Origin of the sequence: Escherichia sp. GZ89 (genome assembly GCF_019366485.1) — a bacterium.
Taxonomy (GTDB): Bacteria; Pseudomonadota; Gammaproteobacteria; order Enterobacterales; family Enterobacteriaceae; genus Escherichia; species Escherichia fergusonii.
This window is the reverse complement of sequence record NZ_JAEOHX010000019.1, coordinates 1-57671: the sequence shown is the minus strand read 5'-3', so window position 1 is coordinate 57671 and position 57671 is coordinate 1. Positions and strand designations below refer to the sequence as shown.

51 protein-coding genes and 3 tRNA genes (1 of these 54 running past the window's edge) are annotated in these 57671 nt (G+C 51.2%); 30 read left to right on the top strand and 24 right to left on the bottom strand.

The genetic code is table 11. The annotated features are described in order from the left end of the window. From sucC to sdhC, 7 genes are all read right to left on the bottom strand, one after another. On the bottom strand, window positions 1–789 hold the 5' portion of the coding sequence (gene sucC / locus K0335_RS20890; RefSeq protein ID WP_001048602.1) for an ADP-forming succinate--CoA ligase subunit beta. Its footprint begins 378 nt before the window's first position; 789 of the gene's 1167 nt are visible here — the first part of the coding sequence; its start codon is at window positions 787–789; its stop codon lies beyond the left edge, outside the window. A gap of 93 nt (window positions 790–882) precedes the next feature. Beyond that, window positions 883–2100: a 2-oxoglutarate dehydrogenase complex dihydrolipoyllysine-residue succinyltransferase gene (gene odhB / locus K0335_RS20885; RefSeq protein ID WP_104919375.1), complete on the bottom strand. Its 1218-nt coding sequence runs from the start codon at window positions 2098–2100 to the stop codon at window positions 883–885. A 14-nt stretch (window positions 2101–2114) separates the two neighbouring features. Next, complete coding sequence (gene sucA, locus K0335_RS20880; RefSeq protein ID WP_001181487.1) at window positions 2115–4916, bottom strand: 2-oxoglutarate dehydrogenase E1 component; 2802 nt, start codon at window positions 4914–4916, stop codon at window positions 2115–2117. 255 nt (window positions 4917–5171) lie between these two features. Beyond that, complete coding sequence (gene sdhB, locus K0335_RS20875; RefSeq protein WP_001235259.1) at window positions 5172–5888, bottom strand: succinate dehydrogenase iron-sulfur subunit SdhB; 717 nt, start codon at window positions 5886–5888, stop codon at window positions 5172–5174. 15 nt (window positions 5889–5903) lie between these two features. Beyond that, window positions 5904–7670: a succinate dehydrogenase flavoprotein subunit gene (gene sdhA, locus K0335_RS20870; RefSeq protein ID WP_000775540.1), complete on the bottom strand. Its 1767-nt coding sequence runs from the start codon at window positions 7668–7670 to the stop codon at window positions 5904–5906. Beyond that, entirely contained in the window at window positions 7670–8017 is a 348-nt protein-coding gene (gene sdhD / locus K0335_RS20865; RefSeq protein WP_000254365.1) for a succinate dehydrogenase membrane anchor subunit, read from the bottom strand. Before sdhD ends, sdhA begins: the two co-directional genes overlap by 1 nt. Further along, window positions 8011–8415: a succinate dehydrogenase cytochrome b556 subunit gene (gene sdhC / locus K0335_RS20860; protein WP_000263355.1), complete on the bottom strand. Its 405-nt coding sequence runs from the start codon at window positions 8413–8415 to the stop codon at window positions 8011–8013. The genes sdhD and sdhC overlap by 7 nt, the downstream gene beginning before the upstream one ends. Window positions 8416–9108: 693 nt before the next feature. Between sdhC and K0335_RS20855 the strand changes: the two genes are divergently transcribed. The 6 genes from K0335_RS20855 to K0335_RS20830 all read left to right on the top strand — a co-directional run bounded on the left by K0335_RS20855 (window position 9109) and on the right by K0335_RS20830 (window position 17020). Beyond that, window positions 9109–10392: a citrate synthase gene (locus K0335_RS20855; protein WP_000785824.1), complete on the top strand. Its 1284-nt coding sequence runs from the start codon at window positions 9109–9111 to the stop codon at window positions 10390–10392. A gap of 556 nt (window positions 10393–10948) precedes the next feature. Beyond that, entirely contained in the window at window positions 10949–11512 is a 564-nt protein-coding gene (locus K0335_RS20850; RefSeq protein WP_219394082.1) for a fimbrial protein, read from the top strand. 49 nt (window positions 11513–11561) lie between these two features. Further along, complete coding sequence (locus K0335_RS20845; protein ID WP_219394080.1) at window positions 11562–14021, top strand: fimbria/pilus outer membrane usher protein; 2460 nt, start codon at window positions 11562–11564, stop codon at window positions 14019–14021. A gap of 14 nt (window positions 14022–14035) precedes the next feature. Further along, on the top strand, window positions 14036–14767 hold the full coding sequence (locus K0335_RS20840) for a molecular chaperone (protein WP_104919373.1): 732 nt from the start codon (window positions 14036–14038) through the stop codon (window positions 14765–14767). Next, a complete protein-coding gene (locus tag K0335_RS20835; RefSeq protein WP_000050582.1) occupies window positions 14764–15825 on the top strand; it encodes a fimbrial protein in 1062 nt (353 codons plus the stop codon). Before K0335_RS20840 ends, K0335_RS20835 begins: the two co-directional genes overlap by 4 nt. A gap of 148 nt (window positions 15826–15973) precedes the next feature. Next, entirely contained in the window at window positions 15974–17020 is a 1047-nt protein-coding gene (locus K0335_RS20830; protein ID WP_219394078.1) for an AbrB family transcriptional regulator, read from the top strand. A gap of 57 nt (window positions 17021–17077) precedes the next feature. Here K0335_RS20830 and pcp read toward each other — a convergent pair whose 3' ends face one another. The 7 genes from pcp to ybgI form a co-directional block, all read right to left on the bottom strand. Then, window positions 17078–17722: a pyroglutamyl-peptidase I gene (gene pcp / locus K0335_RS20825; RefSeq protein WP_000859694.1), complete on the bottom strand. Its 645-nt coding sequence runs from the start codon at window positions 17720–17722 to the stop codon at window positions 17078–17080. A gap of 9 nt (window positions 17723–17731) precedes the next feature. Next, window positions 17732–18727 carry a DUF979 domain-containing protein gene (locus tag K0335_RS20820; protein ID WP_219394076.1) on the bottom strand — a complete coding sequence of 332 codons (996 nt, stop codon included), beginning with the start codon at window positions 18725–18727 and terminating at the stop codon, window positions 17732–17734. Further along, a complete protein-coding gene (locus K0335_RS20815; protein WP_024256499.1) occupies window positions 18724–19452 on the bottom strand; it encodes a DUF969 domain-containing protein in 729 nt (242 codons plus the stop codon). Before K0335_RS20815 ends, K0335_RS20820 begins: the two co-directional genes overlap by 4 nt. Window positions 19453–19520: 68 nt before the next feature. Then, on the bottom strand, window positions 19521–20255 hold the full coding sequence (pxpA, locus tag K0335_RS20810) for a 5-oxoprolinase subunit PxpA (protein WP_104919372.1): 735 nt from the start codon (window positions 20253–20255) through the stop codon (window positions 19521–19523). After that, the gene (pxpC, locus tag K0335_RS20805; protein WP_104919371.1) at window positions 20245–21177 is read right to left on the bottom strand and encodes a 5-oxoprolinase subunit PxpC; all 933 of its coding nucleotides are present in this window, start codon (window positions 21175–21177) and stop codon (window positions 20245–20247) included. Before pxpC ends, pxpA begins: the two co-directional genes overlap by 11 nt. Then, on the bottom strand, window positions 21171–21827 hold the full coding sequence (gene pxpB, locus K0335_RS20800) for a 5-oxoprolinase subunit PxpB (RefSeq protein ID WP_001188381.1): 657 nt from the start codon (window positions 21825–21827) through the stop codon (window positions 21171–21173). The genes pxpC and pxpB overlap by 7 nt, the downstream gene beginning before the upstream one ends. A 22-nt stretch (window positions 21828–21849) precedes the next feature. Continuing rightward, window positions 21850–22593: a radiation resistance protein YbgI gene (gene ybgI / locus K0335_RS20795; protein WP_000798861.1), complete on the bottom strand. Its 744-nt coding sequence runs from the start codon at window positions 22591–22593 to the stop codon at window positions 21850–21852. Window positions 22594–22861: 268 nt separating this feature from the next. Between ybgI and dtpD the strand changes: the two genes are divergently transcribed. Beyond that, a complete protein-coding gene (gene dtpD, locus K0335_RS20790) occupies window positions 22862–24343 on the top strand; it encodes a dipeptide permease DtpD (protein ID WP_001041115.1) in 1482 nt (493 codons plus the stop codon). A gap of 42 nt (window positions 24344–24385) precedes the next feature. Here the strand turns inward: dtpD and phrB are convergent, their stop codons facing one another. The 3 genes from phrB to K0335_RS20775 all read right to left on the bottom strand — a co-directional run bounded on the left by phrB (window position 24386) and on the right by K0335_RS20775 (window position 26618). Beyond that, window positions 24386–25804 carry a deoxyribodipyrimidine photo-lyase gene (gene phrB, locus K0335_RS20785; protein WP_160194157.1) on the bottom strand — a complete coding sequence of 473 codons (1419 nt, stop codon included), beginning with the start codon at window positions 25802–25804 and terminating at the stop codon, window positions 24386–24388. Further along, the gene (locus K0335_RS20780; protein WP_104919369.1) at window positions 25801–26310 is read right to left on the bottom strand and encodes a YbgA family protein; all 510 of its coding nucleotides are present in this window, start codon (window positions 26308–26310) and stop codon (window positions 25801–25803) included. Before K0335_RS20780 ends, phrB begins: the two co-directional genes overlap by 4 nt. A gap of 101 nt (window positions 26311–26411) precedes the next feature. Beyond that, entirely contained in the window at window positions 26412–26618 is a 207-nt protein-coding gene (locus tag K0335_RS20775) for a YbfA family protein (RefSeq protein WP_000424924.1), read from the bottom strand. 312 nt (window positions 26619–26930) lie between these two features. Between K0335_RS20775 and kdpF the strand changes: the two genes are divergently transcribed. The 10 genes from kdpF to potE all read left to right on the top strand — a co-directional run bounded on the left by kdpF (window position 26931) and on the right by potE (window position 38897). Then, window positions 26931–27020 carry a K(+)-transporting ATPase subunit F gene (gene kdpF / locus K0335_RS20770; protein WP_001272653.1) on the top strand — a complete coding sequence of 30 codons (90 nt, stop codon included), beginning with the start codon at window positions 26931–26933 and terminating at the stop codon, window positions 27018–27020. Further along, a complete protein-coding gene (kdpA, locus tag K0335_RS20765) occupies window positions 27020–28693 on the top strand; it encodes a potassium-transporting ATPase subunit KdpA (protein ID WP_160194158.1) in 1674 nt (557 codons plus the stop codon). The genes kdpF and kdpA overlap by 1 nt, the downstream gene beginning before the upstream one ends. Before the next feature lie 22 nt (window positions 28694–28715). Beyond that, window positions 28716–30764: a potassium-transporting ATPase subunit KdpB gene (gene kdpB, locus K0335_RS20760; RefSeq protein ID WP_104919366.1), complete on the top strand. Its 2049-nt coding sequence runs from the start codon at window positions 28716–28718 to the stop codon at window positions 30762–30764. An 8-nt stretch (window positions 30765–30772) separates the two neighbouring features. Then, the gene (gene kdpC / locus K0335_RS20755) at window positions 30773–31345 is read left to right on the top strand and encodes a K(+)-transporting ATPase subunit C (protein WP_002431425.1); all 573 of its coding nucleotides are present in this window, start codon (window positions 30773–30775) and stop codon (window positions 31343–31345) included. Further along, complete coding sequence (kdpD, locus tag K0335_RS20750; protein WP_219394074.1) at window positions 31338–34022, top strand: two-component system sensor histidine kinase KdpD; 2685 nt, start codon at window positions 31338–31340, stop codon at window positions 34020–34022. The genes kdpC and kdpD overlap by 8 nt, the downstream gene beginning before the upstream one ends. Continuing rightward, complete coding sequence (gene kdpE / locus K0335_RS20745; protein WP_000186081.1) at window positions 34019–34696, top strand: two-component system response regulator KdpE; 678 nt, start codon at window positions 34019–34021, stop codon at window positions 34694–34696. The genes kdpD and kdpE overlap by 4 nt, the downstream gene beginning before the upstream one ends. 158 nt (window positions 34697–34854) lie before the next feature. Beyond that, entirely contained in the window at window positions 34855–35001 is a 147-nt protein-coding gene (locus K0335_RS22640; protein WP_071821803.1) for a TonB-dependent receptor, read from the top strand. Then, window positions 34968–35072 (top strand): leader peptide SpeFL, encoded by a 105-nt coding sequence (locus K0335_RS20740; RefSeq protein WP_211180488.1) that lies wholly within the window; start codon window positions 34968–34970, stop codon window positions 35070–35072. Before K0335_RS22640 ends, K0335_RS20740 begins: the two co-directional genes overlap by 34 nt. A 310-nt stretch (window positions 35073–35382) precedes the next feature. Continuing rightward, complete coding sequence (gene speF / locus K0335_RS20735) at window positions 35383–37581, top strand: ornithine decarboxylase SpeF (protein WP_104919479.1); 2199 nt, start codon at window positions 35383–35385, stop codon at window positions 37579–37581. Then, complete coding sequence (gene potE, locus K0335_RS20730) at window positions 37578–38897, top strand: putrescine-ornithine antiporter (protein WP_000075831.1); 1320 nt, start codon at window positions 37578–37580, stop codon at window positions 38895–38897. Before speF ends, potE begins: the two co-directional genes overlap by 4 nt. A 222-nt stretch (window positions 38898–39119) precedes the next feature. Here potE and pgm read toward each other — a convergent pair whose 3' ends face one another. After that, window positions 39120–40760, bottom strand: coding sequence for a phosphoglucomutase (alpha-D-glucose-1,6-bisphosphate-dependent) (gene pgm, locus K0335_RS20725; RefSeq protein ID WP_001297249.1), 1641 nt, complete (start codon window positions 40758–40760; stop codon window positions 39120–39122). A gap of 25 nt (window positions 40761–40785) precedes the next feature. After that, window positions 40786–41331, bottom strand: coding sequence for a replication initiation negative regulator SeqA (gene seqA / locus K0335_RS20720; protein ID WP_002431422.1), 546 nt, complete (start codon window positions 41329–41331; stop codon window positions 40786–40788). Window positions 41332–41515: 184 nt separating this feature from the next. On the opposite strand from seqA, the gene ybfF reads away from it, so the two are divergent. The 5 genes from ybfF to fur all read left to right on the top strand — a co-directional run bounded on the left by ybfF (window position 41516) and on the right by fur (window position 44118). Then, a complete protein-coding gene (gene ybfF, locus K0335_RS20715; RefSeq protein ID WP_104919363.1) occupies window positions 41516–42280 on the top strand; it encodes an esterase in 765 nt (254 codons plus the stop codon). 139 nt (window positions 42281–42419) lie between these two features. Continuing rightward, a complete protein-coding gene (ybfE, locus tag K0335_RS20710) occupies window positions 42420–42713 on the top strand; it encodes a LexA regulated protein (RefSeq protein ID WP_001300829.1) in 294 nt (97 codons plus the stop codon). A gap of 139 nt (window positions 42714–42852) precedes the next feature. Next, window positions 42853–43383 (top strand): flavodoxin FldA, encoded by a 531-nt coding sequence (gene fldA, locus K0335_RS20705; RefSeq protein ID WP_001018618.1) that lies wholly within the window; start codon window positions 42853–42855, stop codon window positions 43381–43383. A 209-nt stretch (window positions 43384–43592) separates the two neighbouring features. After that, complete coding sequence (gene uof / locus K0335_RS20700) at window positions 43593–43679, top strand: fur leader peptide (protein WP_001406816.1); 87 nt, start codon at window positions 43593–43595, stop codon at window positions 43677–43679. Then, window positions 43672–44118 (top strand): ferric iron uptake transcriptional regulator, encoded by a 447-nt coding sequence (gene fur / locus K0335_RS20695; protein ID WP_000131702.1) that lies wholly within the window; start codon window positions 43672–43674, stop codon window positions 44116–44118. The genes uof and fur overlap by 8 nt, the downstream gene beginning before the upstream one ends. 83 nt (window positions 44119–44201) lie before the next feature. Here the strand turns inward: fur and chiQ are convergent, their stop codons facing one another. The 4 genes from chiQ to nagE form a co-directional block, all read right to left on the bottom strand. Next, entirely contained in the window at window positions 44202–44528 is a 327-nt protein-coding gene (gene chiQ, locus K0335_RS20690) for a ChiQ/YbfN family lipoprotein (protein WP_000733595.1), read from the bottom strand. 49 nt (window positions 44529–44577) lie between these two features. Then, window positions 44578–45984, bottom strand: a complete 1407-nt coding sequence (gene chiP, locus K0335_RS20685) for a chitoporin (RefSeq protein ID WP_160194166.1) — start codon at window positions 45982–45984, stop codon at window positions 44578–44580. A 449-nt stretch (window positions 45985–46433) separates the two neighbouring features. Continuing rightward, window positions 46434–48098 carry a glutamine--tRNA ligase gene (gene glnS / locus K0335_RS20680; RefSeq protein ID WP_001287172.1) on the bottom strand — a complete coding sequence of 555 codons (1665 nt, stop codon included), beginning with the start codon at window positions 48096–48098 and terminating at the stop codon, window positions 46434–46436. 267 nt (window positions 48099–48365) lie between these two features. After that, complete coding sequence (gene nagE, locus K0335_RS20675) at window positions 48366–50312, bottom strand: PTS N-acetyl glucosamine transporter subunit IIABC (protein WP_104919361.1); 1947 nt, start codon at window positions 50310–50312, stop codon at window positions 48366–48368. Between the two features lie 332 nt (window positions 50313–50644). Here nagE and nagB point away from each other — a divergent pair, with 332 nt between their 5' ends. The 5 genes from nagB (at window position 50645) to asnB (ending at window position 56603) form a co-directional block, all read left to right on the top strand. Further along, complete coding sequence (gene nagB / locus K0335_RS20670) at window positions 50645–51445, top strand: glucosamine-6-phosphate deaminase (protein WP_001237072.1); 801 nt, start codon at window positions 50645–50647, stop codon at window positions 51443–51445. A gap of 59 nt (window positions 51446–51504) precedes the next feature. Beyond that, a complete protein-coding gene (gene nagA / locus K0335_RS20665) occupies window positions 51505–52653 on the top strand; it encodes an N-acetylglucosamine-6-phosphate deacetylase (RefSeq protein WP_000271154.1) in 1149 nt (382 codons plus the stop codon). Window positions 52654–52661: 8 nt separating this feature from the next. Continuing rightward, window positions 52662–53882, top strand: a complete 1221-nt coding sequence (gene nagC / locus K0335_RS20660) for a DNA-binding transcriptional regulator NagC (protein ID WP_000187590.1) — start codon at window positions 52662–52664, stop codon at window positions 53880–53882. A 47-nt stretch (window positions 53883–53929) separates the two neighbouring features. Beyond that, on the top strand, window positions 53930–54682 hold the full coding sequence (gene nagD / locus K0335_RS20655) for a ribonucleotide monophosphatase NagD (RefSeq protein WP_000153129.1): 753 nt from the start codon (window positions 53930–53932) through the stop codon (window positions 54680–54682). Between the two features lie 256 nt (window positions 54683–54938). Next, window positions 54939–56603 (top strand): asparagine synthase B, encoded by a 1665-nt coding sequence (gene asnB / locus K0335_RS20650; RefSeq protein WP_039021087.1) that lies wholly within the window; start codon window positions 54939–54941, stop codon window positions 56601–56603. Window positions 56604–56644: 41 nt separating this feature from the next. On the opposite strand, the gene K0335_RS20645 is transcribed toward asnB, so the two are convergent. Beyond that, window positions 56645–57082, bottom strand: a complete 438-nt coding sequence (locus tag K0335_RS20645) for a hypothetical protein (RefSeq protein WP_219394073.1) — start codon at window positions 57080–57082, stop codon at window positions 56645–56647. 319 nt (window positions 57083–57401) lie between these two features. Here K0335_RS20645 and K0335_RS20640 point away from each other — a divergent pair. From K0335_RS20640 to K0335_RS20630, 3 genes are all read left to right on the top strand, one after another. Next, a tRNA-Met gene (locus K0335_RS20640) sits at window positions 57402–57478 on the top strand. An 8-nt stretch (window positions 57479–57486) separates the two neighbouring features. Then, a tRNA-Leu gene (locus K0335_RS20635) sits at window positions 57487–57571 on the top strand. A gap of 23 nt (window positions 57572–57594) precedes the next feature. Then, window positions 57595–57669 (top strand) — tRNA-Gln (locus tag K0335_RS20630). Window positions 57670–57671: the final 2 nt, after the last annotated feature.

The following is a 57671-nucleotide window of genomic DNA, read 5'->3' as shown; positions in this document are numbered from 1 at the left end:
AACCATACAACCGATGTTACCGTCCAGCGCAACGTAGTTCAGTTCCCACTGTGCAGCCTGCGCTTCACGTGGATCTTCCTGCGACTGGTCGCGCATTTCGCGCAGATCAGGCTGGCGGAACAGTGCGTTGCCATCAGCACCCAGTTTACCGTCGAGGCAGATCAGATCGCCCTGTTTGGTAATAACCAGCGGGTTAATTTCGATAAGAGCAAGGTCGCGCTCAAGGAAAATGGTCGCCAGACCCATGAAAATTTTGGTGAACTGTTGAACCAGTTTACCTTCCAGGCCCAGTTTGAACGCCAGCTCACGCCCCTGATACGGCATCGGGCCAGTCAGCGGATCAAGCGCAACTTTGTGGATCAGGTGCGGAGTTTCTTCCGCCACTTTTTCGATTTCCACGCCGCCTTCAGTGGAGGCCATAAAGACCACGCGACGGGAACTACGGTCTACAACGGCACCAAGATACAGCTCTTTAGCGATATCGGTCGCTGCTTCAACCAGAATCTGGTTAACCGGTTGGCCATTAGCATCTGTTTGATACGTTACCAGACGCTTGCCCAGCCAGTTTTCTGCAAAAGCACGGATGTCTTCTTTGCTGTTTACAACTTTCACACCGCCCGCTTTACCGCGGCCACCAGCGTGAACCTGACATTTCACTACCCACGGACCGGCACCGATTTTTGAAGCGGCTTCTTCTGCTTCGCGTGGAGTAGTACAGGCATAACCCACCGGTGCTGGTAAGCCATAGCGGGCAAACAGTTGTTTTGCCTGATATTCATGTAAGTTCATGTGTTCTGTCCATCCTTCAGTAATCGTTATCTTTTAAACCGTAGACCGACCCCCTATCAACGTCGGTCTACAGTGCAGGTGAAACTTAAACTACTACACGTCCAGCAGCAGACGCGTCGGATCTTCCAGCAACTCTTTGATCGTTACCAGGAAGCCCACGGATTCGCGACCATCGATCAGACGGTGATCGTAGGACAGCGCCAGGTACATCATCGGCAGGATCTCAACCTGACCATTCACTGCCATCGGACGATCTTTGATAGCGTGCATACCCAGAATTGCGCTCTGCGGCGGGTTGATGATAGGCGTAGACATCAGGGAACCGAACACACCACCGTTGGTGATGGTGAAGTTACCACCGGTCAGATCTTCAACCGTCAGCTTGCCGTCACGTCCTTTAACTGCCAGCTCTTTGATTTTCTTCTCGATGTCTGCCATGCCGAGGGTATCGACATCACGCAGAACCGGCGTCACCAGGCCGCGCGGCGTAGAAACCGCCATGCTGACGTCGAAATAGTTGTGGTAAACCACATCATCGCCGTCGATAGAAGCATTCACTTCCGGATAACGTTTCAGGGCTTCAACCACCGCTTTCACGTAGAAGGACATAAAGCCCAGACGGATGCCGTGACGTTTTTCAAACGCTTCACCATACTGCTTACGCAGATCCATAATCGGCTTCATGTTGACTTCGTTGAACGTGGTCAGCATGGCAGTAGAGTTTTTCGCTTCCAGCAGACGCTCTGCCACACGCTTACGCAGGCGAGTCATCGGAACACGTTTTTCGCTACGTGCAGCCAGAGCCGGTTGCGCCGCCGTAGTAGCTGCTGCCGGTGCAGACTCTTTCGCCGGGGCTTTCGCCAGATGTTTTTCCACATCTTCACGGGTCAGACGACCACCTACACCGGTGCCTTTAATGGCGCTGGCATCAAGATTGTGTTCAGCCAGCAGGCGACGGATCGCCGGGCTTAACGCATCGTTATTTTGCTCTTCCAGAGACGCCTGCTGGCGTTGCGCCGGAGTGGACGCTTTCTCTTCAGATTTGGCGCTGGTTTCTTTACCGGCGCTGTTGCCTTCTCGCAGGCGACCAAGGAGCTGACGAGACGTTACCGTTGTACCTTCATCTTCCAGAACCGCATCCAGAATGCCGTCTGCTGATGCCGGTACTTCCAGTACCACTTTGTCAGTTTCGATTTCTACCAGCACTTCATCACGTACAACTGCGTCGCCGGGTTTTTTATGCCAGGTTGCGACGGTGGCATCGGCTACGGATTCAGGCAGGTCAGGGACCAGAATATCTACGCTACTCATTGTGTATCCTTTATTTATTCGACGTTCAGCGCGTCATTAACCAGATCTTGTTGCTGTTTCTGGTGAACGGACATATACCCTACCGCCGGAGAGGCGGAGGCCGGGCGGCCTGCATAACGCAGAGAAGCCCCAAACGGAATCACTTCACGGAAATGATGCTGGCTGCAGTACCATGCGCCCTGGTTGAGCGGCTCTTCCTGGCACCAGACAAAATCCTTGACGTGAGCAAACTGCTGCAACACTTCCTGCATCGCTTTATGCGGGAACGGGTAGAGTTGCTCGATACGCACGATGGCGACATCGTGTTGATTGTTCTTACGACGTTGTTCCAGCAGATCGTAATAAACCTTACCAGAACACATCACTACGCGCTTCACGCCCTTCGGATCAAGCTCGTCGATTTCACCGATGGCTGGCAGGAAGGTGCCATTCGCCAGTTCTTCGAGGCTGGAAACCGCCAGCGGATGACGCAGCAGGGATTTCGGCGACATCACCACCAGCGGACGACGCATCCCGCGCAGCGCCTGACGACGCAGCATGTGGTAAACCTGTGCCGGGGTAGACGGTACGCACACCTGCATGTTTTGTTCAGCACAAAGTTGCAGATAACGTTCCAGACGCGCGGAGGAGTGCTCCGGCCCCTGCCCTTCGTAACCGTGCGGCAGCAACATCACCAGGCCACACATCCGACCCCATTTCTGTTCGCCAGAGGAGATGAACTGGTCGATAACCACCTGCGCACCGTTAGCGAAGTCACCAAACTGCGCTTCCCAGATAGTCAGCGTGCGCGGCTCTGCGGTGGCATAACCGTATTCAAACGCCAGCACTGCTTCTTCAGACAGTACGGAGTCCCAGACGCGGAACGCGCCCTGACCATTATGGATATGTTGCAGCGGTGTGTAAGTGGAACCGTTGGACTGGTTGTGGATCACCGCATGACGATGGAAGAAGGTACCGCGACCGGAGTCTTCACCCGACAGGCGGACCGGAATGCCTTCATCAACCAGCGTGGCGTAAGCGAGGTTTTCCGCGCCGCCCCAGTCGAACAGTTTCTCACCGGCAGCCATTGCCTGGCGATCGCCATAAATTTTGGCAACGCGAGACTGCATTTCAACCGCTTCCGGCACCGTACTGATACGTTTAGCCAGTTCCTGCAGGCGCTTCATCTCAACTTTGTTCGGGTACTCTTCGTCCCATTCGTGGTTGAGGTACGGCGACCAGGTGAAAGAGTGCATGTTCATCGGACGCCACTCTGCTACCACGCAATCGCCAGCATCCAGCGCATCGCGGTACAGGTTAACCATCTCGGTGGCATCTTCCAGCGTCGCGACTTTTTCCTGCTCCAGCTTGTCAGCGTAGATTTTGCGCGGCGTCGGATGTTTTTTGATTTTCTGATACATCAGCGGCTGAGTTGCACTCGGCTCGTCGGCTTCGTTGTGGCCGTGACGGCGGTAGCACACCAGGTCGATGAAGACATCACGTTTAAAGGTGTTACGGAAATCGAGCGCCAGACGGGTCACAAAGGCAACGGCTTCCGGATCATCCGCATTAACGTGGAAAATCGGTGCCTGTACCATCTTGCCGATATCAGTACAGTACGGCGTAGAACGGGCATCCAGCGGGTTAGAGGTGGTGAAGCCAACCTGGTTGTTGATAACGATACGTACCGTACCGCCAACTTCATAACCACGCGCTTTCGACATGTTCAGGGTTTCCTGAACCACGCCCTGCCCGGTCACTGCGGCGTCACCGTGGATGGTGATTGGCAGCACTTTGTTGCTGCTCGGCTCGTCGAGTCTGTCCAGACGGGCACGAACAGAACCGATAACTACCGGGCTTACAATCTCAAGGTGAGACGGGTTAAACGCCAGCGCCAGGTGAACCAGGCCGCCATCGGTCTGGAAGTCAGACGAGAAGCCCATGTGGTATTTCACGTCGCCCGTGCCGAGGTGTTCTTTATGTTTACCGGCAAATTCGTCGAACAAATCTTGCGGTTTTTTACCCAGCACGTTAACCAGCACGTTCAGACGACCACGGTGCGCCATCCCAAGAACCACTTCACGGGTGCCGCTGTTGCCAGCATGGCGGATCATCTCTTTAAGCATCGGGATTAACGCATCACCGCCTTCCAGCGAGAAGCGTTTTGCGCCAGGGAATTTTGCGCCGAGGTAACGTTCAAGGCCTTCAGCGGCGGTCAGTTCGCTTAAGAAGCGTTTTTTCTCTTCGCTATTGAAAGTCGCGCGACCAGACTCGATACGCTGTTGGATCCAGCGTTTTTCTTCGGTGCTGGTAATGTGCATGTACTCGGCACCAATCGGGCCGCAGTAGGTTTGCTTGAGGGCTTCCAGCAACTCGCCGAGTTTCATGGTTTCTTTGCCGCTGGCAAATGAACCGACGTTGAAGGTCTCCTGGAAGTCTGCTTCGGTCAGATCGTGGAAAGACGGATCCAGATCGGCCACTTTCTCTTGCTGCCACAGTCCCAGCGGATCGAGATTCGCATGCTGGTGACCGCGGAAGCGGTATGCGTTAATGAGCTGCAGGACTTTAACCTGCTTCACATTGGTGTCAGGGTCGGAGATCGTTGAAGAGTAACGTGAAGCGTCTTTCGCCAGGCGGCGGAAATATTCACGCGTTTGAGAGTGGAATTGATCCGGTTTGACTCCCGTACCAGGTAACTGCTGGAACGTCGAACGCCAGTTAGCGTCAACCGAGTCAGGATCGGTTAAGAAGTCTTCATAGAGCTGTTCTATCCAGCTCTGGTTTGCGCCAGAGAGGTAAGAAGAGTCCAACCAGGCTTTCAAAGCGCTGTTCTGCATCGTGATCCCTTAAGCATCTTTTTTATGCTTACTTCGCCGTGGATACTACCACGCACAGTGATGTGCGTGCCGGGGTTCACTTGCGAGCTCTTGTCTACGTAGTGGCTCGCGAAGGAACCTTTAAAAACTGTCTTAGTGTCAGGGGCAGTTTTTAAAGATTTCCTGCATTTCTTTTGTAGGCCGGATAAGGCATTCACGCCGCATCCGGCCCTGGTTGCCTGATGCGACGCTTGCGCGTCTTATCAGGCCTGGAATTTATGCATTACGTTGCAACAACATCGACTTGATATGGCCGATAGCGCGCGTCGGGTTCAGCCCTTTCGGACATACACTGACGCAGTTCATGATGCTGTGACAGCGGAATACACTGAATGCATCGCTCAAACCGTCGAGGCGGCTGTCAGTCTCGGTATCACGGCTATCGATCAGGAAACGATATGCCGCTAACAAGCCTGCCGGGCCGATAAACTTATCGGGATTCCACCAGAAAGACGGACAAGAGGTTGAACAACATGCGCAGAGAATACATTCATACAGCCCGTCGATTTTTTCGCGCTGCTCTGGCATCTGTAAATGCTCGCGAGCTGGCGGATTTTGTCCATTATTCAACAGGTAAGGCTTAATTTTCTCATATTGCGCATAGAATTGTCCCATGTCTACCACCAAATCGCGGATCACCGGTAAACCTGGCAGCGGGCGAATCACAATCTTCTTGCCCGGCTGGTTGAGTGCCGAAATCGGGGTAATACAGGCCAGACCATTCTTGCCGTTCATGTTCAGACCGTCGGAACCGCACACACCTTCACGGCAGGAGCGGCGGAACGACAGGCTGGGATCTTTCTCTTTCAACTGGATAAGCGCATCCAGCAGCATCATGTCGCGACCTTCTTCCGCTTCCAGGGTGTAATCCTGCATACGCGGAGCATCATCAACATCCGGGTTATAGCGATAAATTGAAAACTCGAGTCTCATTTTCCTGTCTCCGCATTAGTAAGTACGAATCTTCGGCGGGAATGCCGGGCGCAGTTTCGGTTCCATGTTGACGCTTCGGCGCGTCATGGATTCCGACTCTGGCAGATACAGGGAGTGGCACAGCCAGTTTTCATCATCACGATCCGGGAAGTCGAAGCGGCTATGCGCGCCACGGCTTTCGGTACGGAAGTTGGCAGAAACAGCCGTTGCATACGCCGTTTCCATCAGGTTATCCAGTTCCAGGCATTCAACGCGCTGGGTGTTGAACTCGCTGGAAGTGTCATCCAGACGGGCATTTTTCAAACGCTCGCGGATCACTTTCAACTGCTCAAGCCCTTTTGCCATCGCATCACCTTCACGGAAGACCGAGAAGTTATGCTGCATACATTCTTGCAGTGCTTTACGAATCGCCACTGGATCTTCACCATTACGGTTGTTGTTCCAGCGATTCAGACGATCCAGAGACGCTTCAACATCAGACTCGCTGGCATCGCGCAGTGCGCCCTGCTCGGCAATAGACTCTTGCAGATGCAGGCCCGCTGCGCGACCAAAGACCACCAGGTCCAGCAGCGAGTTACCGCCAAGACGGTTAGCGCCGTGTACCGAAACACAAGCGATTTCACCTACCGCGAACAGCCCCGGAACAACCACATCTTCGCCTTTCTCGTTCACCGTCAGCGCCTGACCGGTCACTTTGGTCGGAATACCGCCCATCATGTAGTGACAGGTTGGGATAACCGGAATCGGCTCTTTCACCGGATCGACGTGTGCGAAGGTACGGGAGAGTTCAAGGATACCCGGCAGACGGGATTCGAGAACTTCTTTACCCAGGTGGTCGAGTTTCAGTTTTGCATGTGGCCCCCACGGACCATCACAGCCGCGACCTTCACGGATTTCGATCATGATGGAACGCGCCACCACGTCACGGCCCGCCAGGTCTTTGGCGTTCGGCGCATAACGCTCCATAAAGCGTTCGCCATGTTTGTTCAGCAGGTAACCGCCTTCACCACGGCAACCTTCGGTGACCAGTACGCCCGCACCTGCTATACCGGTCGGGTGGAACTGCCACATTTCCATATCCTGCACAGGTACACCTGCACGGATAGCCATACCGACGCCGTCGCCGGTGTTAATGTGCGCGTTGGTGGTGGACTGATAAATACGCCCTGCCCCGCCGGTTGCCAGCACAGTCGCACGGGCTTTGAAGTAAACCACTTCACCGGTTTCGATGCACAGTGCGGTACAACCAACTACCGCGCCATCCTGGTTCTTCACCAGATCCAGCGCATACCACTCGGAGAAAATGGTGGTGTGGTTTTTCAGGTTCTGCTGATAAAGCGTGTGCAACAGTGCGTGACCGGTACGGTCAGCTGCCGCCGCAGTACGTGCCGCTTGCTCGCCACCGAAGTTTTTCGACTGGCCGCCAAACGGACGTTGATAGATACGACCATCATCAAGACGCGAGAACGGTAGCCCCATGTGTTCCAGTTCCAGAATCGCTTCCGGCCCGGTTTTACACATATATTCAATCGCGTCCTGGTCACCGATATAGTCCGACCCTTTTACGGTGTCGTACATATGCCATTCCCAGTTATCTTCATGGGTATTACCCAGCGCAACGGTAATGCCGCCTTGCGCAGAAACGGTATGGGAACGGGTCGGGAAGACTTTGGAGAGCAGCGCACAGGTTTGGCCGCTCTGGGAAATTTGCAGCGCCGCGCGCATACCTGCGCCACCGGCACCAATCACAACTGCATCAAATTCTCTGACTGGCAATTTCATCACACACCCCACACCACAACGAATCCATAAATCACGTAAACCACCAGTGCAACGACAATCACCAGTTGCAGCATCAGGCGCAAGGCCAGCGGTTTAACGTAGTCGGTCAACACCTGCCACATGCCGATCCAGGCATGGATCAAGATAGAAAACAGCGCCAGCAGGGTGAACACTTTGGTGAACGCAGAGGCGAAGAAACCAATCCAGACTTCATATGTCAGCTCGCCACTGGTAGCGAAAAAACCGACCATATAAATGATGTAAAGCGTCAGGACGATAGCGGTAGCGCGAACGAGGATGAAATCATGTACGCCATTGCGTCCTAATGCGGAGGCGTTGCTTACCATACGAGGACTCCTGCGAGAAGTGAAAGCACGACAGTAATAACAAAGGAGATTTTGGCGGAGCGTTTACCCGCTTCGAATGTTTCTTCCAGATAGCCAAAATCCATCATCATGTGGCGAATACCTACGACGACGTGATATGCCAGAGCGGTAAGAATGCCCCACATGATAAATTTGACGAAGAAGCTGCCCATAATCGCGGAAGCTTGCTCGAAACCTTCAGGGGAAGAGAGGCTGGTACCCAGAAGCCACAGCAGGATGCCCACTGCAACAAAGGTGATCACACCGGAAACGCGATGGAGAATGGACGCTATCGCCGTGACGGGGAACCGGATGGTCTGTAGGTCCAGATTAACAGGTCTTTGTTTTTTCACATTTCTTATCATGAATAACGCCCACATGCTGTTCTTATTATTCCCTTTGGACTACAGGCACAGATGTTAATGTTCTGTTACCAGGAGACATTGGGATTTCCTTTCTCCGGTCTGCTTGCGGGTCAGACAGCGTCCTTATCTATAACCACGAGTCATATAAAACACTGCTTCCAGATGTTAAAACGACACGCCAAAACGCTGGGTGGCTCGGGATTGCAGGGGATTCCGAAGACCTGGCGGCAGTATAGGACTTTCACAAAATCATTACAATTAACCTACATATAGTTTGTGATGTTTTATCCCGAACAGTGATCCGGGTCACGATAACAACATTTTTTTAATTTTTAACCATTGGATTTGACATTCATTCAACAAAATTGTTACAAACATCACCAGAAAAAGCATACAATGCGTAAAAGTTATGAAGTGTTAATTACTGTTGAAGTTTCGTTATGTAACGGTGAGAAAGTATTGACCGATTCATTCAGTAAAGTTATTAGTGATAGTCAGGTTAAATAATACGGATTGCTAAGTTCTTGATTTGCTATTTAATCGCCATTAATTAACTGTTTTACCTGCAAGCGCCCATAGCTCTGTACCCTGGTCATCCACTCTGCCACAGAGCGGCGAGCCAAATAACAAAGGGGTGACAGTTATTGATGTACGAAGCAAGTGTGAGTTCCGGCAGTCTTAAGCAATAAGGCGCTAAGGAGACCGTAAATGGCTGATACAAAAGCAAAGCTCACTCTCAATGGTGATTCTGCTATTGAACTGGATGTGCTGAAAGGCACGCTCGGACAGGACGTTATCGATATTCGTAGCCTCGGCTCAAAAGGCATGTTTACTTTTGATCCTGGATTCACCTCTACTGCATCATGTGAATCTAAAATAACTTTTATTGATGGTGACGAAGGTATTTTGTTGCATCGCGGTTTCCCTATCGACCAGCTGGCAACCGAATCAAGTTATCTGGAAGTGTGCTATATCCTGCTTTATGGTGAGAAACCGACTCAGGAACAGTATGACGAGTTCAAAAAGACCGTTACCCGCCATACCATGATTCATGAGCAAATCACCCGCCTGTTCCACGCTTTCCGTCGCGACTCGCATCCAATGGCTGTTATGTGCGGTATCACTGGTGCCCTTGCAGCTTTCTATCATGACTCACTGGATGTCAATAACCCACGTCATCGTGAGATTGCGGCTTATCGCCTGTTGTCAAAAATGCCAACCATGGCGGCAATGTGTTACAAATATTCTATTGGTCAGCCTTTTGTTTACCCACGTAACGATCTCTCTTACGCAGGCAACTTCCTGCATATGATGTTCTCTACGCCGTGTGAACCGTATGAAGTTAACCCCATTCTGGAACGCGCAATGGATCGTATTCTGATCCTGCATGCTGACCATGAACAGAACGCTTCTACCTCTACCGTGCGTACCGCTGGCTCTTCTGGTGCAAACCCGTTCGCCTGTATCGCCGCAGGTATTGCTTCTTTGTGGGGACCGGCACACGGCGGCGCCAACGAAGCTGCACTGAAAATGCTGGAAGAAATCAGCTCAGTGAAACACATTCCAGAATTTATGCGTCGTGCGAAAGATAAAAATGACTCTTTCCGCCTGATGGGCTTTGGTCACCGCGTCTATAAAAATTATGACCCACGTGCCACTGTAATGCGTGAAACCTGTCACGAAGTGCTGAAAGAGCTGGGCAGCAAAGATGAGTTGCTGGAAGTGGCGATGGAACTTGAGCACATTGCGCTGAACGACCCGTACTTTATCGAGAAGAAACTGTACCCGAACGTCGATTTCTATTCTGGTATTATCCTGAAAGCGATGGGTATTCCGTCTTCCATGTTTACCGTTATCTTTGCAATGGCACGTACCGTAGGCTGGATCGCCCACTGGAACGAAATGCACAGCGAAGGAATGAAAATCGCCCGCCCACGTCAGCTGTACACCGGCTACGCGCAGCGTGATTTTAAGTCGGATATTAAGAAGTAAAAACGACACCGACAAAACCCTGCGTGTTTTTCACGCAGGGTTTTTATTTCTGCACCAACAGCAAAGATATTGATAATCAATAAAAAGACGTATTTATTATCGATCAGAGAGGTCACAAACTCCGCAACCGTTATACCTGCCCGGTTAGTGCATTAATTAACCATGCTATGGCGCACCGTTAATGACGCAATATGACCTTTATCTCCTCTGTTGTGCAAAACTTCGAGTATTCGAAAAGCAGCAAAAAAGTGAAGCCCGATAAGTGCTGAGCCCCATGGATGTGCCGAATAATCCGCAACAACAGTGCACATACTCGAATTATTTAGAATATATATTTATTAATTCTCTACAACATTATTACACTTAGAAATATCTTAATCTTTACTTTCTCATATTAAAACCACCACAACATCACCGATTCACAATGAATTCAATGTGTTATCGCAAAATAAATATAACTTAATAATCAATTAAGTATAAGTCGAAATACTTTAGCTTGAATTCCATTTATTATACGAACAGTCGCGATTTCTCAATCCACTAAAAGGACTCTGTTATGTTTAAAGGAAAAATATTGATCGCCACGGCAATAACTTTATTGCTTGCCTCTACTGCTTATGCTGCTGATGAAGGTTCCGGTGAAATTCATTTCAAAGGGGAAGTCATTGAAGCACCATGTGAAATTAGTCAGAACGACATTGATAAACAAGTTGAACTCGGTCAAGTTTCTACCAACCATATTAATCAGGCACACCACAGTGATGCGATTGCCGTTGATATTCATTTAATCCATTGTGATCTGGAAAATTCTAATAATGGTTCTGGCGGCAAAATCTCCAAAGTCTCCGTTACCTTTGATAGTTCAGCGAAAACGACCAATGCGGACCCAATCCTCAGTAATACCAGTACCGGAGAAGCAACGGGTGTCGGTGTTCGCTTAATGAATAAAAATCAGAGCAATATCACGTTAGGTACTGCGACCCCTGATATTGAACTGATCCCAGCCTCAACTGAGCAGACGCTGAACTTCTTCGCCTGGATGGAACAACTTGATCAAGCAACACCAGTAACGCCGGGAGCAGTCACGGCGAATGCAACCTACGTACTGGAATATAAGTAAGTTCAACCGAGGCGGCCTCCTGCCGCCTTATTTAAAATATTTATCAGGTATGGACACCGTGAATATTTACCGACTCTCTATTATTTTCTGTCTGGCGGCGGTAATACCTTCCGCTCTGGCAGTGGAGTTCAATCTTAACGTTCTTGATAAATCAATGCGCGACAGTATCGATTTATCGTTACTCAAAGAAAAAAATGCTATTGCTCCCGGTGAATATTTTGTCAGTATCGTCATAAATAATAATCAAATCAGCAGTGGGCAAAAAATTCGCTGGCAGAAAGCAGGAGACCAAATCAAGGCGTGTATAGATAGTTCTCTGATGGATAAATTTGGCCTGAAAGATGAAGTCCGCCAGTCATTACCGATAGTTAATAATTGTGTCGATTTTAAATCCAGGCCTGAGATTGTTTTCGTATTCGATCAAAGCAATCAACAGCTTAATATTACAATTCCACAGGCCTGGCTTGCCTGGCACTCAGAAAACTGGACTCCGCCTTCAACATGGAATGCGGGTGTACCTGGTGTATTACTGGATTACAACCTGTTTGCCAGCACGTATCGTCCACAAGAAGGGAGCAATAATACCAATTTAAATGCCTACGGCACTGCCGGACTCAACGCCGGAGCGTGGCGACTGCGTAGTGATTACCAACTAAACCAGTCTGACAGCGGTGACCACCGCGACGAATCGGCTATCATTTCGCGAACATATCTGTTTCGCCCCTTACCGCAACCAGGCGCCCGCTTAACTCTCGGCGAAACGGATCTTAGCTCTAATATTTTCGAAGGTTTCTCTTACACAGGCGCGGCGTTGACCAGTGATGATCGGATGTTGCCGTGGGAGTTACGGGGGTACGCTCCACAAATCAGTGGCATCGCCCAAACCAATGCCACTGTCACCATCAGTCATAATGGTCGGGTGATATATCAGAAGAAAGTGCCACCAGGCCCGTTTATTGTTGACGACCTCAATCAATCAGTACAAGGCACTCTGGATGTCAAAGTGACCGAAGAAGATGGCCGGGTTAACAGTTTTCAGATTTCCGCTGCCTCTACCCCCTTCCTGACACGTCAAGGGCAAGTGCGCTATAAACTGGCAGCCGGGCGCCCACGCACTTCAATGTCACACCATACTGAAAATGAAACCTTTCTCAGTAGCGAAGTGTCCTGGGGAGTTCTTTCCAATACTTCACTCTATGGTGGTATGCTCCTCTCCGGGGATGATTATCACTCCGGGGCGCTGGGTATCGGGCAAAATATGCTCTGGCTGGGGGCGCTCTCGTTCGACGTGACCTGGGCCAAAAGTCAGTTTAATCAGCAAGAAGATGAGCAAGGCTACAGTTATCGTGTTAACTACAGCAAACGAATAGATGCCACCGACAGTTTGCTCTCTTTAGCGGCTTACCGCTTTTCTGATCGCCAATTTCATAGTTACGCCAATTATATTGATCATAAATATAATGATGCCGATACCCACGACGAAAAGCAGACCATTAGTATTTCTGCAAGCCAACCGATCACGCCACTAAATCTTAACCTTAACGTCAACCTGCTGCGTCAGACATGGTGGAATGCCGATACCACTACAACTGCAAATATAACCGCCGGGTTTAATGTGGATATCGGTGACTGGAAAGATATTTCGGTCTCGACTTCATTTAACACCACCCATTACGAAGACAAAAAACGCGACAACCAGATTTACTTCTCGATCTCGCTACCTGTTGGTGAAGGTGGCCGACTCGGCTATGACTTGCAAAACAGCAGCAACACCACCACACACCGCATGTCATGGAACGACACACTGGATGAACACAATAGTTGGGGAATGTCCGCCGGGCTGCAATCAGATCGCCCCGATAATGGTGCGCAGGTCAGTGGCAATTACCAGCATCTCAGTTCTGTCGGCGAATGGGATCTCACCGGAACATACGCTACTAATGATTACACTTCCGCCAGTTCCAGCTGGAGTGGTTCTTTTACCGCCACGCAATATGGCGCAGCATTTCATCGCCGCAGCTCCACTAACGAACCGCGTTTAATGGTCAGTACCGATGGTGTCGCGAATATCCCCGTTCAGGGCAATCTCGATTACACCAACCACTTTGGTATTGCAGTGGTGCCATTTGTCGCCAGCTACCAGCCTTCAACAGTTGCCATAAATATGAACAACTTACCTGAAGGCGTTACCATTTCTGAAAATATAGTTAAAGAAACGTGGATTGAAGGAGCGATTGGCTTTAAATCTATGGCCTCTCGTTCCGGCAAAGATCTCAGTGTCATTATTCGCCAGGCCAGTGGACAGTTCCCCCCGCTTGGTGCGGATATCCAACAAACTACACGGGGTGTTAGCGTGGGAATGGTGAGCGAAGATGGGCACGCATGGCTTAGCGGCGTGGATGAGAATCAACAGTTTACTGTCCTCTGGGGAGATAACCGGAGTTGCACTATTCACCTTCCTGAACGCATGGAAGATACCTCAAAGCGTCTGATTCTCCCGTGTCATTAATTAAGGAAAAGACAATGACAATATGCAAAGGCATGTTCCTTATTCTATTAACAACCAGTCTGTACAGTCATGCTGCTCTCCAACCAGATCGCACGCGCATTGTGTTTGATGACAACAACAAAGCAACCAGTTTGCGAGTGGAAAACCGCAGCGATAAACTCCCTTATCTGGCCTACTCATGGATAGAAAACGAAAAGGGCGAGAAAAGCGATGACCTGCTGGTAGCCTTGCCCCCCATTCAGCGTCTGGAGCCCAAAGCAACTTCCCAGGTGCGTATCGTTAAACAAGCCTCAACCACGCAACTTCCTGCTGATCGGGAAACGCTGTTTTATTACAATTTACGAGAAATCCCTCCCGCCCCCGATAAAAACAATGATCATGCCGTTTTACAGGTTGCCGTCCAGAGCAGAATTAAATTGTTCTGGCGACCTGCTGCATTACGTAAGAAAACCGGCGATCACGTCGAGCAACAGCTACAGGTTAATCAGCAGAATAACCAACTGATAATGAAAAATCCGACCCCTTATTATCTGACAATCGCCTATCTGGGGCGGGATGTGAAGGGCGTGCTTCCGGGGTTTAAAAGTATGATGATTGCCCCTTTTAGTACTGCTTCAACGGCTACGGGGAATTATACAGGTAATCAGTTTTACCTCGGTTATATGGACGATTACGGTGCATTGCGCATGAATACCCTAAAATGCCAGGGCGAGTGCCGTTTACAGCCTGTCGAGGAGAATAAATGAGTCTCTGCAAAAGCGTATTGCTTATCTTCAGCCTGCTGTTTATACCCCTTAAAGCTGCACTGGCACTGGACTGTTATTTTGGTAATGCTGGCGGCCCGGTTGAAAAATCAGAGGGAATACTTCCTTTCGCTGTACCTTCAAATGCCAGACCAGGAGATAAAATCTGGGAGTCTGACGATATCAAAATTCCTGTTTATTGCGACAACAATACCAATGGTAACTTTGAAAGCGAACATGTTTACGCCTGGGTAAACCCCTATCCAGGAGTACAGGATCGTTACTACCAATTAGGTGTCACTTATAACGGTGTTGATTACGATGCCAGTCAGGGAAAAAGCAGTATCGACACGACACAATGTATCGATAGCAAAAATATTGACATCTACACACCAGAACAAATTATTGCCATGGGATGGCAGAGTAAACTCTGTTCCGGTGATCCTGAAAATATACACAAAAAACGAACTTTTATTGCCCGAATGCGTTTGTATGTCAAAATCCGCGAAATGCCTCCTCATGACTATCAAAGCCCGCTCAGCGATTATATTGTGGTGCAATTTGACGGCAAAGGTGGCATTAACGAAGATCCCGGCGCAAAAAACCTGAAATATCATATTCAAGGTCTGGAAAATATCCGCGTTCTGGATTGCAGTGTCAATTTTTCGATTGAACCGGCTAATCAGATGATTGATTTTGGTCGCTTTAATGTGCTTGATATTCGCCGCCATAATATGACTAAAACATTTAGTATCCAGACGACGAAATCACAAAATAGCCAGTGTACAGATGGCTTTAAAGTGAGTTCCTCATTTTACACCGAAGAAACTCTGGTGGAGGAAGACAAAGCCCTGTTGATCGGCAATGGTTTACGACTGCGATTACTGGATGAAAACGCCTCGCCCTATGCCTTTAACAAATATACGGAATATGCCGACTTCACCAGCGATATGCTCATTTATAAGCAAACTTATACAGCAGAATTGTCCTCTATTACAGGAACACCTATTCAACCCGGCCCCTTTGACACCGTGGTGCTGTTTAAAATTAACTACAACTGATCGCCTGTACTGCCCTTTTCCACCCAGAGGGGCAGACTTCTCAACTATTTTGCTATTTTTCAAATTTTCTTGATTGCTGATATTTTTTCTTAATCTGGCTTTCTTTATGCTGTATCGATATATCAGGGGCAGTTGCGGAGAGCATGGGATGCCAGTTTTGCAGTGGAGTTTATTATTTTTATTATCAATTCTTCTTTCCGTGCTATTTCTGGCTTTGCATCTTCCTGCGGCATTATTGCTCGGCCCAATGGTGGCCGGAATTATCATCAGTATGAAAGGTGCTACCTTACAACTCCCCCGCTCCGCCTTCCTTGCCGCACAAGCCATTCTTGGTTGCATGATTGCGCAGAATCTTACCGGGTCCATACTGACCACCCTTGCGCAAAACTGGCCCGTCGTGTTGGGTATATTACTGATTACGCTATTTTCCAGCGCCGCATTTGGCTGGCTATTGGTGCGCTACAGCTCACTTCCTGGTAATACAGGTGCATGGGGATCTTCTCCCGGCGGAGCGGCAGCAATGGTCGCGATGGCCCAGGATTATGGTGCCGATATCCGCCTGGTGGCATTTATGCAGTATCTACGGGTGCTGTTTGTTGCCGGGGCAGCGGTGCTGGTAACGCGGATGATAATGGGCGACAGCGCCGAAACGACCAGCCAACAAATGGTATGGTTCCCTCCGGTTAGCCTGAATTTACTCAGTACGCTGATTCTGGCGAGCGTGACAGGTTTTATTGGCATTAAATTGCGCATCCCTTCCGGCACCATGTTGCTACCGATGCTTACAGGCGCATTCCTCCAGTCTGGTGAAATCATCACTATTGAAATGCCGGAATGGCTGCTGGCGCTTGCTTATATGGGTATTGGCTGGCGTATTGGTCTGGGATTCGATAAGCAAATTTTGCTGCGCGCCTTACGCCCACTGCCGCAAATTTTGGCCTCAATCTTTGCTTTGCTGGCAATTTGTGCCGGGATGGCATGGGGGCTAACTTACTTTATGCAGATTGATTTTATGACTGCCTATCTCGCCACAAGCCCTGGTGGACTTGATACAGTGGCAGTCATTGCCGCAGGGAGCAACGCCGATATGGCGCTCATTATGGCGATGCAAACCCTGCGGTTGTTTAGCATTTTACTGACGGGGCCAGCCATTGCGCGGTTTATCTCAACATATGCGCCGAAACGAACAACTTAGGACAATGCCCGGCCGCAGTATGGCTGCGAGTGATAGTCAACACAATGCACCTGGTTATTAATGTGTCGCTCCACCTGCCACGATAATATCGGCATCGACATACAACGCCGTAATAATTGCGGTTTCGAGTGCTCGTCGCACGGTATCTGCCGCCATGCTCGGCGCTCCTGGGTGTGCCGCTGCCTGTTGAGGCAGGTAGGGAATATGAATAAATCCCCCTTTAACATCCGCCATGCTGCTTAATTTATGCAATAGCCCGTACATCACATGATTGCAGACAAAGGTTCCCGCCGTCTGGGATACAGAAGCCGGAATGCCAGCCTCCCGTATCGCTGAAACCATTGCTTTTATGGGTAAAGTGCTAAACCAGGCTGCCGGACCATTAGGGATGACCGGTACATCAACCGGCTGGTTGCCACGGTTATCCGGGATCCGCGCATCATCAACGTTAATTGCCACGCGCTCAACCGTGATATCAGTTCGTCCACCAGCCTGTCCTACTGCCAGCACCACCGATGGCGAAAGCGCATCAATTGCCGAATTCAGCACCGCTAACGACTCACCAAACACACACGGTAATTGCCGTGCCACCACCCGACAGCCACCAAGAATCGCATTATCGAGCTGCGAAACCACTTCCCATGAAGGATTAATTTGCTCACCACCAAATGGTTCAAAACCGGTGATTAAAACGGTTTTCATCCTGCCCCCTTATAAAAACATCAGGAAATACATCAGGAAAATATTGACCAGCAATAGCATCAGGCCGGTCGGCACCTGGACTTTGATCACCGCGTTTTTATCCGGCAGCTCCAGCAAAGCAGCAGGTACGATATTGAAATTCGCCGCCATCGGCGTCATCAACGTACCACAATAACCAGAGAACATCCCGATAGCGGCCATTACCGCCGGGTTACCACCATGTTGAAGCACCAGAATAGGAATGCCGATCCCAGCAGTCACAATCGGGAAGGCGGCAAAAGCATTACCCATCACCATCGTCAGCAATGCCATACCAATGGTATAAACCGCTACTGCAATAAATCGACTATCTACCGCCAGATATTCCTGAGTGAGATACGAAATACCATTGCCAACACCCGCAGCCGTAAACAGCAAGCCCAACGTGGCGAGAATTTGCGGCAAGATAAACGCCCAGCCAATGGAGTCCAGAAGCCGACGCGCTTCCTGAATTGGCTGATATACCCGCTCATGGGTCATTTTGATCCCCATCGCCAGGCCAATCAGCGTACCCACCGTCATGGAAAACAGGGTCACCAGTGTCGAATGATTACCAGGACCAAATAGCGCTTCCTGCAAACCGGGAATGTGATTGAACATCAGTACACCAATCACCGTGACCAACGGAATCGCCAGTGCCGGATAAAAAAGCCGATTGCCCAACCGTTGGGCACTCTCTTCGCGCTGCTGTGGAGTACGCTGGTGATAACGCCCCAACTTAACGCCACCAAAACCAGCAATTAGCGCCATGAGTACAACTGCCACCCCGACCGCAATATTGACCGTGCGTTTATCGCCAACCAATGAGTACGTCCAGTCGCCAAGCAAAAACAACAGGCCGTAAATGCCCCAGAACAGCCCGGTGGTCACACGGCGCGGGTTCGCTTTATCCTGCCAGGACATCACCGACACGATCAGCAGGACGATCCCTGCCAGCCAGTAAAGCCAGCTTTGCTGAAAATTCATTGCACTTCTCCTTTCTCTACCGTGGTGCCATTGGCTTTACTTAATTCACGATGCAGATAATGATCCAAACGCCACAACCGCGCGCCGTGGATCAGGAAAGCGCAAATCGCTGTAGGGATCCCCCACAGGGCAATATGCAATGGTTCAGTCTGAATACCGCCAGACTCCAGCATAAAGTTATGCATGAAGATGATCGCACCAAAGGCAACGAAAATATCTTCGCCAAAAAACAGCCCGACGTTATCAGTCGCTGCCGACATCGCCCGCAGACGATAACGCACTGCTCCGGGCAACGGTCCATACTTTTTCTCCGCGGCGCCTTCTGCCATCGGGGCCAGCAACGGACGCACCATTTGCGGCTGCCCGCCAAGACTGGTTAATCCCAGTGCCGCAGTGCATTCGCGAATGAAAAGATAAACAATCAGCAGGCGTCCTGATGTGGCGCTACGAATTTTGGCAATCCACGCCTGAGCGCGCTCTTTAAGCCCGTGACGCTCCAGCAGACCGATAACTGCCAGTGGCAGCAGCAGAATAAACGGCAGATTGCGAGTATTAAGAAACCCTTCACCCAGCTTTTCGAGGATCGTGGCGATCGGCATCTGCGCTGCCAGCCCAGTCACGATCCCGGCGACAATCACCACCAGCACCGGGTTAAAGCGTAAAAGAAATCCGACCACAATGACGGCAATACCCGTCAGTGGCCATAGAGATATAGCCTCTCCCATAAACTCATCCTGTTTGTAACGTGTGTTGTTGTGATTTTGCTGCGCCTTATGACGCAGCATTTTTATATTTATGCTTGTACTGCGATTCCACGCTCCAGGAACGCGGCGCGAAGGTGACGGGCAAAAGCGAGAGCGTGCTCCCCGTCACCATGTAAACAAACCGTTTGTGCCTCGACAGGAGTCCACTCACCAGTAATGCTTTTTACCCTCCCGTTTTGCACCATCTCCAGCGTCTGCGCAAGCGATTGCTCTTCATCTTCAATTAAAGCACCTGGTTGACTGCGTGGTACCAGCGAACCATCTGCCTGATATCCCCGGTCGGCAAATACTTCCTGGCGTGTTGTCAGACCGTAGTGTTTCCCGGCGCGGATCAGTTCGCTTCCAGCCAGCCCGACAAGAATAAGTGCCGGATCACAGGCGTGGACTGCTTTCGCAATGGCATCCGCCAGTTGCGGATCTTTCGCTGCCTGGTTGTACAACATGCCATGAGGTTTGACGTGGCGCATCACTCCCCCTTCAGCATGAGTAATCGCTGCCAGCGCTCCTATCTGGTATAGCGTCTGGGCATAAACCGTTTCCGGCGGCAGCTGCATCGCGGTGCGGCCAAAATTTTCCCGATCAGGAAAACCCGGATGCGCGCCGATAGCCACACCGTTTTTCACTGCTTCACGCACGCTTGCCTGCATGGTTTGCGCATCTCCGGCGTGAAATCCACAGGCAATATTGGCAGATGACACCAGCGTAAGAAGCTCTGCATCACTGGCGCAGCCTTCACCCAGGTCTGCGTTAAGATCAATTTTCATTGTGTAACCGCCATGCTAATTGTTCGAAGTAGCGCTGCTGATCGTGACGCGCTTTTAGCGCCTCCTCCAACGAGCACTGCACAAAGTGGATTGGCTGTCCTAGCGGGATTTGCGCCAGATGGTACATGTCAGCCTCGATAATGCAGGCAATACGCGGATATCCACCGGTAGTTTGCGCATCGTTCATCAATACGATTGGCTGACCGTTATGCGGCACCTGTATCACACCAGGTAGCAGACCATGAGAAAGCATTTCACGCTGAGTCGTGCGTTTTAACACTTGCCCCTGAAGGCGATATCCCATGCGGTTACTTTGCGGGCTCAACTGCCACGGTGAACGCCAGAATGCCTCTTGTGAAGCGCGATCAAACTCATGATATTCCGGCCCTGGCAAGGCGCGAATACGGTTGCCCCACAGTAGCTGTTTTACCCCTTGTGCTTCCATAAACGCACGCGTTGCTTTGCCAATGGGAAGTCTGTCGCCATCTTTCAGTAACCGCCCTTTGAGACCACCAATCCCCACTTTCAGATCAGTACTGCATGATCCCATTACCGCAGGAACATCAATGCCTCCCGCGACAGCCAGATAGCTGCGCATCCCATGCAATGGGCGCTTAAGTGTTAAACGCTGACCGGCCTTCACGGGTAAGCGCCAGCCTGTCCAGACAGCATTGTCATCCAGCCGCGCCTCACAACCAGCTCCCGTCAGGGCAAACCAGCCGTCACTTTCAAATTCAACCGTTAACTGCCCAAGGGTGATTTCCAGTGCTGGCGCATCGGCAGCATTACCTACCAACAGATTCGCTATACGTAATGCAGGCAAATCCAGTGCGCCACAGTGACTGATCCCAGACTGACGAAAACCATGACGACCGCCATCCTGAACAGTGGTGTACATTCCCGCGCGAATGATTTTCAGCATACTCCCTCCTTCTGCGGTACAAAGCGCACGCTATCTCCTGGGCGCAACAAGATGGGCTCATCCCGTGTGGGATCAAACAATTTCAACGATGTATGACCAATTAACTGCCAGCCGCCAGGTGTTGGAATTGGGTAGATCCCCGTCTGTGGCCCACCAATTCCCACAGAACCTGCCGGAACACTCAGGCGTGGTTCTGCACGACGAGGGGTATGCAGTTGTTCCGGTAAGTTACCCAGATAAGGGAATCCTGGCTGGAATCCGAGGAACCAGACCACATACTCCACTGACGAGTGCAGCTCTACCACCTGCTTTTCACTTAACCCACAGTGACTTGCGACAACAGACAGATCGGGGCCACCTGCTCCACCATAAACTACCGGGATTTCGATAAAGCGCGAGTCAGGCTCCAGTGCGTCGCTCTCTTCCCACCAGCGTTGTAAACGCTCAATCGCATCCAGAGCCAGCGATTGCGGTTCCTTTAAAATTACCGTGATATTGTTCATACCCGGTATCGCTTCCACGACATTCGGCATATCCACCAGACGCTGCGCCAGTCGCCAGATACGTTTCTGGCTGGCCAGCGTGACTGGCGGCTCCAGTTCCAGCACTACCGCCGTTTCACCTAACAGATAACAACGCGCTCGTTGCACTTTCGTTCCCTCTAATAGTTAGTTATGCAGGATTTGGAATATCAATAAAGGTCACATCCAGATCAGTATTTTCGTTCAGCCACTCACTCAGAGCGCGAATACCGCCACGTTCGGTGGCATGGTGCCCTGCGGCATAGAAATGCAGCTCCTGCTCGCGGGCAGAGTGAATCGTTTGTTCGGAGACTTCTCCGGTAATAAATGCGTCAACACCAAAACGGGCGGCGCTGTCGATAAAGCTTTGTCCGCCGCCGGTGCACCAGGCTACGCGCTGCACCCTCTCTGGCCCGGTATCGCCGCACCACAGAGGCTTACGCCCGAGCCGTGCTTCTATCCATGAAGCCAGTTCCAGCCCCGGAACAGGCATAGTCAGTTCTCCCCATAGCAGCAGTGGCTCAATCTCGCCCATGACGGTGATGCCAAGCAATGCTGCCAGTTGTGCGTTATTGCCCAGTTCAGGATGGGAATCCAGCGGCAGATGCCAGCCATACAGGTTGATATCGTTAGCCAGCAAGGTTTTTAAACGACGGCGTTTCATGCCGCGAATCACCGGAGATTCGCCTTTCCAGAAATAACCGTGATGCACGATGACCGCGTCGGCCTCCAGGCGTACCGCTTCATCAAGCAGTGCCTGGCTGGCGGTAACACCGGTAACGATTTTTTGCACCGTCTCTTTGCCTTCAACCTGCAAGCCATTTGGCGCGTAGTCACTGATCGCCGCGCTGTTCAGCTTTTCGTTAATTAATTGTTCCAGTTCGGTGTTTTTCATCATCGCGCCCTACATTGTTTTTACATTCAGTTAAAATAGCGTTCTCACGGCAGTTCGTCGATAGCCAATCTTTTGACATATTCAGAAACAAACCCACCTTATCACAACGTAAATTGTATCTTTAACCTTGAGCAGGTTAGTGTATATTTATGCACTCAGACAGCATATTGCACAAACAATCAAATCTGTATCAAAGCGATAACTTTAAGGAAACACACGCACGCAGCATATTATGCTGGCTGTGTGGCATTCACTCCCAGGACATAACATGAATAAACAAGCATCACAGCCACGGGCGATTTACTACGTCGTCGCGTTGCAAATTTGGGAATATTTTAGCTTCTATGGCATGCGCGCTCTGCTCATTCTTTATCTTACTAACCAGTTGAAATATGACGACAATCACGCCTACGCGTTGTTCAGTGCTTACTGCTCGCTGGTGTATGTTACGCCGATTCTGGGTGGCTACCTGGCTGATAAAGTGCTTGGTAACCGAATGGCGGTAATGCTGGGCGCTTTGCTGATGGCTATCGGGCATGTCGTGCTGGGGGCAAGCGAAATCCACCCCACATTCCTTTATCTTTCGCTGGCGATTATCGTCTGCGGCTATGGCCTGTTTAAATCTAACGTAAGCTGTCTGCTTGGCGAGCTGTATGAGCCAACCGATCCACGTCGTGATGGCGGTTTCTCGCTGATGTATGCGGCAGGTAACGTGGGATCTATTATCGCGCCCATCGCCTGTGGTTATGCCCAGGAAGAGTACAGTTGGGCGATGGGCTTTGGTCTGGCGGCGGTTGGCATGATCGCGGGTCTGGTTATCTTCTTATGTGGCAATCGTCATTTTGCTCATACCCGTGGCGTTAACAAAACGGTGCTGTGCGCCAGAAACTTTCTGCTGCCGAACTGGGGATGGCTGCTGGTTCTGCTGGTGGCAACGCCTGCGCTGATTACCGTGTTGTTCTGGAAAGAGTGGTCGGTATACGCCTTGATTGTCGCGACTATCATTGGCCTTGGCGTTCTGGCAAAAATTTATCGCAAAGCCGAAAACCAGAAACAGCGTAAAGAGCTGGGGCTGATTGTGACGCTCACCTTCTTCAGTATGTTGTTCTGGGCCTTCGCACAACAGGGCGGTAGCTCGATTAGCCTTTATATTGACCGCTTCGTTAACCGCGATATGTTTGGTTATACCGTTCCGACCGCTATGTTCCAGTCGATTAATGCCTTCGCGGTCATGCTGTGCGGTGTGTTCCTGGCATGGGTGGTAAAAGAGAGCGTCGCGGGTAATCGTACCGTGCGCATCTGGGGAAAATTTGCTCTTGGTCTTGGCCTGATGAGCGCCGGATTCTGCATTCTTACCTTAAGCGCCCGCTGGTCCGCAATGTATGGTCACTCTTCTCTGCCACTGATGGTGCTGGGCCTGGCGGTGATGGGCTTTGCCGAACTGTTTATCGACCCGGTTGCCATGTCGCAAATTACGCGCATTGAAATTCCGGGCGTGACCGGCGTATTAACCGGCATTTACATGCTGCTTTCTGGCGCGATTGCGAACTATCTGGCGGGCGTGATTGCCGATCAGACATCGCAATCTTCGTTTGATGCCTCCGGGGCGATCAACTACTCCATCAATGCATATATTGAAGTGTTTGATCAAATCACCTGGGGTGCACTGGCGTGTGTAGGACTGGTACTGATGATTTGGCTGTATCAGGCGCTTAAGTTCAAAAACCGCGCACTGGCGCTGGAGTCTTAACAGGCCAGCACCGATGCCTGATAAGACGCTCGCTGCGTTTTATCAGGCTCCTTTCTTCGCTTCTTCATACACTGCCAGCGTTCGCAGCCTTGCCTCTTTGTGATCGACTATCGGTTGCGGATAATCCAGCATCACACCTGCTTTCTGCGCCCACTTCCACGGCTCATGCACCGCTTTCCCTGGTACATCGCGCAGCTCCGGTAACCATCGGCGGATAAACTCACCTTCGCGATCAAATTTCTCGCCCTGGGTTGTCGGGTTAAAAATACGAAAATACGGCGCAGCATCGGTTCCGGTGGAGGCCGCCCATTGCCAGCCACCGTTATTGGCTGCCAAATCACCATCAATCAGCTGCGACATGAAATATCGCTCGCCTTCGCGCCAGTCGATCAATAAATCTTTCACCAGAAAACTGGCTGTAATCATCCGTAGCCGGTTATGCATCCAGCCACTGCTATTAAGCTGACGCATGGCGGCATCAACAATTGGGTATCCCGTTTTGCCTTCCTGCCAGGCCTTTAAATGGGCGGGATTGCTTTGCCATTGCACGCGGTCGGTCCAGGCAATAAACGGTCGATGTTTACACAACGAGGGGTAATACGTCATCAGATGACGGTAGAACTCGCGCCAGATCAACTCATTAAGCCAGACGCTACCGGCCCCACCGTCCAGCGCCTGCGGCTGTTCCGCCAACAGGCGATGCAAACACTGGCGAGGCGATAACCCGCCCGTTGCCAGACTGGCGGACAAACGACTGGTGCCTTCCACTGCCGGAAAATCTCGTTGTTGCTCATACTCTCCGGCACCGTTCTGGCAAAACTGGCGTAATTGCGCAATCGCCGCTTTTTCTTCCACCGGGAAATGCGCAGTATCGAAAGACTGACGAGGGTAATTCAGCGTAATAGATGGCGCGGGATCTAATGATCCGCTACTCCGAACTTTTGGCGCAGCGACGCACTCCGGCATCCCTTCCCGCAGCCGTTTCAACCATGCGTTTTTAAATGGCGTAAAGACTTTGTACATCTCATGATTGCCAGTCATCACCGCCCCCGGCGGCAGGATCACGCAGTCGTCAAATCCTTCACACACCACGTTACGCAGCGCTCTCTCAACCTGCACATCCCGCGCCCGCTCATTCACCTCATACTGATAGTTATAAAACAGATGAGTAACACGATTTTCCGCGCACACTTGTTTAACTATTTCGACGCTGGCGGCAAAGTCATCCACTTCATGAAACAGCAAAGGAATGCCTTTTTCCGCCAGCGCGATTTGTAGCCCGTTCAGTTGTGCATTGATAAATTCAGCCTGACGCGGCGACATATTATGCGCCGCCCACTGGCGTGGTGTAGCGATATACAACGCCAGCACGCGTGCAGACGAATTGCGGCAGGCGGCAGCAAGCGCGAGATTGTCGTGCAGACGTAAATCCTGGCGAAACCAGACCAGATGGGTAGTCATAAAACTCCTGCATGGCGCAAGTTAATCACACGCGGCCAAAGTTCGAAATAACGCTGCCCTGAAAGCCAGGCGTCAGGATAAAGCGCCATATAGTGTTTTATACGCATCAGCGGCGCAAGAAGCGGTTGCTCGCCACGGCGATAACTGTCGATAAGCGCCGCCAGCTGCTGGCGTTCTATGGAATCAATATGTGGGCGAAAATAACCCTGAACGTGCATCAAAACGTTGGTGTGATCGCGCGTGTTGGCGGGGTGAGAAAGCAAAACAATGACGCGTTGGCGGTACTGGTTGTAATAGTCATCCAGATTTTGCCACCGATGAATATCAGCCACAAACGGGCCAAGTTTGCGGTATTCCGGCTGGGAATGCGCCAGAAAGACGAGTTTATAGCGGCTGTGATAATCGAGAAGCGCCGCGCGCGTTAAGCCTCGCTCTTTAAGACGGTGTAACTCATGCAAAGCAAAAATGCGGATAAGGGTGCTGTCATCAAAAAGTTGTTGATTCATTACTACTCCTGGGCGGTTTACAGGAGTAAGTGTAGACGGCGAAAACAAAAAAACCGCCAGCGTCTCCGTTAGCGGTTTTCTTTGAACATCATGTTTAGCAATCAGTAAAAATCACCGGTTGCCTTTTCGGCCTGATCCATCCACACCGGTTTATCGCTGGTTTTCGACCAGACGCGGTGCAGGTAGCTGTAAAAGCGGGCGCGGTCTTTCCAGAAAAGCATGAAAGGCAGCGCCAGGACGCCCGCTGCAACCGCATAAGTACGGCGTAAAAAGATAAGCCATGCAGGATATTCTCTGTAGAGTTCCATACTTTTCTCCCCCTTTTGTATCTACCCGGTGAATGGCACCGGAAAAATGAATTTGTTTATCTGATGAAAATAGTACCGCCTTTTGTGTAATTTTACTACTCATCCGACCACTTATTTTTGCTTATTGATGGTTTATTTACATTCACCCTGTAATTAAGTTACACAAAAGTTAAATTAATACTAAACATTAGTTAAATCATGGCTTTTGCCATTTTTATACTTTTTTTACACCCCACCCGCAGATTTTTGCGAAATCTTTGCAGCCAGAATTCTACCCTTCCGGTATCACTTTTAGGCCACTGGAGGTGCACTGTGAGTGCAGGCGTGATAACCGGCGTATTGCTGGTGTTTTTATTACTGGGTTATCTGGTTTATGCCCTGATCAATGCGGAGGCGTTCTGATGGCTGCGCAAGGGTTCTTACTGATTGCCACGTTTTTACTGGTATTAATGGTACTGGCGCGTCCTTTAGGCAGCGGGCTGGCGTGGCTGATTAATGATATTCCTCTTCCTGGTACGACGGGCGTTGAACGCGTACTCTTTAGCGCGCTTGGCGTCTCTAACCATGAGATGAACTGGAAGCAGTATCTCTGTGCCATTCTCGGCCTGAACATGCTGGGGCTGGCGGTGCTGTTTTTCATGCTGCTCGGTCAGCACTATCTGCCGCTTAATCCACAGCAGTTGCCGGGGCTGTCATGGGATCTGGCGCTGAATACTGCCGTCAGCTTTGTCACTAATACCAACTGGCAATCTTATAGCGGTGAAACCACGTTGAGCTATTTCAGCCAGATGGCGGGCTTAACGGTGCAAAACTTTCTTTCTGCCGCCAGCGGGATTGCGGTGATTTTTGCCCTCATCCGCGCGTTTACCCGCCAGAGCATGAGCACACTCGGCAATGCCTGGGTCGATCTGCTACGCATCACGTTATGGGTGTTAGCCCCGGTGGCGTTGTTGATCGCGCTGTTTTTTATTCAACAAGGTGCGTTGCAAAACTTTCTTCCCTATCAGTCGGTTACGACTGTTGAAGGGGCGCAACAGCTGTTACCCATGGGGCCTGTAGCTTCTCAGGAAGCGATCAAGATGCTCGGCACTAATGGCGGCGGTTTCTTTAATGCCAACTCATCGCATCCGTTTGAAAACCCGACCGCACTGACCAACTTCGTACAAATGCTGGCGATCTTCGTGATCCCAACGGCACTGTGTTTTGCCTTTGGCGAAGTGGCGGGCGATCGCCGTCAGGGGCGCATGTTGCTGTGGGCAATGTCGGTGATTTTTGTCATCTGCGTAGGCGTGGTGATGTGGGCAGAAGTTCAGGGTAATCCGCATCTGCTGGCGCTCGGCGCGGACAGCAGCATCAATATGGAAGGTAAAGAAAGCCGTTTCGGTGTGCTGGTCAGTAGCCTGTTTGCAGTCGTGACCACGGCAGCTTCCTGCGGTGCGGTGATTGCGATGCATGATTCGTTTACCGCCCTCGGTGGCATGGTACCGATGTGGTTGATGCAAATTGGTGAGGTGGTATTCGGCGGCGTTGGTTCCGGCCTTTACGGCATGATGCTGTTCGTTCTGCTGGCGGTGTTTATTGCCGGGCTGATGATTGGTCGTACACCGGAATATCTGGGGAAAAAAATCGACGTACGTGAGATGAAACTGACTGCACTGGCGATTCTGGTCACCCCGACGCTGGTGCTGATGGGCGCGGCGCTGGCAATGATGACCGACGCCGGACGTAGCGCCATGCTCAACCCTGGCCCGCACGGTTTTAGCGAAGTGCTGTACGCCGTGTCGTCCGCCGCTAACAACAACGGCAGCGCCTTTGCCGGCTTAAGCGCCAACTCTCCGTTCTGGAACTGTTTACTGGCGTTCTGCATGTTTGTCGGTCGCTTCGGGGTGATTATCCCGGTGATGGCAATTGCCGGTTCGCTGGTGAGTAAAAAGAGCCAACCCGCCAGCTCCGGCACGCTGCCAACGCACGGCCCGCTGTTTGTTGGCCTGTTAATCGGCACCGTGTTGCTGGTTGGCGCACTGACCTTTATCCCTGCCCTGGCGCTTGGTCCGGTGGCGGAATATCTCTCCTGATGATATTGAGTGAGCACTGAATATGAGTCGTAAACAACTGGCGCTATTCGAACCAACACTTGTCGTTCAGGCGCTGAAAGAAGCGGTGAAAAAATTAAACCCGCAGGCGCAATGGCGTAATCCAGTGATGTTTATCGTCTGGATCGGCAGTCTGCTGACCACCTGTATTAGCATCGCGATGGCAAGCGGTGCGATGCCTGGCAATGCGCTGTTTAGCGCGGCAATTAGCGCATGGCTGTGGGTCACCGTACTGTTCGCTAATTTCGCCGAGGCGCTGGCTGAAGGCCGCAGTAAAGCACAGGCTAATAGTCTGAAAGGAGTGAAAAAAACCGCCTTTGCCCGCAAACTGCGCGAACCGAAATATGGCGCTACGACAGACAAAGTTCCTGCCGATCAGCTGCGTAAAGGCGATATCGTGCTGGTAGAAGCGGGCGATATTATCCCCTGCGATGGCGAAGTTATTGAAGGTGGTGCATCGGTCGATGAAAGCGCCATCACCGGGGAATCGGCACCGGTGATCCGTGAATCCGGTGGCGATTTTGCCTCCGTCATCGGCGGCACGCGTATTCTTTCTGACTGGCTGGTGATTGAGTGCAGCGTTAACCCCGGTGAGACATTTCTGGATCGGATGATCGCGATGGTGGAAGGCGCACAACGGCGTAAAACGCCGAACGAGATTGCCCTGACCATTCTGCTGATTGCCCTGACTATCGTCTTTTTACTGGCAACCGCCACGCTGTGGCCATTTTCCGCGTGGGGCGGTAATGCAGTCAGTGTAACGGTACTGGTGGCGCTGTTGGTCTGTCTGATCCCAACCACCATCGGCGGCCTGTTGTCAGCTATCGGCGTCGCCGGGATGAGCCGGATGCTCGGTGCCAATGTGATCGCCACCAGCGGACGCGCCGTTGAAGCGGCGGGTGACGTTGACGTTCTGTTGCTGGATAAAACTGGCACCATCACCCTCGGTAACCGTCAGGCATCAGAGTTTATCCCCGCGCAGGGCGTAGAGGAAAAAACGCTGGCCGACGCAGCACAACTGGCTTCGCTGGCCGACGAAACGCCGGAAGGCCGCAGTATTGTGATCCTCGCCAAGCAGCGCTTTAACCTGCGCGAGCGCGATGTGCAGTCGCTTCACGCCACCTTTATACCGTTTACTGCGCAAAGCCGGATGAGCGGGATCAACATCGACAACCGTATGATCCGTAAAGGTTCTGTCGATGCCATTCGCCGCCATGTTGAGGCTAACGGTGGTCACTTCCCTACCGATGTTGATCAAAAAGTCGATCAGGTTGCGCGTCAGGGAGCCACGCCGCTGGTGGTGGTGGAAGGTTCTCGTGTGCTGGGCGTTATTGCGCTGAAAGATATCGTCAAAGGCGGTATTAAAGAGCGCTTCGCCCAACTGCGCAAAATGGGCATTAAAACGGTGATGATTACCGGTGATAACCGTCTGACTGCCGCCGCGATAGCTGCGGAAGCGGGTGTCGATGATTTTCTCGCCGAAGCGACACCGGAGGCCAAGCTGGCATTGATTCGTCAGTATCAGGCGGAAGGCCGTTTGGTGGCGATGACTGGCGATGGCACCAACGATGCTCCGGCGCTGGCGCAGGCAGATGTCGCGGTGGCGATGAACTCTGGTACTCAGGCGGCGAAAGAAGCGGGCAATATGGTGGATCTCGACTCTAACCCGACCAAGTTGATCGAGGTGGTGCATATTGGCAAACAGATGCTGATGACCCGTGGCTCGCTCACTACCTTCAGCATCGCCAACGATGTGGCGAAATACTTCGCCATTATTCCGGCGGCGTTCGCGGCAACATATCCGCAGTTAAATGCACTGAACATCATGCGCCTGCATTCACCCGACTCCGCCATCCTCAGTGCGGTGATTTTCAACGCCTTGATTATCGTCTTTTTAATTCCCCTGGCGTTAAAAGGCGTGAGTTATAAACCGCTTACCGCTTCTGCCATGTTGCGCCGTAACTTATGGATTTACGGTCTGGGTGGGCTGCTGGTGCCGTTTATTGGTATCAAAGTCATTGATTTACTGCTGACCGTTTGCGGTCTGGTGTGAGGTTTACCATGAGTGGATTACGTCCGGCATTATCGACATTTCTCTTTCTGTTATTGATTACTGGCGGCGTGTACCCGCTGCTGACCACCGCGCTGGGGCAATGGTGGTTTCCCTGGCAGGCCAATGGTTCGTTGATTCGCGAAGGTGATACGGTGCGCGGCTCGGCATTAATCGGGCAGAATTTTACCGGCAACGGCTATTTTCATGGTCGCCCGTCGGCAACGGCAGAAATGCCCTATAATCCACAGGCTTCTGGCGGGAGCAATCTGGCGGTCAGTAACCCGGAGCTGGATAAACAAATCGCTGCACGCGTTGCCGCATTACGGGCCGCTAACCCGGATGCCAGCGCGAACGTTCCGGTTGAACTGGTGACGGCGTCGGCAAGCGGGCTGGACAATAACATCACCCCGCAAGCGGCGGCCTGGCAGATCCCACGCGTGGCGAAAGCGCGTAATCTCAGCGTTGAACAGCTCACGCAGCTGATCGCAAAATATAGCCAACAACCGCTGGTGAAATATATCGGCCAGCCGGTCGTCAACATTGTCGAACTCAATCTGGCGCTGGATAAGCTTGATGAATAACGAACCCTTACGTCCCGACCCCGATCGTCTGCTGGAACAAACTGCCGCGCCGCATCGGGGGAAGCTAAAAGTATTCTTCGGTGCCTGCGCAGGCGTCGGGAAGACCTGGGCGATGCTGGCGGAAGCCCAGCGACTGCGGACGCAAGGGCTGGATATTGTGGTTGGCGTGGTAGAAACCCACGGGCGGAAAGATACCGCCGCAATGCTGGAAGGGCTGGCTGTTCTGCCGCCCAAACGCCAGGCGTACCGTGGGCGGCATATCAGCGAGTTTGATCTCGATGCCGCCCTCGCCCGCCGTCCGGCGCTGATCTTAATGGACGAACTGGCGCACAGTAATGCGCCAGGTTCTCGTCATCCTAAACGCTGGCAGGACATTGAAGAGCTGCTGGAAGCGGGCATTGATGTTTTCACTACCGTCAACGTTCAGCATCTGGAAAGCCTGAACGATGTGGTCAGCGGCGTCACCGGAATTCAGGTGCGGGAAACCGTGCCCGATCCCTTTTTTGATGCTGCCGACGACGTAGTGCTGGTGGACTTGCCCCCGGACGATCTGCGTCAACGGCTGAAAGAAGGCAAAGTCTATATTGCCGGGCAGGCGGAGCGCGCCATTGAACATTTTTTCCGCAAAGGCAATCTGATCGCCCTGCGCGAACTGGCACTGCGCCGTACTGCCGATCGCGTGGATGAGCAAATGCGCGCCTGGCGGGGGCATCCTGGCGAAGAGAAAGTCTGGCACACGCGCGACGCGATTCTTTTATGTATTGGGCATAACACCGGCAGCGAAAAACTGGTCCGCGCGGCGGCGCGGTTGGCGTCACGGCTGGGGAGCGTCTGGCACGCGGTGTATGTTGAAACCCCTGCCCTGCACCGCTTACCGGAGAAGAAACGTCGGGCAATTCTCAGCGCCTTACGTCTGGCGCAGGAGCTGGGCGCGGAGACGGCAACACTTTCTGATCCAGCGGAAGAAAAAGCCGTAGTGCGTTATGCCCGTGAACATAATCTCGGCAAGATTATTCTCGGTCGCCCGGCCTCGCGCCGCTGGTGGCGTCGGGAAACGTTTGCTGACCGACTGGCGCGCATCGCCCCCGATCTCGATCAGATTCTGGTCGCGCTTGATGAACCACCCGCCCGCACGATTAACAACGCGCCGGATAGCCGCTCTTTTAAAGACAAGTGGCGGGTACAGATTCAGGGATGCGTGGTTGCCGCCGCGTTATGCGCCGTTATCACCTTAATTGCCATGCAATGGCTGATGGCGTTTGATTCCGCCAACCTGGTGATGCTGTATCTGCTTGGCGTGGTGGTAGTGGCACTGTTTTATGGACGCTGGCCTTCGGTGCTTGCTACCGTCATTAATGTGGTGAGTTTCGATCTCTTTTTTATCGCCCCACGCGGCACGCTCGCCGTCTCTGATGTGCAGTATCTGCTGACTTTCGCGGTGATGTTAACCGTCGGGCTGGTGATCGGGAATCTTACTGCTGGCGTACGTTATCAGGCGCGGGTAGCCCGTTACCGCGAGCAACGCACACGACACTTATATGAAATGTCGAAAGCTCTGGCTGTGGGCCGCAGTCCGCAGGACATCGCCGCCACCAGCGAACAATTTATTGCTTCTACGTTTCATGCCCGCAGCCAGGTGTTGTTGCCCGATGACAACGGTAAATTACAGCCGTTAACACATCCGCAAGGAATGACGCCGTGGGAAGATGCCATCGCGCAGTGGAGTTTTGATAAAGGCCTGCCTGCGGGCGCGGGCACCGATACGTTACCCGGTGTGCCATACCAGATTTTGCCGTTAAAAAGCGGTGAGAAAACCTACGGGCTGGTGGTGGTGGAACCGGGGAATCTGCGCCAGTTGATGATCCCGGAACAGCAACGCCTGCTGGAGACGTTTACGTTGTTAGTCGCCAATGCCCTGGAACGCCTGACGCTGACCGCCAGCGAAGAACAGGCGCGGATGGCAAGCGAACGTGAACAGATCCGCAACGCCCTGCTGGCGGCGCTTTCGCATGATTTACGCACACCGCTTACGGTGTTGTTCGGTCAGGCAGAAATCTTAACGCTCGATCTGGCAAGCGAAGGATCGCCCCACGCCCACCAAGCCAGCGAGATCCGTCAGCATGTACTGAACACGACCCGACTGGTGAATAATCTACTGGATATGGCGCGAATTCAGTCCGGCGGCTTTAATTTGAAGAAAGAGTGGTTAACGCTGGAAGAAGTAATCGGCAGCGCGCTGCAAATGCTGGAACCGGGTTTATCCTCGCCCATCAATCTTTCTCTGCCAGAACCGCTGACCTTAATCCACGTTGATGGGCCACTCTTTGAACGGGTGCTGATTAATCTGCTGGAGAACGCGGTGAAATACGCGGGTACACAGGCCGAAATTGGTATCGATGCCCACGTTGAGGGCGAAAATCTACAACTGGATGTCTGGGATAACGGCCCCGGTCTTCCACAAGGCCTGGAGCAGGCGATATTCGATAAGTTTGCTCGCGGAAATAAAGAGTCGGCGGTGCCGGGTGTAGGGCTTGGGCTGGCAATTTGTCGGGCAATTGTGGATGTACACGGCGGCACCATTACCGCGTTCAACCGACCGGAAGGTGGTGCCTGTTTTCGTGTTACACTTCCCCAGCAAACTGCCCCTGAACTTGAAGAATTTCATGAGGATATGTGACAAACGTTCTGATTGTTGAAGATGAACAGGCTATTCGTCGCTTTCTGCGCACGGCGCTGGAGGGTGACGGTATGCGCGTCTTTGAGGCCGAAACGCTGCAACGCGGCTTGCTGGAAGCGGCAACCCGTAAGCCCGATTTGATTATTCTCGATCTCGGCCTGCCAGACGGTGATGGGATTGAGTTTATCCGCGACCTGCGCCAGTGGAGCGCGGTGCCGGTGATTGTGCTTTCCGCACGTAGCGAAGAGAGCGACAAAATCGCCGCGCTGGATGCTGGAGCGGATGATTACCTGAGTAAGCCATTTGGTATTGGTGAATTGCAGGCCCGTCTGCGCGTCGCATTACGCCGCCACTCCGCCACCACCGCGCCCGAGCCGCTGGTGAAATTTTCCGATGTTACCGTCGATTTAGCTGCCCGCGTGATTCACCGCAGTGAGGAAGAGGTGCATCTCACCCCGATTGAATTCCGCCTGCTGGCGGTGCTGCTCAACAATGCCGGAAAAGTGCTCACCCAGCGCCAGCTTCTCAACCAGGTGTGGGGACCAAACGCGGTCGAACACAGCCACTATTTGCGTATTTATATGGGACATCTGCGACAAAAACTGGAGCAAGATCCCGCCCGCCCCCGCCATTTCATTACTGAAACCGGTATTGGCTATCGTTTTATGCCATGAATGTTTATTCAATAAATGCGCTTAAAAAATTATTAATTTATTATTAATTCTGCCAAAAATATTATTTGGCAGTTTTAATTTCTTAATGCAAATATAAACCACGAAATCACAACATTTAAATAACAAAACAGCATCTAATATGGCACTATTCATAATTAATGATTTATTATTTGGGGTATGATCGTTTTTTGTTGATCTTCTTCACAGATTATAGCCATTTCCTGGATAGAATAATCCTACCTTCAACTGACACAGCAAAAGGTAAAGGAAAATGGAAAATAATAGCCGCACAATGCCTCATATAAGGCGGACAACCCATATCATGAAGTTTGCCCATCGTAATAGTTTTGACTTTCATTTCTTTAATGCCCGCTAGTCTTCTGACTAAAGGGCACCCCAGCGTACAGGTCTCCCTGACTTTAAGCATTACAGGTTAATACCTGTATCCCTCGGTGCTCATATACTGCTAACCCTTTTAAACTCTTAATAATTCGAGTCGCAGCATAGGCAACTTGAAGTATGACGAGTATAGCCAGTTACCGGGCTGGTCTGGGTTATTGCATCTGCAAAAAGCAAACTACTGATTTATTTATCAGCGGTGGAGTTTTGCTTTTTTTCCGGCGTGATCGATTTCTCCTTTGAGAAATTGAGGACCTGCTATTACCTGAAATAAAGAGATGAACAAAATGTCAGAATTAAAAATTGCCGTTAGTCGTTCTTGCCCGGATTGTTTTTCTACTCATCGTGCATGCGTGAATATTGACGAAAGTAATTATATTGACGTTGCCGCCATTATTTTATCGGTCAATGATGTTGAACGTGGAAAACTCGATGAAATAGACGCTACTGGCTATGGCATTCCTGTTTTTATTGCAACGGAAAATGAAGAACGTGTACCAGCAGAATATCTGCCACGTATTTCTGGTGTCTTCGAGCATTGCGAATCACGTAAAGAGTTTTATGGACGTCAGTTAGAAACCGCTGCCAGCCATTATGAAACGCAACTGCGCCCGCCCTTCTTCCGCGCACTGGTCGATTATGTCAATCAGGGCAATAGCGCTTTTGACTGCCCGGGTCATCAGGGGGGTGAGTTTTTCCGTCGTCATCCGGCTGGGAATCAGTTCGTGGAATATTTTGGCGAAATGCTCTTCCGCTCCGACTTGTGTAATGCCGACGTAGCAATGGGTGATCTTCTGATTCATGAAGGCGCGCCATGCATTGCACAGCAACATGCGGCAAAAGTGTTTAATGCCGATAAAACGTACTTTGTTTTAAACGGCACATCCTCCTCCAACAAAGTGGTTTTAAACGCCCTGCTGACACCGGGTGATCTGGTGCTGTTTGACCGTAATAACCATAAGTCTAACCACCACGGAGCGTTGCTACAGGCTGGTGCAACACCGGTTTATCTGGAAACGGCACGTAACCCGTATGGCTTTATCGGTGGCATTGATGCGCACTGCTTCGAAGAAAGTTATCTGCGTGAACTGATTACAGAAGTTGCACCGCAACGGGCAAAAGAAGCGCGTCCGTTCCGCCTCGCTGTAATTCAGTTAGGCACCTACGACGGTACTATTTATAACGCCCGCCAGGTGGTGGATAAAATCGGTCATCTGTGTGACTACATCCTGTTTGACTCAGCATGGGTCGGCTATGAACAGTTTATTCCGATGATGGCGGACTGTTCGCCACTGCTGCTGGATCTTAATGAGAACGATCCGGGTATTCTGGTTACGCAATCTGTGCATAAACAGCAGGCTGGTTTTTCCCAGACTTCACAAATTCATAAAAAAGACAGCCATATCAAAGGGCAACAGCGTTATGTACCGCACAAACGCATGAACAACGCCTTTATGATGCACGCCTCCACCAGCCCGTTCTATCCGTTGTTTGCCGCACTGGATATCAACGCCAAAATGCATGAAGGTGTCAGCGGTCGTAATATGTGGATGGATTGTGTGGTTAACGGTATTAATGCCCGCAAATTGATCCTCGATAACTGTCAGCACATTCGTCCGTTCGTGCCTGAACTGGTGGATGGTAAACCCTGGCAGTCGTATGAAACAGCGCAAATTGCGGTTGATCTGCGCTTCTTCAAATTTGTACCCGGTGAGCACTGGCATTCTTTTGAAGGCTACGCAGAGAATCAATACTTTGTCGATCCGTGCAAACTGTTGCTGACAACCCCAGGTATTGATGCACGTAACGGCGAATACGAAGCGTTCGGTGTACCCGCGACGATTCTTGCTAACTTCCTGCGCGAAAATGGCGTAGTGCCGGAAAAATGCGATCTTAACTCCATCCTCTTCCTGCTGACTCCGGCAGAAGATATGGCCAAACTTCAGCAACTTGTTGCCCTGCTGGTTCGCTTCGAAAAACTACTGGAGGCTGATGCGCCTCTGGCGGAAGTACTGCCTTCCATCTACAAACAGCATGAAGAGCGTTACGCCGGTTATACCCTGCGTCAGTTGTGCCAGGAAATGCATGATTTGTATGCCCGTCACAACGTGAAACAACTGCAAAAAGAGATGTTCCGTAAGGAGCACTTCCCACGCGTCAGCATGAATCCACAAGAAGCCAACTACGCCTATTTACGCGGTGAAGTGGAGCTGGTTCGTCTGCCGGATGCAGAAGGCCGTATCGCTGCCGAAGGTGCGCTTCCTTATCCTCCGGGTGTGCTGTGTGTTGTTCCGGGTGAAATCTGGGGTAGTGCTGTTCTGCGTTACTTCAGCGCTCTGGAAGAAGGGATCAACCTGCTGCCAGGTTTTGCACCGGAGCTGCAGGGTGTCTATATCGAAGAACATGATGGTCGTAAGCAAGTTTGGTGCTATGTCATCAAGCCTCGTGATGCGCAAAGCACCCTGTTGAAAGGGGAAAAATTATGAGTCAGGCTAAATCGAACAAAATGGGCGTCGTTCAGTTAACCATACTGACGATGGTCAACATGATGGGCTCCGGCATCATCATGCTGCCGACAAAGCTTGCCGAAGTTGGGACAATCTCAATAATCTCCTGGTTGGTGACTGCCGTAGGCTCAATGGCGCTGGCATGGGCATTCGCAAAATGCGGCATGTTCAGCCGTAAATCAGGTGGTATGGGCGGTTATGCCGAGTATGCTTTCGGTAAATCCGGTAACTTTATGGCGAACTACACTTACGGCGTCTCGCTGCTGATTGCTAACGTCGCAATTGCTATTTCGGCGGTTGGTTACGGCACCGAACTGCTCGGCGCGAGTTTGTCGCCAGTGCAGATTGGTCTGGCAACCATCGGAGTGCTGTGGATTTGTACCGTGGCTAACTTTGGTGGTGCGCGCATTACCGGGCAAATCAGTAGCATTACCGTGTGGGGGGTCATTATTCCGGTGGTCGGCCTGTGTATTATCGGCTGGTTCTGGTTTAGCCCGACGCTGTACGCTAACTCATGGAACCCGCACCATGTGCCGTTCTTTAGCGCTGTAGGTTCTTCCATCGCCATGACGTTGTGGGCTTTCCTCGGTCTGGAGTCAGCCTGTGCCAACGCCGAAGTAGTTGAAAACCCGGAACGTAACGTGCCGATTGCAGTTCTTGGCGGTACGTTAGGTGCGGCGGTGATTTATATCGTCTCCACCAACGTGATTGCCGGGATTGTGCCTAATATGGAGCTGGCAAATTCAACGGCACCATTTGGCCTGGCTTTCGCACAGATGTTCACACCAGAAGTGGGTAAAGTCATTATGGCGCTGATGGTGATGTCCTGCTGCGGTTCACTGCTTGGCTGGCAGTTCACCATTGCCCAGGTGTTTAAATCTTCATCTGATGAAGGCTACTTCCCTAAAATTTTCTCCCGTGTAACCAAAGTGGATGCACCGGTTCAGGGAATGTTGACCATTGTGATTATTCAGAGTGGATTGGCACTGATGACCATTAGCCCGTCACTGAACAGCCAGTTCAACGTGCTGGTTAACCTGGCCGTGGTGACCAATATTATCCCGTATATTCTGTCGATGGCGGCGTTAGTCATTATTCAGCAGGTCGCCAATGTGCCACCATCAAAAGCGAAAGTAGCAAACTTTGTTGCCTTTGTTGGTGCGATGTACAGTTTCTATGCGCTGTACTCATCCGGGGAAGAAGCCATGCTGTACGGTTCCATCGTGACTTTCCTTGGTTGGACACTGTATGGTCTGGTATCACCACGCTTTGAACTGAAAAACAAACACGGTTAATAAAGCGAAATAAAAAAGGGCGATTGAATGATCGCCCTTTCAGATTATTAGCAAAGTACTCGTTGTTCATGCCGGATGCGGCGTGAACGCCTTATCCGTCCTACAAAATAGTGCAAATTCAATATATTGCACCACCCTCGTAGGCCTGATGAACGTAGCGTATCAGGCTATCATAAGTAAAAAGGGCGATCTTCCGATCGCCCTTTTTCTTATTTAATGTGTTTACGCGTTTTTCAGAACTTCGCTAACAATCTCAACCGCTTCTTTCTCAATCTGCTTGCGATGTTCTTCACCAAGGAAGCTTTCGCAGTAGATTTTGTATGCGTCTTCTGTGCCTGACGGACGCGCGGCGAACCAGCCGTTGTCAGTCATCACTTTCAGACCGCCAATAGAAGCACCGTTGCCCGGTGCCGCCGTCAGGCGCGCGGTGATCGGGTCACCAGCCAGGGTGCTGGCGCTCACCATTTCCGGAGACAGCTTAGACAGCGCCGCTTTTTGTGCGGAAGTCGCAGCTGCCTGCAAACGGTTGTAGCTCGGCGCACCAAAGCGTTTTGCCAGTTCGTTGTAGTGTTCCTGCGGGTTCTTACCGGTAACTGCAGTGATTTCCGCCGCCAGCAGACACATGATGATGCCGTCTTTATCAGTAGACCACGGCGTGCCGTCGAAACGCAGGAAGGAAGCCCCTGCGCTCTCTTCGCCGCCAAAGCCGAAGCTGCCGTCGAACAGACCATCAACAAACCATTTGAAGCCTACCGGGACTTCTACCAGCTTACGGCCCAAATCATTGACCACACGGTCGATCATCGCAGATGAAACCAGCGTTTTACCGACAGCAACATCTTTGCCCCACTGCGGACGATGCTGGAACAGGTAGTTGATCGCCACCGCCAGGTAGTGGTTCGGATTCATCAAACCTGCCGGAGTGACGATACCGTGACGGTCATAATCCGGGTCGTTAGCAAACGCCAGATCGAACTTATCACGCAGTGCCAGCAGACCCGCCATCGCACACTCGGAGGAGCAGTCCATACGGATCGCGCCGTCTTTATCGAGGTGCATAAAGCGGAAGGTTTGATCGACCTGATCGTTAACAATGGTCAGGTTGAGGTTGTAATACTCGCCAATGCGCTTCCAGTATTCGATACCGGAACCGCCCAGCGGATCAACGCCCAGCGTCAGGCCCGCTTTCTGAATCGCAGCCATATCAACGATATCGGCCAAACCTTCCACAAACGGCTGCACCAGATCCTGCTCTTTCACATGACCGGATGCCATCGCTTCGTCAAGGGAGATACGCTTCACGCCTTTCAGGCCATCGGCCAGCAGTGCGTTGGCCCTGTCTTCCACCACTTTAGTGACGTTGGTATCAGCCGGGCCACCATTTGGCGGGTTGTATTTGATACCCCCATCTTCCGGCGGGTTATGGGACGGTGTAATCACGATACCGTCTGCCAGCGGACCACCTTTTTTATTGTGAACCAGAATGGCATTGGAAACGGCAGGCGTCGGAGTGAAGCCATTGTTTTCCTGCACAATGACATCAACACCGTTCGCTGCCAGCACTTCCAGTACGGAAATGAACGCAGGCTCGGACAGAGCGTGAGTATCTTTACCCACATAGCAAGGGCCAGTGATGCCGTTTTTCGCACGTTCTTCAGCAATTGCCTGAGCGATCGCCAGAATGTGCGGCTCGTTAAAGCTGTGGCGCGCTGCACTGCCACGGTGACCGGAAGTACCGAATTTCACCGCGTGCTCCGCATTCCCTGCTTCTGGTTTCAGTACATAATATTGCGCCGTCAGTTGGGCGACGTTAATCAAATCACTCTGTTGTGCAGGTTGGCCTGCACGGTTGTGGATAGCCATTGCTTTGTCCTTTATTTGCAACGTTTTAGATAGTTCCGCAAACCTTCTCAATCAATTCCGCCGGGAATTGCATCGACTGCATGATGTGTTCGATCATGCTGCATTTACGGCCGGTGTTGGTGTTGGTGATCACCCAATACGGTGTGCCTGGCACGTGTTTCGGCTTGGTCTGATTACCATTTTTCAGCAGCGTTTGTTCATCAGCTGCAAAGTAAACGCGCGTGCGGCCATGCAACGATTCCGTTGCCTCAGCAAACGCCTGGGCGTCAAGAGAATATAGTGTAGACAACAGCAGCATAAAGCGATTGACCGCTCGTTTTTGCTCTGCGTATTCGTCTGAAAGCAGAAGTTCACGCATTGCGCGAACCTTGTCTTTAATCGTTTTGACCGGCTTCGCTTCGACGATAACAGGTGACGCAACGCGAACCTCTTTCGTCACCGGAGCAGCAGGCTGTGATGCGGCGGAAAATTTCAACATACGCCGTAAAATGTCGGATGCGCTCTCGCCGATATGCTTAGTGTGGCTGGCAATATAGCTGTAGAGTTCATCATCAACTTCAATCGTTTTCATCTTAATCCAGTGCAGTGTCTTAGCTGAATACAAGTCGCCAGGAGTATATGAATAAATCCCGGCAGCGGATAGCGTCAAGCCTGGCTTGCAGAAAAAATCGGAGTAACCCGTATTTGTTGCAGCCCTGTGGCACAATGGTCAACATAATACCCTAACCCGACAACGCGAAAAAAAGAACTTTGCCATGAAATTGAATATCCGCACGCAAACTGCACAAAACCAGCACATTAATTCTCCCATCGTCCTCGTACACGGCCTGTTTGGCAGCCTCGACAACCTTGGCGTACTGGCTCGCGATCTGGTAAACGATCACAATATCATCCAGGTTGATATGCGTAACCACGGTCTTTCACCGAGAGATCCGGTGATGAGTTACCCGGCGATGGCCCAGGATCTTGTTGACACTCTGGATGCACAGCAGATCGATAAGGCGACATTTATTGGACACTCAATGGGCGGCAAAGCGGTGATGGCACTGACTGCACTGGCCCCCGATCGCATCGATAAACTGGTGGCGATTGATATCGCGCCGGTCGACTATCACGTACGCCGTCATGATGAAATTTTCGCGGCTATCAACGCAGTCAGTGAATCCGACGCGCAAACTCGCCAGCAAGCAGCGGCAGTAATGCGCCAGCATCTTAATGAAGAAGGGGTGATTCAGTTTCTGTTGAAATCTTTTGTTGACGGGGAGTGGCGCTTTAACGTGCCGGTATTGTGGGATCAGTATTCGCATATTGTGGGTTGGGAGAAAATCCCGGCATGGGATCACCCTGCCCTGTTTATCCCTGGTGGCAATTCTCCGTATGTTAGCGTGCAGTATCGTGATGATTTACTGACACAATTTCCACAGGCACGAGCGCATGTGATTGCTGGCGCGGGTCACTGGGTCCATGCTGAAAAACCGGATGCGGTATTACGCGCTATCCGTCGCTATCTCAATGATTAACGTAACTGATTAAAAACCCAGCGTCCGCGTCGCTTTCCGCGCGTGGGCGTTGGCGTGACTCATCGCGCTGATGTATTATGGCGCGCTATCCATCCGGGCAGGCGCCTGGCTGATTGTTTCCCCCGAAGTCACCAAGATCATGGCCAAAGAACAAACGGACCGTACGACATTAGATCTGTTCGCGCACGAGCGTCGACCGGGACGACCGAAAACTAATCCGCTTTCGCGCGATGAACAGCTGCGTATTAATAAACGCAACCAGCTAAAACGCGACAAAGTACGTGGCCTTAAGCGTGTCGAACTGAAGCTGAACGCGGAAGCTGTCGAGGCACTGAACGAGCTGGCAGAATCGCGCAATATGAGCCGTAGCGAACTGATCGAAGAGATGTTAATGCAGCAACTGGCGGCGCTGCGTAGTCAGGGCATCGTTTAAATTTCCACTTTCATGTAGCACAGTGTGCAGTCCTGCTCGTTTGCTGATTCCGCAAGACTGCCTGTTCTGCTATGATTGCCTTTATCCGTGGGCAATTTTCCACCCCCATTTCAATAAGTTTCAAGAGGTTATTTCACTCATGGCTATCACTGGCATCTTTTTCGGTAGCGACACCGGTAATACCGAAAATATCGCAAAAATGATTCAAAAACAGCTTGGTAAAGACGTTGCCGATGTCCATGACATTGCAAAAAGCAGCAAAGAAGATCTGGAAGCTTATGACATTCTGCTGCTGGGCATACCGACCTGGTATTACGGCGAAGCACAGTGTGACTGGGATGACTTCTTCCCGACTCTCGAAGAAATTGATTTTAATGGTAAACTGGTTGCGCTGTTTGGTTGTGGCGACCAGGAAGATTACGCTGAATACTTCTGTGACGCATTGGGTACCATCCGCGACATCATTGAACCGCGCGGCGCAACTATCGTTGGTCACTGGCCAACTGCGGGCTACCACTTCGAAGCGTCAAAAGGTCTGGCAGATGACGACCACTTTGTCGGTCTGGCTATCGACGAAGACCGTCAGCCGGAACTGACCGCTGAACGTGTAGAAAAATGGGTTAAACAGATTTCTGAAGAGCTGCATCTCGACGAAATTCTCAATGCCTGACGTAATACGGCGTAGACTCGTGTCTACGCCGTATTAATAGATAATGCCAATCAAAATAATTGCTACAAATTTGTAACTTTTGCCGTTGTACCTGTACAATGTCCCGGTGTTCAAGTGGCCTTGCCATTGTAAATGTAAGCTGAGCCACGTTTTTATTAACAATATTTGCCAGGGACTTGTGGTTTTCATTTAGGCGTGGCAATTCTATAATGATACGCATTATCTCAAGAGCAAATTCTGTCACTTCTTCTAATGAAGTGAACCGCTTAGTAACAGGACAGATTCCGCATGACTGATAACAATACCGCCCTAAAGAAAGCTGGCCTGAAAGTAACGCTTCCTCGTTTAAAAATCCTGGAAGTTCTTCAGGAGCCGGACAACCATCACGTCAGTGCGGAAGATTTATACAAACGTCTGATCGATATGGGTGAAGAAATTGGTCTGGCTACGGTTTATCGCGTACTGAACCAGTTTGACGATGCTGGTATCGTCACCCGCCACAATTTTGAAGGCGGTAAATCCGTATTTGAACTGACACAGCAACATCACCACGATCACCTGATCTGCCTCGACTGCGGTAAGGTTATCGAATTTAGTGATGATTCCATCGAAGCGCGTCAGCGTGAAATCGCCGCAAAACATGGCATTCGGCTGACTAACCATAGTCTCTATCTTTACGGCCACTGTGCCGAAGGCGATTGCCGCGAAGATGAGCACGCACACGAAGGCAAATAAGCCCGCCTGAACGAGAAAAGCCAACCTGCGGGTTGGCTTTTTTATACAAGGGAAATAAGAAAAGCGAGAGTTACAGCTCTCACTTATTTGTTATTGCTGCGAATTTCCTGCCAGACCTTATCACAATCGGTTTTCACCGCCTGGTCATTACCGGTTTGCGTTGCCTGAATGCACTGCTGATAATCCAGCACACGGACACTTTCCTGCTCGGCAAATTGCTGATGTTGTTTCTCTTTCTTCAGCACGTTTAACACGCTCTGACAGGCTTCAATTTTTTCCGGCGAACCTTGCGCGGTGTTGATACAGGCGCTGTATGCCTCTTTCAGACGACTGTCTTCCTGTGGCGCGGTTGATTGTGCACAAGCCACCAGCCCCGATGCCATCATGGCGATGAGAATCAGTTTTTTCATTGCAAATTCCTCAAACGTGCGGCAGGCACAAAACCTGCCGCGTCGGGTATCAGAAGATGGTGAATGGTGCGATTACCATAAATTTCACGTCACGCTCATCCTGGAAGATGTTGCCGTAACCACCGCCCCAGCTTGGGATGTCGGAGTGGTTGTCGTATTCGGTGAAGTGCAGTTTGAACATCGTGCCTTTGGCGCGACCGTCCTGAATGGTGTAGACCGCATCCAGGCTGTATGCAGACTCTTCAATAGTCCGGTTTTTGTCGTAGTACGCATCCGGATTGCTCTGCCAGGTAGCGGGTTTAGCATCCCATGCGTAAACGTAGGAAGCGCCGATGGCGAAGCCTGGAAGATTCCAGTTTTTCAGGTCATACATCGCACCGAAGAAGACCGCTTTTTCGCCGTTGGCGTTGAAGTCAGAACGGTTATCCCACCAGATATCCAGGCGACCGTTCGAGGAAGCGTAGGTTGGAGTCATACGTTGCAGGAAGTATCCCTGCTGGCCGTCGGCTTTAACCCAGGTGCCTTCCAGACGCAAATCCACTACGTCAGCCGCCCGGTAACCAAAGGTCAACGCCTGCAGCCAGGCGGTGCCGTCATAAAGGTCGTTGACACTGCGATCGTCAACTTTATCGCGCGTACCGTAGAACTGGTAGCTGGTGGTTAACGGGCTACCGGCGATATCAAATTTGTAGCTGGCTTTGGCAAAATATTGATCGATATACCCTTCTGCCTGACCAAACGCCGCTTCCAGTACGAAGTTATTTTTGAAGTCGTACTTCGCCCCAAGGGAGTGTAGATAATCAACGTTGGTGGTTTTATCGTTCTGATAAAACTCATCCATTTCCAGATGCCACGGCGCTTTATATTCGTTGGTCCACATGTAGGAGAAACTCAACGCACCAGCATCGCCGTAATCAAAATTCGCCCCCGCTTCCGCCCCCTGATAAGTACCCGGCATAAAGCTCCAGTGCGGCGCTAACAGCGTCTGACCGGTTGGCTGAATATAACCTGCCCGCGCCCACACCGGACCGTATTTAAATTTGGCCGCTGCTTTATACAGGCTTATACCGCTTTTATCGCCGGACCAGTCTTCGTCATAAGCTTTATTACTTTTCGAAAACGCGATTTCGTTCGGGTGGGAGCTGTCGCCGTTTTCCGCCATTTCAATCGCCGTAAACGCGGCAATATCAAGGCCGAACATATCAGCAGCATAACCAGACTGAAAATCGAGGTTGGCATTCCAGGTGGAGTGAGAAAGGTTGGTTTTGTATTTATCGCCGTCGGTAACATCTTTACGGTCGCGTTCACGCTGCCAGTAATAGATACCACCGGTTAAAGTTGAGTCGTCGATGAATCCTTCGGCGCGAGCCTCCGGCATTGCCATAAAGCCCGACATTGCTGTAACACCGGCGATAGCCAGCGCCAGCGTACTACGTTTGCCACTAAACGTACGCATGGGTTAATCCTCTTTGACGTATAAATTGCTGCACCAAAGGTGAACAGCGAAAAAAATAAAAATTAAAAAAGTAGCGTTGAGAAAAGTCTCGCTGACTACAGGAACAGACTATTTTTCGCGACGCGAATTATCAATCTCTTTCTGTAACCAGAATGTAATAACATGAGCAACCGCACATATTTTGATGATTTTTGTTACAAGGCTTAAGTTTGTAGCTGAAAGGCTTGCAGAAGAATAAAAGCGTGAATTTCCAGCAAGATGAAAACGGTTACATTTTATTTAATTATGATTTGTGATTTTAAATTTGTTTTATGGATAAATTGCGAAACGGAATTAATTCGCAAAGAAAAGCAGAAAAAAAACGCCACAGAACGCGGCGTTTGGGATTGTTTGCATATTTCTTGCCGGATGCGACGTAAACGCCTCACCCGGCCTGGTAGAACTTAAAATTACTCGCCTACTTTCGCCCAGGTATCACGCAGCCCAACGGTGCGGTTAAATACCGGTTTTTCCGCCGTAGAATGGCGGCTGTCGAGGCAGAAATAACCTTCACGCTCAAACTGGAATGCTTTACCCGCTACCGCGTCTTTCAGCGACGGTTCAGCAAAGCCCTGTTTGATCACCAACGATTCCGGGTTAATCACCGACAGGAAATCATCCGCAGCACCTGGGTTCGGCACGCTGAACAGACGATCGTACAGACGAATTTCTACCGGCAGCGCATGTGCCGCGCTCACCCAGTGAATAACACCTTTTACTTTACGACCATCTGCCGGATCTTTGCTTAAGGTGTCAGCATCATAAGTACAGAAGATAGTGGTGATATTGCCTTCGGCATCTTTCTCCACGCGCTCTGCCTTAATAACGTAAGCATTACGCAGACGCACTTCTTTACCCAGCACCAGACGCTTGTACTGCTTGTTAGCTTCTTCGCGGAAATCAGCGCGATCGATCCAAATCTCACCGCTGAATGGCACCTGACGGCTGCCCATTTCAGGTTTGTTCGGATGGTTCGGCATGGTGACCATTTCGCCTTCGCCCTGATAGTTTTCGATAACCAATTTCACCGGATCGATAACCGCCATTGCGCGCGGAGCATTTTCATTGAGATCTTCACGGATGCAGGATTCCAGCGACGCCATCTCAATAGTGTTGTCCTGCTTGGTCACGCCAATGCGTTTGCAGAACTCACGAATAGAAGCCGCCGTGTAACCACGACGACGCAGACCGGAAATGGTCGGCATACGCGGATCATCCCAGCCTTCAACGTGCTTGTCGGTCACCAGCAGGTTCAGCTTACGCTTGGACATCACGGTGTATTCCAGATTCAGGCGCGAGAATTCGTACTGGCGCGGATGAACAGGAATGGTGATGTTGTCCAGTACCCAGTCATACAGACGACGGTTATCCTGGAACTCCAGCGTACACAGAGAGTGTGTAATACCTTCCAGCGCATCGCTGATGCAGTGGGTGAAGTCGTACATCGGGTAGATGCACCACTTGTTACCGGTCTGGTGGTGTTCAGCAAATTTAATGCGGTACAGCACCGGATCGCGCATCACGATAAACGGCGAAGCCATGTCGATTTTCGCGCGCAGGCAGGCTTTACCTTCTTCAAAACCACCGGTACGCATTTTTTCGAACAGCGCCAGGTTCTCTTCAACGCTGCGATCGCGGTACGGGCTGTTTTTACCCGGCTGCGTCAAGGTGCCGCGGTATTCGCGGATCTGTTCCGGCGTCAGCTCATCAACATACGCCAGGCCTTTATTGATCAGTTCAACAGCATAGGCGTGGAGCTGATCAAAATAATCGGAGGAGTAACGGACGTTACCAGACCAGTGAAAACCTAACCACTCAACGTCGTTTTTGATCGACTCAACGTACTCGATATCTTCTTTTACCGGGTTAGTGTCGTCGAAACGCAGGTTGCACTGGCCTTTATAGTCCTGGGCGATCCCGAAGTTCAGGCAGATAGATTTCGCATGGCCAATATGCAGATAGCCATTCGGCTCCGGCGGGAAACGGGTGTGTACTGTGGTGTGCTTACCACTGGCCAGATCTTCATCGATGATCTGACGAATAAAGTTAGTCGGGCGGGCTTCTGCCTCACTCATCGCGGATTCCTCAAAGCGTAAACAACGTATAACGGCGTATGATCTTATAAGCGGGACAGGCTGACAACTGTTAGTTAGTGAAAATCGAAAATCTCACTGAGATTATGGGGATGATTGATGAAAAAAAAAGCGGCAGAGAAGATCTCCACCGCTTTTGCCAGTCCTGCGTCATTGTTGGATGCGACGCTTAAGCGTCTTATCCAACCTGGACTGAGCTTTTGTAGGCCTGATAAGACGCGTCATGCGTCGCATCAGGCATGAAGCAGATTACTTTTTGATTTCATACAGCGGCGTTTGACCCGCCACAACATGACCCTGAGCTTTAATGATAAGGCCGCTGAAATCGTCGATATTGCTGCAAACCACCGGGCTAATCATCGAACGGGCGTTAGCGTTCAGGTAATCCAGATCCATTTCCAGAATCGGTTGCCCTGCGCTTACTTGCGCCCCCTCTTCCACCAGACGTTTAAAGCCTTTGCCTTCCAGCGCTACGGTGTCGATACCCATATGGACGACAATCTCAGCGCCTTTTTCGGTTTCCAGGCAGAACGCGTGATTGGTGTTGAAGATTTTCACGATTGTCCCTGCGGCTGGCGATACGACGATTTTATCCGTCGGTTTCACCGCCACACCGTCACCCACCGCTTTGCTGGCAAATGCTTCGTCAGGAACCTGATCCAGCGCCACAACATCACCGGTAATCGGCGATACCAGCTCCGCGACAGACACCGCGTTTGGTACGGCCTGCGGTTTTGCTACAGGCGTGGTAGTTGCTGGAGTTGCTTCAGCTGACGCTGCTGCTACCGGACCACGGGCAACGACTTTCTTCATCGCATCGCCGATGGATTCCGCTTTCGCGCCGACAATCACCTGAATGGTTTGTTTGTTCAGTTTTACCACCCCAGAAGCACCAAGGCGTTTACACATCGTATCGTTAACGCGGGCAGAGTCAGCCACGGTCAGACGCAGACGGGTGATACAGGCGTCAATCGCTTTCAGGTTGTCAGTGCCGCCAACCGCAGCAATATAGTTGGTCGCCAGTTGATTGAGACCTTCTTCAGTGTTGCTGTTGGCTTCTTCAGTAACGATCTCGTCTTCTTTATCTTCACGACCTGGCGTTTTCAGGTTGAACATACGGATAACCGCACTGAACACCAGGAAGTAGATAACGAAGAAGATAACGCCCATCACCAGCAGCATCCAGACGTTCTGGCTGGCGGCCGGCAGGTTGTACATCAACGCATAGTCGATAGCCCCCGCAGAGAAGGAGAAGCCAGCATGGATACCCAGCAGCGTTGCCACAAACAGGCTGATACCGGTCAGCAGCGCGTGCAGGAGATACAGCAGCGGCGCAAGGAACATGAACAGGAATTCCAGCGGCTCAGTCACACCGGTCAGGAACGCAGTAACAGCAACAGAAAGCAGCATACCGCCAACCATCGGACGACGCTCTTTCGGTGCTGCGAAGTACATCGCCAGCGCCGCGCCCGGCAGACCGAACATCATAATCGGGAAGAAGCCGGACATAAACATCCCCGCCGTGCCGTCACCGGCATAGAAGCGGTTGATGTCGCCGTGGAAAACCGTACCCGCCGCGTTGGTGAATTCACCAATCTGGAACCAGGCGATGGTGTTCAGCACCTGATGCAGACCGGTTGGGATCAGCAGACGGTTGATGAAACCAAAGATACCGGAACCCAGCGCACCCGCAGAAACGATCCACTCGCCGCCTGCATGGATAGCGTGCTGTACCGGCGGCCAGACATAACCAAAAATGGCCGCCAGCACCAGGCAGAAGAAGCCGGTGGCGATCGGCACAAAACGTTTGCCGCCAAAGAAACTCAGAAAGTCCGGCAGTTTAATATCGGACCAACGGTTATAGGCTGCGCCACCCACCAGACCGGTAATGATACCCGCCAGTACACCCATGTTAATTTCTGGGTTGATAGTCACCATCGCTTTGGTTAACACAAAGTAACCTACCGCACCCGCCAGTGCCGCCGCACCTGCACTGTCTTTCGACCAGCTGGATGCCACACCGATGGCGAAGATGAGCGCAAGGTTGTCAAAAATCGCACCGCCCGCCTGGGCAATAAACGCAACGTTAAGTAAATCTGGCTGACCGAATCGCAGCAACAGCGCCGCCACCGGCAGCACCGCGATAGGGAGCTGTAACGCCCTACCGAGTCGCTGGAAAAAACCTAAAATATTCATCTTATTCCCCCTACGAGAACCCTATTTGGCTCGTTTAAAGCCGTATTTTTATTTTGCTGCAAATTGTACTGCCGATGTTCTGTAATCAAATTGTTAGATCATCTGCTACAGAGTGTGTGAAAATTTAATTCGTATCGCAAATTAAACGCGTGTCTTTTGTGAGTTTTGTCACCAAATATCGTTATCATCACTGCCTTTTACTGGCTAAACCAGAAAACTTATTTTATCATTCAAAAAATCAGGTCGGATTGACGCCTGTCTGCGCAAATCCAGGTTACGCTTAAAGATGCCTAATCCGCCAACGGCTTACATTTTACTTACTGAGGTGAATAATGAGACTGATCCCCCTGACTACCGCTGAACAGGTCGGCAAATGGGCTGCTCGCCATATCGTCAATCGTATCAATGCGTTCAAACCGACTGCCGATCGCCCGTTTGTTCTGGGCCTGCCGACTGGCGGCACGCCGATGACCACCTATAAAGCGTTAGTCGAAATGCATAAAGCAGGCCAGGTCAGCTTTAAGCACGTTGTCACCTTCAACATGGACGAATATGTCGGTCTGCCGAAAGAGCATCCGGAAAGCTACTACAGCTTTATGCACCGTAATTTCTTCGATCACGTTGATATTCCAGCAGAAAACATCAACCTTCTCAACGGCAACGCCCCGGATATCGACGCCGAGTGCCGCCAGTATGAAGAAAAAATCCGTTCTTACGGAAAAATTCATCTGTTTATGGGCGGTGTAGGTAACGACGGTCATATTGCATTTAACGAACCGGCGTCTTCTCTGGCTTCTCGTACTCGTATCAAAACCCTGACTCATGACACTCGCGTCGCGAACTCTCGTTTCTTTGATAACGATGTCAATCAGGTGCCAAAATATGCCCTGACTGTCGGTGTTGGTACATTGTTGGATGCCGAAGAAGTGATGATTCTGGTGCTGGGCAGCCAGAAAGCACTGGCGCTGCAAGCCGCAGTTGAAGGTTGCGTGAACCACATGTGGACCATCAGCTGTCTGCAACTGCATCCGAAAGCCATCATGGTGTGCGATGAACCTTCCACCATGGAGCTGAAAGTTAAGACTTTAAGATATTTCAATGAATTAGAAGCAGAAAATATCAAAGGTCTGTAATTATTATCCCTGCCCTGACGCATTGCTCAGGGCAATATTTTTTTAAATCGGGGGTCAGAATGTATGCATTAACCCAGGGCCGGATCTTTACCGGTCACGAATTTCTTGATGACCACGCGGTTGTAATCGCTGATGGCCTGATTAAAAGCGTCTGTCCGGTAGCGGAACTGCCGCCAGAGATTGAACAACGTTCACTGAACGGGGCCATTCTCTCCCCCGGTTTTATCGATGTGCAATTAAACGGCTGTGGCGGCGTGCAGTTTAACGATACCGCAGAGGCGGTCAGCGTGGAAACGCTGGAAATCATGCAGAAAGCCAATGAGAAATCGGGCTGCACCAACTATCTGCCGACGCTTATCACTACCAGCGATGAACTGATGAAACAGGGCGTGCGCGTAATGCGCGAGTACCTGGCAAAACATCCGAATCAGGCGTTAGGTCTGCATCTGGAAGGTCCGTGGCTGAATCTGGTAAAAAAAGGCACCCATAATCCGAATTTTGTGCGTAAGCCTGATGCCGCGCTGGTCGATTTCCTGTGTGAGAACGCCGACGTCATTACCAAAGTGACCCTGGCACCAGAAATGGTTCCTGCGGAAGTGATCAGCAAACTGGCAAATGCCGGGATTGTGGTTTCTGCCGGTCACTCCAACGCGACGTTGAAAGAAGCAAAAGCCGGTTTCCGCGCGGGGATTACCTTTGCCACCCATCTGTACAACGCGATGCCGTATATTACCGGTCGTGAACCGGGCCTGGCGGGTGCTATCCTCGACGAAGCCGACATTTATTGCGGTATTATCGCTGATGGCCTGCATGTTGATTACGCCAATATTCGTAACGCTAAACGTCTGAAAGGCGACAAACTGTGTCTGGTTACCGACGCCACTGCGCCAGCCGGTGCCAACATTGAACAGTTCATTTTTGCGGGTAAAACAATATACTACCGTAACGGACTTTGTGTGGATGAGAATGGTACGTTAAGCGGTTCATCCTTAACCATGATTGAAGGCGTGCGTAATCTGGTCGAACATTGCGGTATCGCACTGGATGAAGTGCTGCGTATGGCGACGCTCTATCCGGCGCGTGCGATTGGCGTTGAAAAACGTCTCGGCACGCTCGCCGCTGGTAAAGTAGCCAACCTGACTGCATTCACACCTGATTTTAAAATCACCAGGACCATCGTTAACGGTAACGAGGTCGTAACTCAATAAGAGAAAGTATGACACCAGGCGGACAAGCTCAGATAGGTAATGTTGATCTCGTAAAACAGCTTAACAGCGCGGCGGTTTATCGCCTGATTGACCAGTATGGGCCAATCTCGCGGATTCAGATTGCCGAGCAAAGCCAGCTTGCCCCCGCCAGCGTAACCAAGATTACGCGTCAGCTTATCGAACGCGGGCTGATCAAAGAAGTTGATCAGCAGGCCTCCACCGGGGGCCGCCGCGCTATCTCCATTGTCACCGAAACCCGCAATTTCCACGCAATCGGCGTACGGCTTGGTCGTCATGACGCCACCATCACATTGTTTGATCTCAGTAGCAAAGTGTTGGCAGAAGAACATTACCCGTTGCCTGAACGCACTCAGCAAACGCTGGAACATGCCCTGCTGAATGCCATTGCTCAGTTTATTGATAGCTACCAGCGCAAACTGCGCGAGCTGATCGCCATTTCCGTGATCCTGCCAGGGCTTGTTGACCCGGACAGCGGCAAAATTCATTACATGCCGCATATTCAGGTAGAAAACTGGGGACTGGTAGAAGCACTGGAAGAACGTTTTAAAGTGACCTGCTTTGTCGGCCACGATATCCGCAGTCTGGCACTGGCAGAGCACTACTTCGGTGCAAGCCAGGATTGCGAAGACTCAATTCTGGTGCGTGTGCATCGCGGAACCGGAGCCGGGATTATCTCTAACGGGCGCATTTTTATCGGTCGCAACGGCAACGTCGGTGAAATTGGTCATATTCAGGTCGAACCGTTGGGGGAACGCTGCCACTGCGGCAACTTCGGCTGCCTGGAAACTATCGCCGCCAACGCCGCCATTGAACAGCGGGTGTTGAATCTGTTAAAGCAGGGCTACCAGAGTCGCGTGCCGCTGGACGACTGCACCATCAAAACTATCTGCAAAGCCGCGAACAAAGGCGACGGTCTGGCGTCGGAAGTGATTGAGTATGTCGGTCGTCATCTGGGTAAAACCATCGCCATTGCTATCAACTTATTTAATCCGCAAAAAATTGTTATCGCTGGTGAGATCACCGAAGCCGATAAAGTGCTGCTCCCTGCTATTGAAAGCTGCATTAATACCCAGGCGCTGAAGGCGTTTCGCACCAATCTGCCGGTGGTACGTTCTGAGCTGGATCACCGCTCGGCAATCGGCGCTTTTGCGCTGGTAAAACGCGCCATGCTCAACGGTATTTTGCTCCAGCATTTGCTGGAAAATTAATGTGCTTTTATAGTGGCGCTTATTGTTGTCAATATTCTGGGTAGTCCATGACCATTAAAAATGTAATTTGCGATATCGACGGCGTGCTGATGCACGATAACGTCGCCGTACCGGGTGCAGCGGAATTTTTGCACGGGATTATGGATAAAGGCCTGCCGCTGGTGTTGCTGACCAACTATCCTTCGCAGACCGGGCAAGATCTGGCGAACCGCTTTGCCACTGCGGGTGTCGATGTGCCGGACAGCGTGTTTTATACCTCCGCGATGGCGACCGCCGATTTCCTGCGTCGCCAGGAAGGCAAGAAAGCGTATGTGGTGGGCGAAGGCGCACTGATTCATGAACTGTACAAAGCCGGTTTCACTATTACCGATGTGAACCCTGATTTTGTGATTGTTGGCGAAACGCGTTCCTACAACTGGGACATGATGCATAAAGCAGCCTATTTCGTCGCTAACGGTGCACGCTTTATCGCCACCAACCCGGACACCCACGGGCGCGGTTTTTATCCGGCCTGTGGCGCGCTATGCGCGGGGATCGAAAAAATCTCCGGACGTAAACCGTTCTATGTTGGTAAGCCGAGTCCGTGGATCATCCGCGCAGCATTAAACAAAATGCAGGCGCATTCGGAAGAAACGGTGATTGTCGGCGATAATCTGCGTACCGACATTCTGGCGGGCTTCCAGGCCGGTCTGGAGACGATTCTTGTACTCTCCGGTGTTTCGTCGCTCGACGATATCGACAGTATGCCGTTCCGCCCGAGCTGGATTTACCCATCGGTCGCTGAAATCGACGTTATCTGAATAGCAACCACGCCTCAGGGCGTGGTTTCTTATTTTTACCCATCATTAAAATTTGCCCATTCAATAAAATCCGTAAAAAAATATCGATTCATCAATAAATACACCTCCAAACCCTCCTCTTTTTCATCAATCAGCAATCACCATTACGTTTTTTATTTTCCCCCTGCCAAATCGCTTGCGCATAGTGCTGCTTTGCGGCATTTTTTTAAACAAGCAAACACAACAAGCAACAAATACCAGATTAACGGAGAAGGTTATGTGTTCAATTTTTGGCGTATTCGATATCAAAACAGACGCAGTTGAGCTGCGTAAGAAAGCACTCGAGCTGTCACGCCTGATGCGTCATCGTGGCCCGGACTGGTCCGGTATTTATGCCAGCGATAACGCCATTCTCGCCCACGAACGTCTGTCAATTGTTGACGTTAACGCAGGGGCGCAACCTCTCTACAACCAACAAAAAACCCACGTACTGGCGGTAAACGGTGAAATCTACAACCACCAGGCCTTGCGCGCCGAGTATGGCGATCGTTACCAGTTCCAGACCGGGTCTGACTGCGAAGTGATCCTCGCGCTGTATCAGGAAAAAGGGCCGGAATTTCTCGACGACTTACAGGGCATGTTTGCCTTTGCCCTCTACGACAGCGAAAAAGATGCATACCTGATTGGTCGCGACCATCTGGGGATCATCCCACTGTATATGGGCTATGACGAACATGGTCAGCTGTATGTGGCCTCAGAAATGAAAGCCCTGGTGCCGGTATGCCGCACGATTAAAGAGTTCCCGGCGGGAAGCTATTTGTGGAGTCAGGACGGCGAAATCCGTTCTTATTATCACCGCGACTGGTTCGACTACGATGCGGTGAAAGATAACGTGACCGACAAAAACGAGCTGCGTCAGGCACTGGAAGATTCCGTTAAAAGCCATCTGATGTCTGACGTGCCTTACGGCGTGCTGCTCTCAGGTGGTCTGGACTCCTCAATTATTTCCGCGATCACCAAGAAATATGCCGCTCGTCGCGTGGAAGATCAGGAACGCTCGGAAGCCTGGTGGCCGCAGTTGCACTCCTTTGCCGTAGGACTGCCGGGTTCACCGGATCTGAAAGCAGCCCAGGAAGTGGCAAACCATCTGGGCACTGTGCATCACGAAATTCACTTCACTGTACAGGAAGGTCTGGATGCCATCCGCGATGTGATTTACCACATCGAAACCTATGACGTGACGACTATCCGCGCTTCAACGCCGATGTATTTAATGTCGCGTAAGATCAAGGCGATGGGCATTAAAATGGTGCTGTCCGGTGAAGGTTCTGATGAAGTGTTTGGCGGTTATCTCTACTTCCACAAAGCACCAAACGCCAAAGAGCTACATGAAGAGACGGTGCGTAAACTGCTGGCCCTGCATATGTATGACTGCGCGCGCGCCAACAAAGCGATGTCCGCCTGGGGCGTGGAAGCGCGCGTTCCGTTCCTCGACAAGAAATTCCTCGACGTGGCAATGCGTATTAACCCCCAGGATAAAATGTGCGGTAACGGCAAGATGGAAAAACACATCCTGCGTGAATGTTTTGAGTCGTACCTGCCTGCAAGTGTGGCCTGGCGGCAGAAAGAGCAGTTCTCCGATGGCGTCGGTTACAGTTGGATCGATACCCTGAAAGAAGTGGCGGCGCAGCAGGTTTCTGATCAACAACTCGAAACTGCCCGCTTCCGCTTCCCGTACAACACGCCGACGTCCAAAGAAGCGTATCTGTACCGGGAGATCTTTGAAGAACTGTTCCCGCTTTCGAGCGCCGCAGAGTGCGTACCGGGCGGTCCTTCCGTCGCGTGTTCTTCCGCTAAAGCGATTGAATGGGATGAGGCGTTCAAGAAAATGGACGATCCGTCTGGTCGTGCGGTTGGCGTTCACCAGTCGGCCTATAAGTAAGAAAGGCGGTACTGCCCCGGAGAAATCCGGGGCGTTTTCTATTATTTACCCGCCAGTTGCTTTTGATATGCAGTGAGGAAATACTCCGGGTTTGCCACATCGCTGTCAGAAAGCTCATTACTGTAAGCTACTGACCAGGTTGCCTGTTCATCAGGGATATGCAAGCTTCCATTCCCCCCTTTCAGACGCAACAACTCAAAAGAATCACCTTTTATTACCGTGGAATAGGATTTTTCACCTTCCTGTAATGCTTTCACTTTACAGAGAAAAATCTGACCATCAATGTCATTATCAACATGCGATACCTGGATGAGAGCTTCATTTGCCGCTTTCGGGCCTATCCGCATCACCCACACCATCGCCCCTTCCTGCCCACGATAGCCAAAGACATATTTACCGATTTCTGGTCGGGTAGTATCGGCAAACGCAGATTGCATAAGTAATAAAGCACCCATCAAGGCAGTTATAAAACGCAGCATATTATTCCCTCAATAAATCGCCTGAAGTGGTGGCAGAGATGCAGGCGTAGCGATCCCTGCCCTGTCCTGTTGCAACGGGCCAGTATTTCATAGATTAATTTCCCGGCACCATTGTTGAATTCCGAATTTCATCCTGCACAACGAAACAGCAGAGAAAAACACAAAGTAAACAATAATTGACGAATATAGCGTCACGCTGTTCGCAACCTAACCAAACAGTCACTTTCAGGTAATTTTCCTTGAAAAAGAGGTTGACGCTGCAAGGCTCTATACGCATAATGCGCCCCGCAACGCCGATAAGGTATCGCGAAAAAAAGATGGCTACGTAGCTCAGTTGGTTAGAGCACATCACTCATAATGATGGGGTCACAGGTTCGAATCCCGTCGTAGCCACCATCTTTTTTGCGGGAGTGGCGAAATTGGTAGACGCACCAGATTTAGGTTCTGGCGCCGCAAGGTGTGCGAGTTCAAGTCTCGCCTCCCGCACCATTCACCAGAAAGCGTTGTACGGATGGGGTATCGCCAAGCGGTAAGGCACCGGTTTTTGATACCGGCATTCCCTGGTTCGAATCCAGGTACCCCAGCCATC

Bases quoted from the DNA above. Each gene is read 5' to 3' on its own strand.
- ybgI (WP_000798861.1), bottom strand. From the start codon at position 22,593: ATGAAAAACACCGAACTGGAACAATTAATTAACGAAAAGCTGAACAGC.
- fur (WP_000131702.1), top strand. From the start codon at position 43,672: ATGACTGATAACAATACCGCCCTAAAGAAAGCTGGCCTGAAAGTAACG.
- K0335_RS20830 (WP_219394078.1), top strand. From the start codon at position 15,974: ATGCCAGTTTTGCAGTGGAGTTTATTATTTTTATTATCAATTCTTCTT.
- nagD (WP_000153129.1), top strand. From the start codon at position 53,930: ATGACCATTAAAAATGTAATTTGCGATATCGACGGCGTGCTGATGCAC.
- nagA (WP_000271154.1), top strand. From the start codon at position 51,505: ATGTATGCATTAACCCAGGGCCGGATCTTTACCGGTCACGAATTTCTT.
- nagE (WP_104919361.1), bottom strand. From the start codon at position 50,312: ATGAATATTTTAGGTTTTTTCCAGCGACTCGGTAGGGCGTTACAGCTC.
- K0335_RS20845 (WP_219394080.1), top strand. From the start codon at position 11,562: ATGGACACCGTGAATATTTACCGACTCTCTATTATTTTCTGTCTGGCG.
- kdpD (WP_219394074.1), top strand. From the start codon at position 31,338: ATGAATAACGAACCCTTACGTCCCGACCCCGATCGTCTGCTGGAACAA.
- K0335_RS20740 (WP_211180488.1), top strand. From the start codon at position 34,968: ATGGAAAATAATAGCCGCACAATGCCTCATATAAGGCGGACAACCCAT.
- glnS (WP_001287172.1), bottom strand. From the start codon at position 48,098: ATGAGTGAGGCAGAAGCCCGCCCGACTAACTTTATTCGTCAGATCATC.
- K0335_RS20855 (WP_000785824.1), top strand. From the start codon at position 9,109: ATGGCTGATACAAAAGCAAAGCTCACTCTCAATGGTGATTCTGCTATT.
- K0335_RS20815 (WP_024256499.1), bottom strand. From the start codon at position 19,452: ATGGGAGAGGCTATATCTCTATGGCCACTGACGGGTATTGCCGTCATT.
- odhB (WP_104919375.1), bottom strand. From the start codon at position 2,100: ATGAGTAGCGTAGATATTCTGGTCCCTGACCTGCCTGAATCCGTAGCC.
- potE (WP_000075831.1), top strand. From the start codon at position 37,578: ATGAGTCAGGCTAAATCGAACAAAATGGGCGTCGTTCAGTTAACCATA.
- K0335_RS20835 (WP_000050582.1), top strand. From the start codon at position 14,764: ATGAGTCTCTGCAAAAGCGTATTGCTTATCTTCAGCCTGCTGTTTATA.
- sdhA (WP_000775540.1), bottom strand. From the start codon at position 7,670: ATGAAATTGCCAGTCAGAGAATTTGATGCAGTTGTGATTGGTGCCGGT.
- sdhB (WP_001235259.1), bottom strand. From the start codon at position 5,888: ATGAGACTCGAGTTTTCAATTTATCGCTATAACCCGGATGTTGATGAT.
- speF (WP_104919479.1), top strand. From the start codon at position 35,383: ATGTCAGAATTAAAAATTGCCGTTAGTCGTTCTTGCCCGGATTGTTTT.
- kdpB (WP_104919366.1), top strand. From the start codon at position 28,716: ATGAGTCGTAAACAACTGGCGCTATTCGAACCAACACTTGTCGTTCAG.
- uof (WP_001406816.1), top strand. From the start codon at position 43,593: ATGATACGCATTATCTCAAGAGCAAATTCTGTCACTTCTTCTAATGAA.
- chiQ (WP_000733595.1), bottom strand. From the start codon at position 44,528: ATGAAAAAACTGATTCTCATCGCCATGATGGCATCGGGGCTGGTGGCT.
- K0335_RS20775 (WP_000424924.1), bottom strand. From the start codon at position 26,618: ATGGAACTCTACAGAGAATATCCTGCATGGCTTATCTTTTTACGCCGT.
- pxpA (WP_104919372.1), bottom strand. From the start codon at position 20,255: ATGAAAATTGATCTTAACGCAGACCTGGGTGAAGGCTGCGCCAGTGAT.
- dtpD (WP_001041115.1), top strand. From the start codon at position 22,862: ATGAATAAACAAGCATCACAGCCACGGGCGATTTACTACGTCGTCGCG.
- nagC (WP_000187590.1), top strand. From the start codon at position 52,662: ATGACACCAGGCGGACAAGCTCAGATAGGTAATGTTGATCTCGTAAAA.
- pxpC (WP_104919371.1), bottom strand. From the start codon at position 21,177: ATGCTGAAAATCATTCGCGCGGGAATGTACACCACTGTTCAGGATGGC.
- K0335_RS22640 (WP_071821803.1), top strand. From the start codon at position 34,855: ATGATTTATTATTTGGGGTATGATCGTTTTTTGTTGATCTTCTTCACA.
- K0335_RS20820 (WP_219394076.1), bottom strand. From the start codon at position 18,727: ATGAATTTTCAGCAAAGCTGGCTTTACTGGCTGGCAGGGATCGTCCTG.
- ybfF (WP_104919363.1), top strand. From the start codon at position 41,516: ATGAAATTGAATATCCGCACGCAAACTGCACAAAACCAGCACATTAAT.
- sucA (WP_001181487.1), bottom strand. From the start codon at position 4,916: ATGCAGAACAGCGCTTTGAAAGCCTGGTTGGACTCTTCTTACCTCTCT.
- K0335_RS20780 (WP_104919369.1), bottom strand. From the start codon at position 26,310: ATGAATCAACAACTTTTTGATGACAGCACCCTTATCCGCATTTTTGCT.
- seqA (WP_002431422.1), bottom strand. From the start codon at position 41,331: ATGAAAACGATTGAAGTTGATGATGAACTCTACAGCTATATTGCCAGC.
- K0335_RS20645 (WP_219394073.1), bottom strand. From the start codon at position 57,082: ATGCTGCGTTTTATAACTGCCTTGATGGGTGCTTTATTACTTATGCAA.
- sdhD (WP_000254365.1), bottom strand. From the start codon at position 8,017: ATGGTAAGCAACGCCTCCGCATTAGGACGCAATGGCGTACATGATTTC.
- kdpC (WP_002431425.1), top strand. From the start codon at position 30,773: ATGAGTGGATTACGTCCGGCATTATCGACATTTCTCTTTCTGTTATTG.
- nagB (WP_001237072.1), top strand. From the start codon at position 50,645: ATGAGACTGATCCCCCTGACTACCGCTGAACAGGTCGGCAAATGGGCT.
- fldA (WP_001018618.1), top strand. From the start codon at position 42,853: ATGGCTATCACTGGCATCTTTTTCGGTAGCGACACCGGTAATACCGAA.
- pgm (WP_001297249.1), bottom strand. From the start codon at position 40,760: ATGGCTATCCACAACCGTGCAGGCCAACCTGCACAACAGAGTGATTTG.
- sdhC (WP_000263355.1), bottom strand. From the start codon at position 8,415: ATGTGGGCGTTATTCATGATAAGAAATGTGAAAAAACAAAGACCTGTT.
- ybfE (WP_001300829.1), top strand. From the start codon at position 42,420: ATGGCCAAAGAACAAACGGACCGTACGACATTAGATCTGTTCGCGCAC.
- phrB (WP_160194157.1), bottom strand. From the start codon at position 25,804: ATGACTACCCATCTGGTCTGGTTTCGCCAGGATTTACGTCTGCACGAC.
- asnB (WP_039021087.1), top strand. From the start codon at position 54,939: ATGTGTTCAATTTTTGGCGTATTCGATATCAAAACAGACGCAGTTGAG.
- K0335_RS20840 (WP_104919373.1), top strand. From the start codon at position 14,036: ATGACAATATGCAAAGGCATGTTCCTTATTCTATTAACAACCAGTCTG.
- K0335_RS20850 (WP_219394082.1), top strand. From the start codon at position 10,949: ATGTTTAAAGGAAAAATATTGATCGCCACGGCAATAACTTTATTGCTT.
- pcp (WP_000859694.1), bottom strand. From the start codon at position 17,722: ATGAAAACCGTTTTAATCACCGGTTTTGAACCATTTGGTGGTGAGCAA.
- chiP (WP_160194166.1), bottom strand. From the start codon at position 45,984: ATGCGTACGTTTAGTGGCAAACGTAGTACGCTGGCGCTGGCTATCGCC.
- kdpA (WP_160194158.1), top strand. From the start codon at position 27,020: ATGGCTGCGCAAGGGTTCTTACTGATTGCCACGTTTTTACTGGTATTA.